The sequence below is a fragment of the Rosettibacter primus genome, assembly GCF_036860675.1.
GTDB lineage: Bacteria > Bacteroidota > Ignavibacteria > Ignavibacteriales > Melioribacteraceae > Rosettibacter > Rosettibacter primus.
The window spans coordinates 461371-519041 of the sequence record NZ_JAYKGK010000001.1; the positions used below are offsets into that span (position 1 = coordinate 461371).

The window sequence follows — 57671 nt, forward strand, 5'->3', positions numbered from 1 at the left end:
AGAAAGCACTTAGAAAAAGTAAAATTATTAGTATTATTATATCATTAATCATATTTCAAATAGATAATTGATAATGTAAAAATAATGTAGAGTAATAAATTAAAAATCATTGGTTTATCTTTAAGCAGTAAATCAATTACATTTTCTCCTTTATTTTCTTTAAAAGCTAAATACATATACCTAAAAATTCCAAAAAGGACAAAGATTGTTGTGTAAATTAATTTTTCTGTTCCAAATTCTAAAACAGCTCTTGCAGAAACTGTATACAACGCATAAGATATCACAACTCCTGATGCAGTAATTGAAACCATCTGGTCAATAAAACTAAGTGAATATTTGTCGAGCACTTCTCTTTGTTCATTTATTTTTTGATAACTCACAAATTCAACTCTTCTTTTCATAATTGCTAAAAAGAGTGATAGAAATAAAGTTGTTAATATCAGCCAATTAGAGATATAAACAGATATTATCAAGCCTCCACCAATAACTCTAAGCATAAAACCTGCGGAAATAGAAAATACATCAATAATCACTAAGTTTTTCCATCGAATAGAATAAAATATATTAATCAATACATAAATTAAAATTACCACAACAAATTTATTCCATATGAAGAAACAAAGCAGCAATGTTATTAGAGAAAAAATAATTAAAATTAACTTTGCTTCAGAAACAGTAATTAAGTCAGCAGCTAATGGCCGGTTTTTCTTAATAGGATGTATTCTATCTCTTGCAATGTCCATCAAATCATTAAAAATATAAACTATACTTGATGCAAATGAAAATGTTATAAAAGCAACTATAACTTTTGATAAATAATCATAATCAAATAAATGTTTAGAGAACACGAGAGGGACAAAAACAAAAATATTTTTAAGCCAGCTTGGTATGCGTATTAGTTGGAGATATAAATTAATTTTCTTTAAAGAAAATTTCATATTTATATTCTGCCAAAACGTTTGTCAAATTCTTCAATTGGAATTTTAATAATAATTGGTCTGCCATGAGGACAAACATAAGGCATAGAGGTAGCAAACAGTTTATCAACAAGAATTCTCATTTCTCTTTCATTTAGTTTATCACCTGCTTTAATAGCAGCTTTACATGAAAATGATTTTGCTAAATTGTCTTTTACATCTAATCTTTTTTCCTGTTGATTTTTTCTATACTCATGAAGAATATCAAGAAGTGTATCAACTTCATGCTCTGCTTTTAAATCAGGTGGTATTCCTACTATTTCAATTACATTTTTTGATTTGAATTTTATAACGAATCCAAGATTTGTCAAATAATGTTCTAAATCTTTTGCAAGTTGATAATCAGCTGGGTCTAATTGAACAGATTGAGGAAAAAGCAATTGTTGTGAAAAAGGAATATTAGCTTCAAATGACTGCAATGCTTGTTCATATAAAATTCTTTCGTGAGCAACATGAGCATCAATAATCATCAATCCACTTTTAATTTGAGAAAGAATATATTTGTTATGAAGCATCACAATAAAAGGAGTATCTGCTTCAGAACTATTTAATGAATCATATTGATGAGCTATTTCAATTTGTTTCGAATCAAAAGGATGTTCAACTTCTACAGGAGATGCAGCAGATTTAATTTCAGTATTTAAATCTCCGAACAAACGTTCAATGTCTTCTTCATTAAGAATTGGAGTTCTTTTTATTCCATCAGTTTTATCAAATTGTCTGCTAAATGGTCTATCGCTAAAATCTTCTTTTTCAATTGATTTAAAATTCTGAAATCGAAGTGATGTATCAACTGAACTGCCCCCGAGTTCAATATTGGGAACAAGGTCATAACTTCGCAGGGTTTTTTTAACAACCGCGTGAACAAAAGAATAAATTTCTTTTTCGTCATCAAATTTAACTTCCAGTTTTGATGGATGAACATTAACATCAACTTTATGAGGGTCGATAGTCATAAATAAAACAAAGAATGGATAATCTCCTTTTTCAAGTATGTTTTCATAAGCTGTGTAAACCGCATGATTAATTATCTTATTAGTGACATATCTTTTATTTAAATAAAAATATTGTTCGCCTTTGCTTTTTTGCAAATAAGCAGGTTTTGTAACAAAGCCAGTTAAGCTGATATAATCTGTAATTTCTTTCACTTCAAGGACAGCATCAATTATATTTTCTGCAAAAACATTTTTCATTCTATCATAAATTGAACCTGAAGAGAAATCAAAAATCAGGTCATCTTCATTATAAAATTTGAAGCTAATTTCGGGATGACTTAATGCTGCTCTTTTGAATGCATCTATAATATGTTTTAATTCAGTTGCATTACTTTTTAGAAAATTTCTTCTTGCCGGAACATTATAAAATAAATTTTTAACTGAGACAGAAGTACCAACCGAGAACGAATCTTTTTCTATAACTAAGTGTCCATCACTTTCAATTTTTATGATTGTTCCTAATTCATCTTCTTTTCTTTTTGTTTTTAATTCGAATTGGCTTACTGCTGCAATAGAAGCCAGCGCTTCTCCACGAAATCCAAAAGTTGTAATTGATTCTAAATCTTCTATGGAAGCAATTTTACTTGTAGCATGTCTTTGCACACAAAGAATAGCATCTTCTTCTGACATCCCGATTCCATCATCAACAACCTGAATTAATGATTTACCAGCATTCTTAACAATAACATCAATATTTTTAGCTTCTGCATCAATTGCATTTTCTAAAAGTTCTTTAACTACAGATTCTGGTCGATTAACAACTTCACCAGCTGCAATTTTATTTGCAACATTTTCTGGTAATATTTTGATTTTATTTGTCACTATTTTGTTACACCTTTATCAATTTATTATTCTAATATAATGATGAATTGTAAAATCAGTAAACTCTTCTACTGAATTTAATTCCCACATATTAAGTTCAATTTCCGGGAAAAATACATCGCCATCAACAATAAATTTCATCTTAGATAAAATAATTTCATCTGCAAATGAAATTGACTGCTTAAATATACTTTCCCCGCCAATAATAAAAACTATGTCATACTTCCCATCACAATAATTAAATGCTTTTGAAAGTGAGTCAAATGCCAAAATATGAGGATATTCTTGAACATTATGTGTAATTACAATATTAATTCTATCTTCTAATGGCTTACCAATAGACTGCCATGTTTTTCTTCCCATTATTACAGGATAGCCTGAAGTTGTTTTACGAAAATGAGCTAATTCTTCTTTGTTATACCAAGGTATATTTCCATTCTTACCAATAACAAAATTTTCAGAAACTGCAGCAATAATTATCTTTTTCATTTCTTTGATACTTTTTATTTGACCTGCTTAATAACAGAATAATAATTTTTATTTGCACTATTAATTTATAAATAAAGATTAACATTTATTCTAAAGATTCATCATTTTCTTCAGATATTGAATAATTTCCGTTTCACAATAATTGTAAATTAACTTTTAGAATTATGCAAAAGAAAATTTTTGACAATGAATGAAGGACAAATAATTATTTTAATGGTAAGTTTTTTTTATGATTAAAAAACTTAAATAGTTTTTAATTCACTTCAAGTAAAAGTTTTGCATATTAAAAATTTTTTACCAGGGTTTCTCCAAACCCAATCGAGTAATTTTCTCTTCGAATTCAATTCTTTCTCTATTCCGCACAAATCGATTTTCGATTTTATTCAACCAACCCAATTCTTCTGCTATTTTGATTGCTTCATCAGTATTATTTCTTATTAATGCGTTTATAATTTTTATCTCAATAGATGAAAAAGTAATAGAATTTATCTGGTAATCAAGGAAAGCTTCCCATGTTAATGGACACCACTTTGCAACTATTTCATTTCCAATTACATTTGCATAAGAGCGAATTTCATACTGTGCATGACTATCCATTCTTAAAGAAAGAAAATGTAATAGATTATGCAAATCAATTTTCCAGTATGCTTCTGTATAAGTTGAAAGAGGTAAATCTTTGCGTGCCTGTTCACGTGCAACACCAAACTCCAATCGCTCTCGATAAATTTCTCTTGCAAAATTTTGAAGTTCCTCTTCTCTTTCAGAAAGTTTTTTACCGATAGATTCATCTAAAAATCCATTGCTGCCCTGTTTATTATCTTTTGCTTGAAGCCGCCACTGGTTTGGTGCAGTTTTTTGAGATGCATCAATTGCAATAGAATATCTTGTAGAGTATTCATTCACATTTGCAGTTCTATGACGAATCCATTGGCGCCATGTATCCATTGGCACACGAATATGAAATTTGATTTCACACATTTCAAATGGTGTTGTATGTCTGTTACGCATCAGGTAACGTATTAATCCCCTGTCTTCACTAACTTTTTTTGTTCCTTTCCCATACGAAACACGAGCCGCTTGAACAATTGATTCGTCAGAACCCATATAATCAATTACGCGTACAAATCCATCATCCAATACTGGAAATTTTTTACCTAAAATTTCATCAAGTGCAGGCACTCTTACTTTTTCTATTTTTTCAAATTCATTTTGCATTGTTTCCCTTTTAAGAGTTTGTCTCAATTAGTTTGATAAGAAATTTACTTATTTGTTTGCTTGCAAGTTCAATTCCTTTATCAATATTTGCTATAGATTCTTCAGTTGAATCAAAGTATTCTGCAAGTTCTATAACATGAATATTTTCATCATCTGGTAAAATACCTTCAGCTTCTCCGCATACAATGTAAACAGGAATATTTTTCTTTGCAAATTTATTTGCAATAATCATTGAACCTTTGTTCATCATGCTTTGGAAATCAAATTTTCCTTCGCCTGTAATTACAAGATTATAATCAGAATTTTCAGAATTAATTCCAAGAAAATTTTCTATAAAATACGAAGCAAATTTTTCTTCAGAATTAAAAAATATTTTAAATGCAGCAGCTAATCCTCCACCTGCACCACTAAGTTTCGAAATAAATCCTTCATCCAATTCAAGTTCCTTTAAAATATTCTCAAAACCTTTTTCAAGATGAATAACATCATTTTCACTTGCGCCTTTTTGACGCGCAAAAGCTTTGCATGCTCCTTTTTCACCAAGTAAAGGATTTTCAACATCAATAACAGTTTCTAATTTGAATGGAAGAGTTACTTCTGGAACTACAATTTTTTCTACCAGTTCAAAATTTTGGGGAAGAACATCAAGTTTATTATCAACTTTGTCATACAATTCCAATCCAAATACTTCCATCATTCCAAGTCCCAGGTCATTAGTTCCAGTTCCACCAATTCCAACTATAACATTTTCAACATTTAGCAATCCATTTTCTATTCCATCAAGAATCTGGATAAGAAGTTCTCCCATACCTTTTGAAGAAAGTTCCATTGGATTACGTTTATTCTCAGGAATATTTTTTAATCCCAAAACTTCTGCTGATTCAATGAATAGAATTTTTTTTGATTCCCAGTAACCTACGGGGCATAAAAATTTTTCATCACTAAAAGGATAAGAAATTTCGAAATGAAGTTTTTCTAAACCGAAATGATATTTACAAACTTCCAGAAATCCATCTCCGCCATCAGAGATTGGTTTATAATCAAATTTGATTTTTGATTTTATATTTTTTTGAAGATGTTTATCAAATGCAGTTTCAAACAATGTTACCAGTTCGACTGAATCAGCACATTCTTTAAAACTATTTGGAGCAACAAGAACTTTTATTTGATTATTCATTTTTCTTATTGATTATTTTATTAAATGCATCTATTAAATTTTTTTTTGTTTGTAGTAAATCCTGCGATATTACTTTAACTTCTCCAAGAACAGGGATAAAATTTGTATCTCCATTCCATCTTGGTACAATATGAAAATGAATATGCTCATCAATGCCGGCCCCAGCTGCTTTACCGAGATTAGCACCAAAGTTATAACCATGCGGTTGCATTGTGTAATCCAATGCTTTGAGAGATAATTTGACAATTTGCATAACTTCGTTCATTTCATCTGAGGTCAATTGATTAAAAGAAGAAATATGGCGATGTGGAATTACCATTAAATGACCGCTATTGTATGGATATAAATTCAACATCACATAACATAATTTCCCTTCATAAACTTTCAGACATTTATCATCATCAATATTTTCATTTACTGCATTACAAAAGATGCATTCATCATTATCTTTTTTCCGGATGAATGATTCTATGTATTGAGAACGCCAGGGTGACCAGAGTCTTTTCATTTTTCTCCTACAAATAAAAAAGGCGGAAATAATTCCGCCTCAAAATTAAATAGAAATAAATTATTCTGCTTCTTCTTCTTTTTGTTTTTGATATTCTTCAATAATTTTTGCTTCAATTTCTTTTGGAACTTCTTCGTAATGAGAAAAGCTCATCGTAAACATTCCTCTACCAGAAGTTAAGCTTCTTAATTGTGTAGAATATTTATGTAACTCTGCAAGAGGAATTTTTGCTTTAATAATCTGAAACGGGCTTTCCGAATCCATACCTTGAATTTTACCGCGTCTGCTTGAAATATCACCCATAACATCGCCCATAAATTCTTCTGGTATTTTAACTGTTACATCATAAATTGGTTCAAGAATAACAGGTTTTGCTTCTAGGAAACCTTTTTTGAATGCCTGTGAAGCTGCAATTTTGAATGAAACTTCATCTGAATCAACAGGATGATAAGTTCCATCAAATAGGGTAACTTTAACATCAACTACTTTACTTCCAGTTAGAATTCCTTTGGCCATAATTTCTCTTAATCCTTTTTCAACTGCAGGTACAAATCTTCCCGGAACAACACCTCCAACAATTGCATCAACAAATTCAAATCCAGCTCCTCTTGGAAGTGGTTCTAATTTTAAATGAACATGGCCATATTGACCGCGTCCACCAGACTGTTTTTTATGCTTATATTCTGCATCCTCACATACACCTTTAATTGTTTCTCGATAAGGAATTCTCGGTTCAACCAAATCTACTTCAACTCCGTAACGGTCTTTTAATAATTTAATTGCAAGATTTAATTGAAGTTCGCCCTGTCCAGAAATTACTGTTTGAGATATTTCAGGGTCATACTTAGCTGTAAGAGTAGGTTCTTCTTCGTGAGCTGTATGAAGTGCTGCAGAAATTTTATCTTCGTCACCCTTTGCTTTTGGTTTAACAGCAAAACGAATAACTGGTTCTGGATAAACAATTTCAGGAAGAACAACAGTAAAGTTTTTAGAACAAAGTGTATCACCGGTGTGACTATCTTTTAATTTCACAACCGCACCAATATCTCCTGCTGAAAGTTTACTCACCTCTGTTCTATTTCTGCCATTAAGAATAAATAGCTGCCCTAATCTTTCAACTTTATCTTTGTGTGTATTAATCAAATCAATTCCAGGTGTAAGAGTGCCAGAATAAACCTTGAATATAGAAAGTTCGCCAACATGTTGTTCAGAAAGTGATTTGAAAATAAATAAAACTGGTTCACCATTGGGGTCACAATTTATTTTTACTTTTGTGCCGCCATCTTTCATTAAAGCTTCTATTGGTTCTCTTTCATTTGGAGCTGGGAAATAATTAACTATAAAATCCAGTATTGTATTTGCTCCAACACCTTTTGTTGCTGCAAATGGAAATACAGGAATAAATCCACGATTAATTATTGCGGCTTTAAGTCCCTTTCTTAAATCATCTTCACTGAGTGTTCCTTCCTCAAAAAATTTATTCATCAGTTCTTCATCGGATTCAGCAACTTTCTCAATTAATTCTTCTCTAAGTTTTTCAGCTTTCTCCTTCAAATCTGCAGGAACATCTGATTCACTAATTTTTTTAGAACCTGCAGCATCATAAGTAATCATTTTCATTTTAGTTAAGTCAATAATGGAATTAAAATTAATTCCTTCTTTTACTGGAAATGCAACTACAGTAACATCAGGACTCAATCTATTCTTTGCCATCTGAACAGTATCAAAAAACTTAGAATGTTCATTATCAACTTTATTAATAATAATAGCTGCAGGAAGATTATATTTTTTGACATAATCCCAAGTTAATTCTGTGCCTACTTCAATTCCTTCAGCACTTTTAATAACGGAAACTGCTACATCAGCTACATACAAACTGGCTATAACCTGTCCAATAAAATCAGGGAATCCTGGAGTATCAATTAAATTGATTTTTGTATTATTCCATTCCATATTAAGTGCGGAAGCTGCTATTGAAATTTGTCTTTCAATTTCATTCTGGTTAAAGTCGGAAGTTGTGTTTCCTTCTTCAATTTTGCCGATTCTATTTATTTGTCCTGTTGTAAACAACAACAGTTCCGAAATAGAAGTTTTACCGCTTCCGCCGTGACCTATTAATGCTAAGTTTCTAATAGCTTCTGGATTGAACTCTTTCAAGACTATTTCTCCTTACTTTAGAACTATAATTTATTTTTTCTTAAATGTTTGCCAAAATACAGATATGCCTTTTACAAAAGCACGTAGATTTTTGATTAAATCCTTTGCAGGATTATCATCACTTTGAAATGTTTTCAGCGAAGTGAAGTTCGTAATTTTTTCTTTAACTCTTTTTATTGAACTATCAACTTCGTCCCAATAATCTTCGATACCATTTACGATTTTCGAAGCACGATTTGAAACATCATTTAAATTATCCAATATAGGTAAAGCTTTTTCAACAAGATTATGAATATCTTTTCTTATAGCTTCTGCTTCCCGTAATAAAGTTTTAAGAGTAAAAATTAAATAAAAACAAAGACCTGAAGCAGCAAGAATTAGAATTGCTAAAAGAATATCAACAAAAGTAGTCATCTATCAGGCTTCTTTTTCAGTTTTATATGCTTCTACACCAGCTTTGATTGCAGATTTAAGTCTATCCCCTTCTTTTTCAACTTTTTCTTTTGTCGATTGCACTGCACTTCCAGCTTTATCTTTTGCCTCACTTAATATTTTTTCTGCTTCGCTTAAAAGAACATCTACTTTTTCTTTAGCTTCTGCAACCAATCGCTCAGATTTTTTTTTACCTTCATTAATTAATTGATTAGCTTTTTCCTTTGCAGTTGATAAATAACTCTCTGCATCTTCCATAAAATCCTGAGATTTTTTCTTAATATCTTCTCTCAGTTCTTTCCCGGATTTTGGTGCAAAAAGTAATGCAATGATAGAACCAACTGCAGCTCCTGTTAAAAATCCAATTAATAATCCTTTTACCATTCCATTATCTTCATTTGCCATTGTAACCTCCGTTTTCTAAGTTTTAAGTGTTGCCAAAATAATAAGCATAGTCTCTAAAATCAAGCTTTGAAAAATGGAACTATTGCATTTCTTTATTTCTAATTATGATTTCAGATCAATATTCATACGATTAATTTTTCTTTTATTAAATTAGCAAAAACATTTTGAACAATTAAATAACAAATAATTATGCGTTACCTGATATCTGGTGGAGCTGGTTTTCTTGGAATTAATTTAATAAGGTTTTTATTGAACAATAATGAAAATGATATTACATCAATTGACATTTCTGAATTCAATTATGATGATGTAAAATCAAAAATAAAAATAATTAAAGGAGATATTAGAAATTCAAGCTTAATAAATGATGTTATGAAAGATGTGGATATTGTAATCCATACAGCGGCTGCATTGCCACTCTATAGTAGGGAAGAAATTTTTTCAATTGATGTTGAAGGAACAAAAAATTTACTGAATTATGCTGAAAAGTATAAAGTCAAAAAATTTATTCATATATCATCAACAGCAGTTTACGGAATACCCGACCATCATCCAATTTATGAAGAAGATAGACTCTGTGGAGTTGGAGATTATGGGAAAGCCAAAATTGAAGCTGAAAATATTTGTTTAGAGTTTCGAAAACAGGGAATGTGTATCCCAATATTAAGGCCAAAAACTTTTATTGGTCCCGAACGGCTTGGAGTCTTTGCTCTTTTATTCGAATGGGCAAGTGAAGGGAAAAATTTCCCTATCATTGGCAAAGGGGAAAATAAATATCAATTACTCGATGTAGAAGATTTATGCTATGCTATTTATAAATGCTCCCTGCTTCCTGAAAAAATTGTAAATGACACTTTTAATATTGGTGCTAAAAATTTCCAATCAATAAAAGAAGATTTTCAGGCAGTTCTCGACTATGCTAATTTTGGCAAAAAGATTATAACACTTCCAGTTACGCCTGCAGTTTTTTTACTCAGAATATTTGAAAAATTAAATATTTCACCACTATACAAATGGATTTATGAAACGATAAATTGCGATTCATATGTATCCATAGAAAAAGCAGAAAAAATTTTAGGATTTAACCCAAAATATTCCAATCAAGATGCTCTTATTAGAAATTATCAATGGTATTTGAACAATATAGAAATCATTAAAAATAAAAAAGGAATAAATCACACAAGTGCATGGGAACAAGGAATATTAAAACTTGCAAAATATTTTTTTTAGAAGATTATTGTGTGCTCGTATTATTGTTGCAGGAATAATTATATTTGCACTCAAAGATTAAATAATAAAGGGAAAAAATATGGCAGCAAAGAAAGATTATCTTCAAAAAATAATTAAGCATATAGACATTAAAGAACATAATGTTGTTAAATTGGTTGATGCAATGGAGCATATGGCTTTCAGTGCAAGAGATTTAAATCGTGCAGCAAGAATATATGACATGATGTTACGGGATAATGACTGCACAGTAATTCTCACACTTGCCGGAAGTCTTTTTAGCGCTGGACTTAAAAAAGTTGTTTACGATTTAGTATCAAATAATATGATTGATGTTATTGTTTCTACTGGTGCAATTATGGTAGACCAGGATTTCTTCGAGGCACTTGGTTTTAAGCATTATATTGGAAGTCCTTTTGTAGATGATAATGAACTCCGAGAGTTACACATCGATAGAATTTATGATACTTTTATAGATGAAGATGAATTAAGAATTTGCGATGAAACTACAGCTAAAATTTTCGACAGTCTTGAACCTAAACCTTATTCATCAAGAGAATTATTGTGGCATTTTGGAAAATATCTTGATGAAAATGGTGGTCCCAAAGTTGAGGATTCTGTAATTTATGCTGCTTACAAAAATAATGTACCAATATTTGTTCCTGCTTTTTCAGATTGTTCTGCTGGATTTGGAATTGTAATGCATCAGCATAATAACCCAGAAAAGCATGTTTCTTTTGATTCAGGTAAAGATTTTTATGAATTAACACAAATAAAATTAAACAGCAAAGAAACAGGAATATTTATGATTGGCGGTGGTGTCCCAAAAAACTTCACTCAGGATATAGTTGTAGCTGCAGACATCTTAAAAGAAAATGCACCAATGCATAAATATGCCATTCAGATTACTGTAGCTGATGTTAGAGATGGCGCACTTTCGAGTTCAACATTAAAAGAAGCAAGTTCTTGGGGTAAAGTTGAAACTACTTATGAACAAATGGTTTACTCAGAAGCTACATTGGCAATGCCACTCATTGCTGGATATGCATATCATAAAGGTGCATGGAAGAACAGAGCAAAAAGAGAACTTCAAAAATTATTTTTACAAAAAGAAGTAATTGTAAAATAACATAGAGGCTGTCTAAAAAGTAACTTTAAATCAAGTTAAATTAGTTTTATTAATTTTCTCAAGAAATTTTACTTTTTAGACAGCCACGTTTTTAATTAAAAACCTAACCTCTCCATATCAGCAACAAGAGATTTAACTGCATTAACAGAATTATTTAGCAATGCAGTTTCTTCTTCATTCAAGGATAATTCAATTACTTTCTCCACACCTTTTTTTCCTAAAACTGCAGGAACTCCAACATAGTAACCTTTAATTCCATATTCTCCATTTAAGTAAGCACAGGTTGGCAATACTCTGTTTTCGTTATTCAAAATTGATTTTGCCATTGCAATTGCGGCAGCTGCTGGTGAATAAAATGCAGAACCTGTTTTAAGTAATTTAACAATTTCACCTCCAGCCATTTTTGTTCTTTGGACAATTGCATCCATAACTTCTTTTGCTTTTTGAACATTATTATACTTTCTTTCGAGCAATTCCATTACTGGGATTCCATTAACATTTGCATGTCTTACAAGAGGAACCATAGTATCACCGTGTCCACCAAGAACAATTGCATTAACATTTTTAACCGATACTCCTAATTCCCATGAAATAAAAGTAGCAAAGCGTGACGAATCAAGTACACCAGATTGACCCATGACACGATAAGTAGGAAATCCACTAATTTTTTGAAAGAGTGTAACCATTGCATCAAGAGGATTTGAAATAACAATAACAATTGAATTTGGGGCATAAGTTTTAACATTCTCTGCAACAGTTTTCATGATGTTTGCATTGGTAACAAGTAAATCGTCTCTGCTCATTCCAGGCTTGCGTGGTAATCCAGCTGTAATAATAGTCAGGTCGGCTCCTTCGATATCTTTATAATCATTAGTACCTTTAACAGAAACATCAAATAAATCGACACCTGCAGCTTCTGCAATATCAAGAGCTTTTCCTTGCGGTAAGTCTTCAACAATATCATAAAGTATTACATCACCCAATTCTTTTTGTGCAATAAGTTGAGTTAAAACGCCACCAATTTGCCCCCCTCCAATTAGAGCAATTTTTTTTCTTGCCATATTTTACCTCATATTTTATAATTAGATTTTCAGATAAAATATATGGAAATAAATTAGAATTTCACAACAAATAATTATTGGCAGAATAGATTTATTTCAATTTCAAAACTAAAACTGTTTCGGTTCCCTCTTCAGAAAATTGATAATACAAATCATCAAGAAAAGATTTCATGATATGAATACCTCGACCACTATCCTTAAGAATATTTTCATCTTTAGTTGGGTCTGGAACTGAATTTAAATCAAATCCTTTTCCTTCATCTTTTATCCTGATAACCATTTTTGAATCATTCACATCAATTCTAATTTTTATTTTTTTATTCGTGTCACACTTATTTCCATGAATGATGCTGTTTGATAGTGCTTCCGAAAATGATAAAGAAAGATTATTAAATTTTTCCGGATTCATACCCGATTTTTTAGCTATATCAATTACAAATTTATCCAGTGTTGGAACTATTTCTGGATTGCTTTCAACTTCTTTATAATATGTTTTAATTGACAAATCGAATATCTCCTAAACTTTGGCAAAAATATAACGAGTTATTAATTATAGCAAACTATTAAAAATTGTATGACAATCTCATATTAAAATTTGCATTCTCTCTTTTATTTTGACTTTCTGTTTTAATAAATTCATACCAACCATACAATCGAAAGTTAATATCCCCTGATGCATCATAATTAATTTCTAAAACCGGTCCTATACTAAGGTAATCTGATAATTTATTTTTCTCCATTCCCTTTTTGAAATTATAAGTCGATAAAGAAAAATATCTTAAACCTGGTCCTACGCTCATACTGAAATAATTAAAAACTATTTTCGATTCAATATATTGTTCACTTAAATAACGCAATGGTTTGCTTGTAAAATTTGACCACTGGAAATCTCCTTGTTCAGATAATTTGATATAACCATTTATTATAAAAAATAAATTTTTCTTTATCATTATCGAAGAAGAATCCCGATATATAAACTGTCTGAATGAATAACTTTTGTAATTTGGATTTAATTTTTCATAATCAAATACAGTATAATTAGCAGAAACTTCAGCACTATTTGAAGTAACAAAATTTCTGAATTTAATTATTCCTCCCGAAGAAAATCTGATTATTCTTTGAACATTATTGTTTGAACTTCGCTCTGAAAATATATAAACAATTTTGTTTAAGCTGCCTTCAAGATTCATAAAAGCTCTGAAATTAGAGCTAATTTTTTTTTCATATAAAATTCTGCCCATACTAAGTAATTCATCTCTATCATCATAATTATCTTGACTTGGTGTATCATATTTTAATTTACGATGAAAAAGGCTAAATGTTAATCTGTCTTTACTTGTAATTTCAAAATTCGAGTTTAGAGTTAAATTAACTGTTTGCGATATATTATTTTTTAATGACTCCGATTTTTCTCTTTCATTAAAAATTATTTCGCTAATGCCTTCAATTTTTCTTGGTTGATGTTTTTCTTCTCTTTCTGAGACCGCAAATTTTAAAGATAAATTCAGATTATCAAATTTATATTCTGCGGATGAAATTAAATCAAGCCTTAATTCTTTTATCTTAGAATCAAAAGAACTGCTTGAAATATTTTTTAAACTAATGTATCGTGTGGTTCTTTCTATATTTCTTAAATATATTCTTCCCTGTATATCAATATACAAATTAGAATTTTGTGGATTAATTTTGATTTTATCCTGCAATAGATAATTGGTTTCTTCACGACTTTGAATATTATTAATAATATTAAATTCTGCTGCAGTAACTTCATCGGCAGTGAAATAAAAATCTTTCCTTTGATTGGAAAGATATAATGAAATAGTATTATTAAAACCTTCTTCAAATTTATTGTCAAAATCAATGCTAAAATATCTCAATAAATTTTTTCTTGGCGAAATGTCTTCATTTTGATATTTCATAAAAGAATTAACATTAAAATCTCCAAGAAGAAAATTATTTAATAATAATTCAGAGCCATAAATAAATCCTTTATCTTCCTCCCCAATTTGATTATTTGAAGAAATGCCAAGAAATGGAACCATTTCAAAATTTTTAATTGGTTTATATTTTAAAAACAGTGAGGAATTGAGTAAAGAAGTTTTATTAATCGAAACCTGGCGATTGTCTGAATAAAGATTATTTTTTATAAAAACACCGGCAGAAAAATTATCAGTAAAATTGTATTGAGTTAATAATCTTAACAGCTGTTCATCTTTTATATTTTTTAAAGCAGTAGAAATAATTGTGGAATTAAAATTTTCATTCATTCCAATAAAATATTTTGAACCTCTCAGAAAGTATTTTAGCTGAGTATTAAATGAATATGTATTAAGCTGTTTATCAACATTATTATTCAATAACTTAACTAAATAATTTGAAGCAGATAATTCGGAGCTGTCTTTTTCTACCTGAGATAAAGCTGTCATATTAAAAAATAAAAAAATTAGGAGCAGTTTAATCGAGAAAATTAAATTATTTTTTTCTGATGATGTAAAATTCATCAAAGTTCATTAAAATTATTTTGGAATAAAAGTAAAAGAAAAAGTCTCGCTGCTGCTGTTTGGTTCATCTTTTTGTGTAAAAGTTAGTATTCTCCAGTAATAAGTATTGTTTGGTTCCAAATAAATATTTGGAAGATAAATTGTAATTAAAGTATCAGTTTTATCTGAGCTGAAATCATATTCATAAATGGTTCCATAAACAGGATTTCGCTGAATGATTAATTTATAATCGGCGGCTAATGAAACTGTTCTGAATTTAAATTCACCTATTAAATTAACCACAGAATTATTCAAAGGAAAAATTAAAACTGGTTTGTTCAGAATAACATCTGAAACAGAATTAGTTGGTTCACTTTTAAGGCCACCTTTATCAACAGCAATTATTGAATATGAATATTTCTTAAGCAATTTCAATTCTTTTTTATCTATATAATAATTATTTGATGAAGTGTCAATCAGGTTGGCGGGAATTATATTTACAGTGTTTCCTGTATCTCTATAAATTTCGTAGTAGTTAATGTCGTTATCAATAGATGGGCTCCAGTTTAACAAGATATATTTTTCATCATCAATATTTCTTGCACGCGCTTTTACATATTGCGGTCTTAGGGGTTTGTAAATATTTTTTGGTTGCGCAGAAACAATCTGGCTGAATTTACTTTCTCGGTGAAATTTATCTACAGCATTAATTTTGTAATAATAGATTGAATCATAATCAAGATTCACATCAATAAAATAATTATTTGTAGTTAATTTAATAAAAACAAAATGCAGAGTATCATTTTTACTTCGAAATATTGAATAGCAATAAATATCAGGTTCATTATTTGGCTGCCAGGATAATCCCACCTGTCCATCAAATGCGGCATAAACTATCAGATTAACTGGAGCAGCAGGTGGCAATCCATCATCTGATAACTCTGTAATTTCATTGCGTGAACAGCTTATCAACACAAAAACTATGAAAAACAAAAAAATATTTTTAAAGCTTAACACTTTCTCCTCTTTCTGGTATCAAAACAGATTTAAATCCAATCGACTGAAGATTCGATTTGAAAATTAATTGTTGTTCTTTTTCGCCATGAACAAGAAAAATATTTTGCATTCTGCTTTTATCAAACTTTGAACAATAATCAATCAATTCTTTTGAATCAGCGTGAGCACTGTATGAATCTATGACTATCACTTCTGCATTAAGTTTATATTCATCACCAAAAATTTTTATCACTTCATTTTTTTCAACAATTTTTCGTCCAAGTGTATTTTCTGCCATAAAACCTACAATCAATATAATATTGTTTGGATTTTCAACATTATTTGCTAGATGATGAAGAATTCTGCCTGATTCACACATTCCCGAACTTGATATGATTATGCAAGGTTCATTAATACTATTTAATTTTTTTGATTCTTCTACTTCGGATATGTATTTAAGTCTATTAAATCCAAAAGGGTCTTCTCTTTTCAAAATAAATTCACTTATTTCAAAATCAAAACATTCAGTATGCATACGATATACATTAGTTGCATTAACAGATAATGGGCTATCAACATAAACAGGTATTTCTGGTGATTTGTTGTTTTCAAATATTTTGTGAATTGAATAAACAAGTTCCTGCGTTCGTCCAACACTGAATGCCGGAATTAGAATTTTACCTTTCCGTTCATAAGCTTTCTGAATTATCAATGCTAATTCATCTTCTGCATCTTTAATATCTTTATGAAATTTTCCGCCATATGTGCTTTCGCAGATAAAAAAATCAACATCAGGAATTTTTTCAGGGTCTTTTAATATTGGCATATTCATTCTTCCCAAATCACCAGAAAATCCAAGATTAATTATTGTTCCATTTTCATTTATTTTAAGAAATACAATTGATGAACCGAGAATATGTCCAGCATCAAAAAATGTTAAGTTAATTCCTGGATAAATTTCAAATTCTCTGTGATAATTTAGTCCAATAAAATGTTTTAATGTATTTAATGCATCTTCATGAGTATAAAGAGGTTCAAATAAATTTTGTCCTTTCTTTTTTCTTTTTTTATTTACGAACTCCACATCTTTAACCTGAATATGTGCGCTATCCTGCAGCATAATTGAAGCTAAATCTCTTGTTGCAAAAGTTGAAAAAATTTTCCCGTCAAAACCCTTTTTAATTAAAGAAGGCAAATTACCTGAATGATCAATATGAGCATGTGAAAGAATTACAAAATCAATTTCTTTTGGGTCGAAAAATTCAAAATTTCGGTTAAGTTCAAAAGCTTCTTTTCTTTTACCTTGAAATAAACCACAATCAAGTAAAAATTTTTTCCCATTAGCTTTAATTAAATGCATTGAACCTGTTACAGTTTGAGCTGCTCCGATAAATTGAAGTTCCATAATATTCTCCGAATAATTATTGAGGAAAAATTTTTGAAAGGAATTTTATGTTCGAATGATTTTATAATTTTTATAGCCATAGTAAATTTCTTTAGCTGCAGTTTTAATAACTGTAGCAGCCGGGACTGCCAGTAACATTCCAAATACTCCAAGTAACTTTCCACCAATTAGAACTAAAATAATTATTATTAATGGGTGCATATCTGTGCTTTTGGAAAATACTTTCGGTTGTATGTAGCCATTGTCAAATATATAAACTAAAGCAAACATGAGAATAATTTTGGGAAGCATCGAAAAATTTCCTAATTGAATTATTGAAATAATTATGGCAGGAATTCCACCAATTACAGGACCAAAGTAAGGAATTAAGTGACCTACTCCAGCAATAAATCCTATTGAAACAGCATTATTGATACCAAGAATAGAAAGCCCAATTCCTGCTAAAATGCCAACAATTGCTGCGTCAAGAATCCAACCTCTAACAAACCTTCCAAGTTGAATTGAAATTTTTTTTATAACCCAATACGAAACTTCAAAATATTTGTTTGGCATGATATTGATGATGCCTTTTATAATTTTTTTATTATCCTTAAGTAAGAAAAATGTTATAAAGGGAACAATCACCAAAAGAGCAAGAATTGAAAATATGCTGTACAAAATGCTGCTTACATTATTTATCCATCCAAATAATAAATTCTGAAATTCAATTGAGACTCGATTAATCAGATTCTGTGTATTTAAGAATGGAAATAATTTCTGAATGAATAACTCTATGCTTTTAAAAATTGAAGATAAACTCTCAGGTGTAATTATCTGTGCAAGTGAATTCATTTGATTAAAAACTTTAGGGAGCAGATATGAAAAAATTAATAACAATAAAGAACCACATAAAAGAAATACTAACAGAACAGATATCAATCTATTAAAGCCCTGCTTTTCAAGAAAATCGACTGCTGGATTTAAAATCATTGCAATTAATAAAGACACAATTAAGATAGCAAGTATATCAGAAAAAATTACAGATAGAAAAATGAAACAAAGAAGAAAAATAAAAATCCATAAATATTTTCTAATATCTATTTGACTAACTTTTTGCTTCATAAGCATTTAACTTGATTATTATAAAATTCATACAAATATAATCATTGATAAAATAAAATATCTGAAAAATCATCATTCAATAAATTTAATTATAAATTAGTTACTATTTAATCTATATTTGAATACTAAAAAATATTAATTAAGGAAAAATTTTATGGCAGAAATTGAATTACTCAAACAAATCAGAGAAAAAGCATCCCAAAAGAAAAAAACTATTGTACTCCCCGAATCGCACGATGAAAGAGTTTTGCGTGCTGCAGAAATTTTAACAAAAGAAAATATTGCATCAATCATAACTCTTGGCAACGAAGAAAAAATTAGGACAGATGCGAAAAAACTAAATGTTGATTTGCAAGGAATTAGAATTATTGACCATGAAAAATCTGATAGGTTAAGCGATTTTGCTAACATCTTTTTTAATTTACGAAAACATAAAGGTGTAACAATTGAACAAGCAAGAGAAACAATAAAAAGAGATATTTTCTTTGCAGGAATGATGGTTCGAGAAGGAATGGCTCACGGAAGTGTATCTGGTTCCTATGCAACAACTGCAGATGTAACACGGGCTGCAATATTTTGTGTCGGATTAAAAGAAGGGATTTCCATTTTATCAAGTTTCTTTTTGATGGTTTATCCCGATAAAATTTACAGTTTTGCCGATTGTGCAGTTAATCCAAACCCTGATGCAAGTCAATTAGCAGATATTGCAATTTCCACAGCTGATAATCATAAAAAATTAACCGGTGAAGAACCATACATTGCAATGTTATCCTTTTCTACTAAAGGGAGTGCAGAACATGAAATGGTTGATAAAGTGCGTCAGGCAACAAATTTAGTAAAAGAGAGAAGACCTGATTTAACTGTAGATGGCGAACTTCAATTTGATGCTGCAATTGTAGAATCAGTTGGAAAGAAAAAAGCTCCAGGAAGTCCTGTAGCAGGAAGAGCAAATGTTTTGATATTTCCGGATTTGAATTCTGGAAATATAGGTTATAAAATTGCTCAAAGACTAGGTAACGCTGAAGCAGTTGGACCGATTAATCAAGGATTAAAAAAACCATTCTTTGATTTATCCCGCGGCTGCAGTGTAGACGATATTGTTAATACAGCTGCCATTGCATGCTTAATGGCTGAATAAAAAATTTTGAGAAGGTCAAGAAATTATTAGATATTTTAATTGAGAAATCTACCTAATCTGTAAAACATGCAAGTAACATTTATTAAACTCTGTGGTACTCTGTGTAACTTTTTGTTACATAGAGTCCCACAGATTTTGTTACCAAGTTCTTCGATAATAAAAGATATAATACTGATGACAGATAATCTGAAATTGGCAATTAACATCTCAATACTAAATTTCTTTAAATTAATTTTTTGTTTTTCCCATCCAATCAAGATTTTTCAAATCACCAAAATGCTCTCGAAAAATCCTGTAATACATTAGCTCTTCTTTTGAATTAATTACCCAACCATTTTTTAAGATTCTCTCCGATTTAAATTCAGAATCAGTAATTTTTTTATCAGCATAATCAGATAAAAATTCACCTACTCCCGCACCTTCCCAAAATTTAGCCTTTGTTCGATTTAAAATTTTCACAGGCAGATGATTTTTCATTGCTAATCTCAGTATCCATTTTTCAGTTCCATTATAAATTTTATATTCAGGAGGAATTTTCATAACATAATTAACAACATCTAAATCGAGAAAAGCTACATGAGCTACGGTTCCAAAAGCAGATGCACAGCGATCAACCCTTTGTAACGCAGTATTATGAAGTCTATTTGTAATATCTACTAATTCATCATTAAGTTTTGAAATTGGCAATTCTTTTAAGAAATGGTAACCGCCAAAAAGTTCATCTCCGCCTTCGCCAGAAAAAACTTGTTCGACATAATTAGAAGCTTCTTTAGCAGTCAAATAATTTGTAATACTCGATCTAACAAGTAAAGCATCAAATGATTCGAGGTAATAAATAACCTCAGGTAATAAATGAATCATATCATTTACAGAAACAATAATTTCATGATGCTGGGATTTTAAATACTCGGCCATTACACGAGCATATTGTAAATCAGGCGCATCTTTTATTCCGGTTGAGAATGTATAAAGTTTATCGACATGCATCCTAGCTAATGAAGCAAGAACACTTGAATCTAACCCACCTGATAACCAGCTGCCTATTTCATTCCCATTAATTCGTTTCTTGACTGAGTTTTCCAAAAGCTTAAATAGCTGGTCTGCAATTTTTTGTGGTCCTTCTTTTAAGAATGAATTATTATTTAGCTGATAATACCTGATTAAATTATTATTAATTAATTTGTGACCTGGGGGAAGTTCAAAAATATTTTTTGTTGCTTCCATCAAACTTTTGACTTCAGATGCAAAACATATCACATTATCGTTAAATCCATAATATAACGGCGAAACTCCAATCTCATCTCTAAATAGCTCAATTGTATTTCCATTTTCTTTTGCATAAGCCAAATGTCCATCACCCAAATCATCTTTAATGATTTTTTCAACCTCACATATCTCGAGATCTCTCGATTGGTATTGAGTATTTACTATACCTAAAGTTGAATTTTGTGTGGAAAATATTTTTTTACCAAACTTACCCCGATGTGAAATTTTGTTTAGCATTTTTTCAACTAAATCAAATTGATTTGGTTTATTTATTCCAGCAATTCCAGACATAATTACTCCTTTTATTTATTATAACATTTATGATATTTAGTATTTATAGACTGCTTCGTCATTTCGCTCCTTGAGGCTGTGTCGTAATATGATTTTTGTTATATATAACTCAACCCCTCGTGCATTAATTTAAAAGTCCCTCTCTTCTCAAGAGAGGGATTTAGGTGAGTATACAATATGATTGAATTACGACACAGTCTCCTCGCAACGACTGTTTCGCTTTATCATTACGAGCAAAACGATGTAATCTATATAGAATAGATATCATGTAGATTCTTAGGCGGATTTAAGAATGACAAATAACATCAAGCAACACAAAATCATTTTTAGCAAAGTAAAGAATCTCTTAGAAATTAATTTGTTTTAGATTCTTCGTCGAATGACAAGAAAGGATAAAATAATCAATCTGAGCCAAGTGAAGAATCTTTTTAATATTACATATAAATTAGATTACTTCGGGACTTTGTCCTTCGCAATAACTACCTTTTAATTTACTATATATTAAAAAATTTCTTTAACCTTTCTTTTTCTGTTAAAATATTTCCAGTGTTTTCATCAATTGCATACCATGCACCGTTTATCAAATTTGTCTTAATTTTACCACAAAGATTAGGATTACCAACAAAATGTGGTGTATCCAGTATTCCGATTTTAATTGCTGAAGCTAATACTTTTGGATCACACAGAGGATCATCACTCATTTCTTGTCCAAATTTTTTTATAACTTCTAACAGAACACGTGCCTCTTCAATCAATTGATTTTTTCTGTCAATTATATTTCTATCATTTGTAACATCAGGAAGTCCATTCAAAGTATTTTGAATTACTCCGTGAACAATATTGCAGCTTTCGATTAGTTCTTCTGGATAAACTGCATGATCGCCTTCACAATAAGCAACGACATGGAGAATATGAGGTTGAAGTGAAAGGCTGATTAAAGCTGATGCAGCAAGCTGCCCTTTAGCAATTTGCGGATTAGGAGAAAAATGTGCAATCCCCGCACGAACTTCTCTGTAAATTCTGAAATTATCATCTCTTAATTCTTCAATAAGTTTATTCTTTGCTAACATTTTTGCAATATCCATTTGTGGTGAAGTTCCTGGTGGAGTATTAAACATATATTGAGCGACATAATCTTTTACACCCATTTTTTTAGCATTATAAGCAGCTAAAAATGCCATAGTAACAGCAAGTGAATCGTGAGCATCACGCAAACTCCATTGGTGCGATTCGTTTACTTCAACAGGAATATTGTGTTCAGCATACCATTTCATAGCAGATTGATTTTCTGCAATGGAAACTTCAAGTGGTCTTTTTGACCTACCATCCATCACACTATACCAGGTCAATGGAATAGCAGCCCAGGCATTATTAATTGTTTCTACACTCATCTCAGCCCATTTGAGCAGATCATTGGTTCCACTATAACAACGCATTAAAGGATAATTTCCACATCTGGATGCTTCATAAATTGCTCTTAAGTCTTCTGGTATTCTTACAGGAACACCACCAGCACCATCAAGCTCTGGTTTCATTAATTCAGGGTGAAAGAAAAATTCCTGTGCATTCTGGTCTGTACCGATTGAAATGACATCTAATACTTGTGCTTCAGCTATTTTTTTTACTCCTTCAATTGTCTCTTCCAATGATGGTCTACCAAAATGATGCCTTATTATTGGATAAGGATACTTGAGTTTTATTCTTTCAATTAAAGTTTGAGGAAATATTTCCTGCTGATTTGCGGTTTGTGAACCTCTCAAATAAGCTTTTATCTCATCTATAATCTCGGTTCCATCAAATACTTTATCAAAGATTTTTTTATTTCTTGCAGCTATAGCAACAGAAGGGGTCCCACCAAAAATAAATTTTATATTGTGAAGAGATTTTTTATCAATTAATTCTTTCAAAGAATCAAAAAGATTTTCTGCAACTTCTGGTGTAAGGCGATAACTCACAGCAACAATATCAGGAGTGTGTTTTTCAATTTCAGCAGATAATCTTTCAATCGGTACAGCTGGACCAAGTGAAATAGTTTTGAATCCTTCAAACTCTGCTAATCTTAAAAAGTGATTCAATCCACCAATGTGGACACAATTTCCTAAGGCACATCCAAGTATTAATTTTTTATTTTTCATTTTAAATCCTCATTATTTGTTACTTTTCTCCAATTGCAAGTAATCTCAGTTCTTTCAAAGTCATATTCTGAATGTTCAATCTTTCTACTGTCCTTCCTTCTTTCCAGTAATCTGTTTGTGTTAAAATTGATGCAAGATGAATAATTGCATCAATAGTTGGAGTTTGCACACCAAATTTTTTACCGACTGATGAAATTGGTACTAAACTCATTGGAACATCTTCAGTTATATATCTCATATTTAATCTATTTGGCGCTTTAATTCCTCTGTAACCCGGGTTTGCTTTCATTGCACCATATAAATTTTCAGCTACAGCATTATAAGCAAGATAAAGCCACTCACGAGCTGTAATGGCTCGTATACCAAGTGCTTCAGCTACCTTAACTCTTTCTTCATCAATTTTTTCTAAAACTTTTGTAACTGAAGGAGTAGCTCCTTCAACATAAAATTGGAATTCAGCGTCATCTTCAATCCAACCGGCGTTTAATACACAAAGTGTAGGATGAAAAACTGCTCCAATGTTATCGAAGCTGGTTTTGAAGATATTATCCCCTGGAACAAACTGAGGATAAGCTAAACGAATTTTTTTTAATACTTCTGGAATTAAATGTGCACGTATTGAAGCAAGAGGGATCGAATTCTTAATTCTGAAAATATGCACCTGACCAGGATTAGTTGCTCTTGAGGCGTAAATGAAAGTTTGTGTTTCAGCAATTATTACATCCGCTTTAACATTCATCAGATTTAGAACTTGTTTGAATTCTAAAGCTCCAAAAGTTCTTCCTGGATTCAGAATAACAATCTGACCATCTTTCAAATGAGGTGCAGAAATCTCTGCTATGTGTCGATGAGCGTTGGCAGGAACAACAACCATAATAATATCTACATCATCGATTGCTTCACCTATATCAGTTGTAGCCAAATTTACAACACCAAATCCTTCAAGTCCAAAATCACTTTCAATACTAATACCGCCAGTAGAATGAATTCCCCAAAGTCTTTCTTTTGAACGATTATATAAATTTACTTGAAAACCCATTAAAGCTAAATGACCAGCCATCGCAAGTCCGCCATGCCCAGCTCCAATAACCGCAAATTTTGGTTTATAATTTGCATTTTCCATAACACCTCCTTCATCTTTCATATTTTTGAGAGTATAAGAATATTTAGAAATGTATGCTAATACTTTAAGTAAGCACTATAATCTTTAACAGATATTACTTTTGCAATGGTGATTTTTCTATTAATAATAAATTTTTTATCTAATGTCAACAAAATTATCATGTAAAAGAGCTTAACAACAAACTCAATTACTTTTCACCATATATAGTGATACTTACAATTCCAGAGTTGCTTTTTAGGAAATTCATTAATTCTTTTTCGTACAAGAAATTTTTTAGGAGTGATTCAGGAAGTGATATTTTCTTTTCTTTTTTAATAATAATGTTTTTAAAATTTGTTTCTAATATAATTTTGATATATTCGTTTTTTTGTAATGCACCTGCAACGCAACCAACATACAACTCAGCAGATTTTTTCAATTCTACTGGCAATTCGCCTTCTACAACAATATCTGATATACAAAAATATCCTGATGGTTTTAATACACGATATATTTCTGAAAAAGCTTTCTTCTTGTCAGGAACAAGATTTAATACACAATTACTTATCACAACATCTATACTTTCATTTTCAACTGGAAGGTTTTCGATTTCACCTAATCTAAATTCAACATTTTTATAACCAAGCTTTTCTTTATTTATGTTTGCTTTCTGAATCATCTCTTCTGTCATATCAATTCCAATTACTTTTCCATTTTCTCCGACATAATTTCGTGCTATAAAAACATCGTTACCAGCACCACAACCCAGATCAAGAACTACATCGCCCTGTTTTATATTTGCAAATTCTGTTGGTAAGCCACATCCTAAACCCATGTCGGCTTCTTGAAAATAACCAACAAGATTTTTGTAATCATCCCCTATCATTGAATATTGACTATCTGTTCCACAGCAAGAAGCTTTTGGTCCACAACATCCTTGATTATTTGATTTTGCTATTTGACCATATTTTTCTTGAACGATTTTTTTAATCTCTTCATTCATAAAATTAACTTACTCTTTTTTTAATAATTTCAAAAAGTAAAATACCAGTTGCAACAGAAACATTGAGTGAATTAATTTTTCCCTTCATTGGAATTTTTACGAGGAAATCACAGTTATCTGCAACAAGCTTGTGAATTCCTTTTTCTTCATTTCCAACAACAAGTGCAATGGGCAGTTTATAATCTATCTCTGTATAATTATTTGACTTTTCTGATAAATATGAACCCACAATCCAGAATCCTTCATCTTTAAGGAGTTGAATAGTACGATTGAGATTTTTGACTTTAGAAATTTTAACATGTAAAAGTGCCCCAGCAGAAGATTTTTCCACAGTCTCATTTATTGGTGCAGTATTATTAGTTGTGATTATTATTCCATCAACTCCAGAACATTCAGCAGTTCGAATCAGTGCACCAAGATTGTGAGTATCCTGAATAGAATCAAGAAGAAGCAACAATGGATATTTCGATTTCTTTGATTGCTCTATTAACTCATAAATATCATAAAATTTGTAATTTCTAATTATAGCTGCTACTCCCTGTGTATTATGACCTTGAAAAAGTTTATCAAACTTTTCCTTTGATAACTGGGTAATTTTTATTCCGCGACTTTTTGCTGCAGCATATATTTGATTGATTATTTCACCATGTTGTCCATAAGCAAGATAAATTACTTCAATATCGATATCAGAATTAATAGCTTCAAGTACAGGCTTGCGTCCAAAAATTTTTTTCAATTATTACTCCATATAATTAAAATGATTCGGGGAAAGTGAATTCTTCTTTTGCTATTTCAAATTTGCAAAAGAAACGATTGTTTTTCTTTTTCGGTATGAATTCTTTAATTAACTTAATTTCTTTATTGAAAATATTAAAATGAAATTCAGCGGAATTGATTGCCCCATCTTGCTTTACAACATTAACTGTGTAATCTCCTGTCAATGTATCAAGCAGAATCTCTTTTCTTGCTGGAGCAATTTGCGGAACTGTATCCATTCTGACAATTAAACCTGTAATCACAAAATATAGAACATTTTTTTCGTGAATAGTTTCTACTGATACTTCATAAGTAAAATTAGTAAACTCGACATTTGTCTCAATTAAAAAGGCTGTGAATTGTTTTTTAAGTTTTGCATCATACTTATAATATGCTTTACAAATAAATTCAAGTTTGTCAGGTTTTTTCAATGGGACAGAGGCAATAATAGCCTCAGGCTTTTTCTTCCTTGTCTTTGGAATTTTAGGAATCTCTTTTACTTTTCTTAGAGGCAATTATTTCTCCATTAAAATAGAAATTAATTTATTTATATCTTCAACAGAAATATTTGTTTGTTCCCCATTTGACATATTTTTCAGAACAAGATAACCATTTCGAAATTCTTCTCCACCTACAATTAAAGTATATCGTGAATTGAATTTGTTTGCCTCTCTCATCTGTGCTTTCAAACTTCGTTCTAGATAATCTAATTCCACTGACAAATTTGATTCTCTTAATTTAACTGCCAAGTTAAAAGCAAATTCAGAAAGATTTTTTTCAATTGTCACAATGTACAAATCTATTTTTTCTTCTTCTGTATTGATAGTGTTTTCATTTTCACAAGCAAGCAAAATTCTTTCTATGCCAGCAGCAAATCCAACGCCTGGTAAATCTGGTCCTTCAAGTTCTTTTGAAAGTCCATTATATCTTCCCCCGCCGCAAAGTGCGCTTTGAGCTCCTACGCTCGAACTTATAATTTCAAATGTAGTATGAGTGTAATAATCAAGTCCACGAACCAACTTTGCATCTATTTCAAATGGGACATGAGCATTAAGAAGCGCTCTCTTAACTTTTTCAAAATGTTCAAGACTTACATCATCAAGATATTCAACCAGCAAAGGTGCATTTGCCATAATTTTTTGATCTTGTTCTTCTTTGCTGTCGAATATTCTTAGTATGTTAGTATCAAATCTTTTTTTGCTGTCGTGCGATAAATCATTATAATAATCGTTAAGATATTCTCTAAGTATTTTTTTATAATTTTCTCTTGATTGTGGAACACCAATTGAATTTATTTTTACACTCAAATTTTTCAATCCAAGTTTTTTCAAAATATTGTATGCAATAATTATCATCTCAGCATCAAGCAGAGGATTATTGCTACCAATTGCTTCGGCTCCAAATTGATGAAATTGACGCAATCTTCCTGCTTGAGGTCTTTCCTGTCGAAACATTGGTGATATATAAAAAAATTTGTTTAAGCTCTGCTTTTTGAAAAGTGAGTGTTCTATCAATGCACGAACAACAGATGCTGTCATTTCTGGTTTAAGAGTAATGCTCGTTCCGCTTCTATCAAGAAATGTATACATTTCCTTACTCACAATATCCGTTGTCTCCCCAATTCCTCTGGCAAAAAGTTTTGTCTCTTCAAAGATTGGCGTTCGTATTTCTTTGTAATTAAATTTTGTCAGAGTTGTAATGACAATCTCTTCTAAGTATCTCCATTTATAAATTTCATCTGGAAGAATATCTTTTGTTCCGGTTATAGCTTTAATCATCAGGCAGGATTCCTAAACAATTAACTTATTTCAAAATATTGCTTCTCTTCGTTTTCGAAGAGTTCATAAATTTCATCGGCAGTTTGAGCTTTGGCAAGATTTTCTCTGAATTCATCTCTATTCATCATTCGTGATATTCGGCTTAAAAGTTTTATATGCGGACCTACTAGATTTTCTCTTCCCACAAGAAGAAAAATTAAATTAACTGGTTGCCCATCAAGTGCCTGAAAATCTACAGGTTCATCAAGCTTTCCAAAAGCTGCTATTATTTCGTTCACACTATTTGACTTTGAGTGTGGAATTGCAAAACCTTTTCCTACTCCAGTTGACATTATTTTTTCTCTTTCAATTACAGATTGCCGCATACCTTCTAAATCTATCACACGTTCATCATCTTTGAATAAATCTACAAGTTCATTAATTAAATCAAACTTTGTTCTTCCTTTCATCGAAGGAATAATTTTATCCTTTTTAAGAATATCACATATCTTCATAATTCTACCATTTTTTGATTTTACAAATGCAAATTTAAGAAAGCACACCCCCTTAAGCAATTAAATTAAAATTCTTATTTTCTTGCAGCGCGCTGATACAAAGAGTAATTTACAATACAAAAAAAAATGCAAATGGAGTTTTTATGGACATTCAAAACAAAATTGTTTTGGTTTTAGGTGGCTGGGGATTAGTTGGCAATGCAGTAATTAGAAAACTTATCCCCGAAAAACCTAAGAAAATAATTGTAACATCTCTTAAAAAAGAAGAAGCAGAAGAAGAGGTTGAAAAATTAAAAAAAGAATTTCCAAACCTGCCAGAAGATTTTCTCATTCCATGGTGGGGCAATATTTTCGTTAGATACGATTATAAAGATAGGGACAGAACGGAATTACTTGAGAATCCGTCAACAAGAAAAATTATTATGCAGGATATAATGGAAGAATTAAATGATGAGATTTTGAAAAGTTCATCAATTTATAATCTTCTTATGGAATTCAAACCTGAAATAATAGTAGATTGTGTTAACTCTGCAACTGGAATTGCTTATCAGGATGTTTATTCTCGTTATTACAGAATTAAAAGATTGCTTGAACAAAAACCTTCTGCTGAAATTTTAGCCGAAGAAACAGAAAAAATATTTTGCACTGAATATGTTCCTCAACTAATAAGACATGTTCAAATTCTTTATAATTCAATGAACTTAGCAGGAACAAAAATTTATATTAAAATCGGAACAAGCGGGACAGGCGGAATGGGATTAAATATTCCCTACACACACAGTGAAGAAAAACCTTCTCGTGTTCTATTGAGCAAATCTGCAGTTGCAGGAGCCCATACTTTACTCCTTTTCTTGATGGGAAGAACTCCCGAAGGACCAATCATAAAAGAAATTAAACCAACTGCAGCAATTGCCTGGAAAAGAATTGATTATGGTGAAATCAAAAAGCGAGGCAAACCAATCGAACTTCTAAATGTATCTATGGAGGATGCTCTTCCTCTCAATGGAAAACTAAAATTAACTATGGATAAAAAATTTAAACCAACAGGCGACTATTTAAAATCTGTCTTCATTGATACTGGTGAAAATGGAACTTTTTCATTAGGAGAATTTGAATCAATTACAACACAGGGACAGATGGAATATGTAACTCCTGAGGAAATAGCCGATGATGTTATTTATGAAATTAAAGGTGGAAATACAGGTCACGATATTATTAATGCACTTGACCATGCAACATTAGAACCAACTTATCGTGCTGGATTCATGCAGCATTCTGCAATTGAAAAATTAAAAGAGCTGGAAAAAATTCATAATGTTAACAGTGTTGCTTTTGAGTTGCTTGGACCACCACGCTTATCAAAACTTTTGCACGAAATTAATTTATTAAGACAAATCTGTGGCACAATGAAAAAAATTCTTGAAGAAACTCCCGAAAGTTTATCACAAAAAGCTTATGAATACTTAAAGCAAAATTCAAAACTAAGAAACGAAATTATATCAATAGGAATTCCGATTTTAATGCCTGATGGCAAATCATTATTAAGGGGAAATGAAATTAAAATACCTCCATATCGAGGAGAAAATGAGCTTGAAATAACACCTGAAAAAATTGATTTGTGGGCTCATGATGGATGGGTTGATTTAAGAAAAGAAAGCATGCAAATGTGGCAGCTCAGAATTAAAAAAATAATTGAAGAAGCAGAATCAATTCCACCAGATGATACTAGTTCAATGTTTGTTCGAACAAAAAAATACTGGAATAATTTTGAACAAATTGATATTGGAAAAGTTGTGGGTTGGATTTTCAGTAAAGAAGAAAAAGGTGAAAGAATGAAAGCTTAATTAACATATAAAGAAATAATCCGGATTTGAGCAAGAAGAAATTGAGTTTCAAACTCGTAAGATTCTTGCTCAAAGTTTTAAGATATTTAGTAAAATGAATTAACTAATTACAGAGCATGTTGTTTTCTTTATTCTTTAATAAATTGCTCAGTAATTTCATCTACTCTAATTAACCTATTAACTTTCATTTTTTTGCTTAATTGTTATAAAACATTTCATGCCATTTACATATTGCATGTTTTGAGTATTAATTAAAATTAAATAAGCATGTTTATTACTATTGAGTAAAATTTATTTATTTTTGTAAAAGTTATTATAAACAACTTAGGATATTAAATGCCTGATTCAGACGAACCTGGCGCCAACAAATGTAATTTATACAACTTAACATATACCTTCCCTTGGAAATGAGCCTCTAATTTTCATTGGTTCATCTCCAAGAGGACTTTACTTAAGGAGGTGCCAATGAAAAATATTTTAACTTCTTTTTTGATACAAAAATTTTCTTTACAAGATTTTAAAAATCTTCGATTGCCAATAAGTTTGCCTTATTAATTTGCAGGAGATATTATGACAAAATCTATCTTCTCAAAAATTTCTTCTTCTACAATTACAAAAGAAGCTAAAGCTCCTCATACCATATCAGAGCACGAAAAATTACTCATTGAAATCTGCCAATCAACAGCACAAGAAGCAATTACAAAACTAAATACCTCATTTCAAGGATTAAGCCAGGAAGAAGCTGAACGAAGATTAGATGAATATGGAAGAAATGAACTTGCTCACACTAAAACAATTGGTTTTTGGGAAGATATTTTCAATCGTATGAAAAGTCCACTCGTAATTCAGCTTTTGATAATTGCAATAGTTTCTGGCATTATAGGCGAAATAAAATCTACATTCATTGTAAGCTGCATGGTGCTTTTGAGTGTTGGATTATCTTATGTTCTTGATAGAAGGTCAAATAAAGCTGTTGAAGCGTTAGGTAAAAGAGTTCAAACTCACGTTGTTACTTTAAGAGATGGAAAAGAAGTAGAAATCCCAATCCCCGAAATTGTTCCGGGTGATGTTGTTCTACTTCAAGCTGGCTCTATTATACCAGCTGATTTAAGATTAATTAGCGCAAAAGATTTCTTTGTAAGCCAATCTGTTTTAACCGGTGAATCAATGCCAATTGAAAAGAAATCAGATCCACAACAAATTCAAAGCAACTATGTATTTGATCTTTCGAACGCATGTTTTCAAGGAAGTAATGTAATAAGTGGTAGTGCTCGTGGTGTTGTTGTTAATACTGGAACAAAAACTTATTTCGGTTCTATTTCAGAACGATTAATTGAAAGGCGCCCGGAGACCAGTTTTGATAAAGGTATTAAATCGTTTACCTTCTTGATGATTCGATTTATGATAATAATGGTTTTTGTAGTTTTTATGGTTGTTGGAATTACAAAAGGCAACTGGATTGAAGCACTGCTATTTGGAATTTCTATTGCAGTTGGCTTAACACCCGAAATGCTGCCAATGATTGTTACTGTAAATTTAGCTAAAGGTGCTTTGACTATGTCCAAAAAGAAAGTTATAGTAAAACATCTAAGTTCTATTCAAAATTTTGGTGCGATTGACATTTTGTGCACAGATAAAACCGGCACATTAACACAAGACAAGGTAGTTTTAGAAAAACATGTTGATATTACTGGCAAAGAAAGTAATGATGTTTTGCTTTATGCATACTTAAACAGTTTTTATCAAACTGGCCTAAGAAATTTAATTGACCGCGCAATAATTTCCCATATCAATTTAAATGTTGAGGCAAAATGTCAGCTTGTTGATGAGCTTCCATTTGATTTCCAGAGAAGAAGAATGTCTGTTGTCGTTGAATATGAGGGAGATCACGTTTTGATTTGCAAAGGAGCTGTCGAAGAAATTTTTTCTGTCTGCAACAGGTATCAGGTTGATGATGAAATCTATCCTCTTATTCCAATGCTGCAGAATGATCTTTATGAAGAGGTAGAAGATTTAAATAATGATGGATATCGTGTTTTAGCAATTGCATATAAAGAGTTTCCAAAAGAGAAAAAGACATTTACAATAGCTGATGAAAGTGACATGATTCTTCTTGGTTATATTGCCTTCTATGATCCACCCAAAGAATCTGCTGCCGAAGCAATTGCAGCTTTGCACAATAATGGTATTGAAGTAAAAATCCTTACCGGTGATAATGCTCTGGTGACTAAAAAGGTTTGTAATGATGTTGGATTAAAAATTACTAAAATCGTAACTGGTGATGAAATTGATAAAATGAGTCCTGAAGAATTTAAAAGAGTAATTGAAGAAGCAAATGTTTTTGCAAAACTATCACCTTCACAAAAAGAAAAAGTAATTTATGAATTAAGAGAATCAAAACATGTAGTTGGTTATATGGGCGATGGAATAAATGATGCACAGTCACTTCGTGCTGCAGATGTTGGCATCTCTGTCGATAGTGCTGCTGATGTTGCTAAGGAATCTGCAGATATTGTACTTCTCGAAAAAAGTTTAATGGTTCTCGAAGAAGGAATTATTGAAGGCAGAAAAGTATTCGCAAATATTATAAAATATATCAGAATGGGGGCAAGTTCTAATTTTGGAAATATGTTTAGCGTTCTCGGTGCAAGTTATTTATTCCCATTTTTGCCAATGAAGCCAGTTCAGATATTAACCAATAATCTTCTTTATGATTTTTCACAAACTGGAATTCCAACGGATAATGTTGACAAAGAATTGATTGAAAAGCCTTTAAAATGGAATATTGATAACATAAAAAAATTTATGATTTTTATTGGGCCAATTAGTTCTATTTTCGATTATGCTACTTTTGGATTGATGTGGTTTTTCTTTAATGCAAAAGATTATCTTAATCCCACAACAACTCTACAACAAAAAAATTATTTAGAAAGTCTTTTTCAAACTGGCTGGTTTGTAGAATCATTACTAACTCAAACTCTTATTGTGCACATAATTCGTACAAAAAAAATCCCGTTTTTCAAAAGCAGAGCCTCTTTATCAATGACATTGACAACAATATTAATTATGGCAATTGGTGCATGGCTTCCTTATTCTCCCTTTGCTGAATCATTTGGATTTGTTGCATTACCAACAATTTATTGGTTTTGGATTATTAGTTTTTTAATTTCTTATGGAATATTAACTCACTTTATAAAAACCTGGTTCTTCAAAAAATTTGGAGATAATTAAAGATGGATACACTGCTTGATGCTCTTCAAGAAGGAAGACTGATTGAACTTCCGGATAATGATAAAAATCATGCATTGCAATTTTTATCCCACATTCTGGAAGCAATTCCATCCGTTCCAAATAATACGGATGTTGCAGGATTAGTATTAAAAAGAGAAGAAAGTTTTAACACAGCTTTGGGAAAAGGATTTGCAGTTCCTCATGCACGTGTTCCTTTTGAAGGTGATTTGTTATGTGCTGTCGGTTGGAGTCCTAATGGTATAAACTACGGAGCTTCGGATAATAACCCAGTTCATATCGTGATTATGTACCTTGTTCCGAGTAATCAAAGAAATCAATATTTAAAAGAGGTTTCCAACATTGCTAAAGCTTTAATGGAATTGCACGACGAGAATAAGTTAAAATCATTCAATGACTTAAATTCAGTCAGAAATTATTTACTCGATATGATTAGCACTGCAAAAGACTTTGTGGGACCTGAGGCACGTGCAAGGATGATTCAACTGGAAGTTAGAGAAAGTTTACAAAAACTTCCACCACAAATTTTATCGGACTTAATTATTGAACCTATTACAATAATAAAAGATACAAATGGAAAAATTATTTTATTGACTCAAAACAAAGAATTATTTGACTCTGTTGAAAAATCTTTGAGTAGTCTCGATAAACTTTCAATTAATGGTAACACAGAAATTTCGGGCTGGAGAATTATTAAAAGATATTCTACAGAATTTATATCAAATAGAGCTCTAATTGATTGTATTGCTATAAAAATATTAAGCAAATAATAAGTATTAAAATAGTGTAATTAAGATTACATCATTACACTTGCCAGATTTCATAAGAAAAACTGCAAGATTATTCAATAGGCATTCTTCCAGAACAGGATTTGAAAGATTATCAACCTTATTGCAATAAGTATAATATAATGAAATTTATTCCCATAAATCTGATTTGAATTTTTTTGCATTCAAGTATGGATCCCCGTTAAATATTGCCGAAATAATTGCAATTGCATCAACTTTATAATCCAGTAATAATTGATAGTTTTCAGAATTAATTCCTCCAATTGCAACTACTGGAATTTTTAATCTCTTCTTGGCTGATTTGAAAAAATCTAATGAACTGATACACATTTCACTTGGTTTTGTAGGTGAATTAAAAACAGCTCCAAAAGCAACATAAGTTGCACCTAACTTTTCAAATGTAATTGCTCTTTCTAAATTGTTATAACATGAAATTCCAATAATCTTTTTCTTGAGAAGACTTTTGATTTTATTAAAACTCTCTATTTCATTTGCCCCCAAATCTTCTTTTCCTAAATGAACTCCATCAGCATCACTTTCAAGTGCAACATATGGGTCATCATTAATTATTAATGGAATGTTATATTTCTTAGTAATCTCTTTTAATCTTTTTGCTCGTTCGATTCTCTTTTCAAAAGGAAAATATTTATCCCTTAGCTGAATAATATTTACACCCCCTAAGATTGCTTTTTCTACCATTGTTTCCAAGCTAATGTCAGGAATTAGATTCTCATCAGTGATTGCATAGATACCTCTTATTTTTGCCATAGCCACCCGTGATTTAATGGACCAAAACCTTTTCCAATTTGAATTTCATTTTGTAATGCATTCTGAATATAAGCTCTTGCATTTTTAATTGATGAGAATACATCGTAACCTTTTGCAATATATGCTGTAATAGCAGCAGAAAAAGTGCAACCTATGCCATGAGTATTTTTTGTTTGAATAAAAGGATTTTCTAAATATTCGATCTTATCTTTTGAGTAAATTAAATCAACAACTATATTATTAAAAGATAGATGCCCACCTTTAATTACAACGTATTTGGGCCCAAGTTTATAAATTTGTTCTGCCGCCAGTATCATATCATCTTTTGTAGAAATTTTAATACCAGAAAGAATTTCTGCTTCAAAAATATTGGGGGTAATTACCAATGCCACTAATAATATTTTTTGCTTAAAAACATTTAGTGAATTTTCCTTTAATAAGTCAGTTTCGTCTTTTGCTTTTAATACTGGGTCAACAATTAATTTATTAATATTAAATTCATGAATCGCAGAAGCTACATTTTCAATTATATCTGAATTAGAAAGCATACCTGTTTTTGCAGCATCAACACCAATATCTGAGATTATAGATTTAATTTGCTTATAAACTAAGAAACCGGGTAAATCATATACAGATTCGATTCCTTGTGTGTTTTGGACAGTAATGGAAGTGATAGCACTAGTGCCATAAACATTTAATGCCATAAAAGTTTTCAAATCTGCTTGAATGCCTGCACCAGCACTGCTATCACTTCCTGCAATTGTTAATACTTTTGAAATTGTTTTCACTTTTACTCTAATTAATTTTCATTTCAAAAGCTTTTGCTATTGCTTGCCAGAACGGGTCTACTCGTGGATGTTCTAATTGTTTAGTTTGATTGTTCTCAACAATCCATCTTCCCTTTTCTAAGGGAAGTATTTCACCAACTACAGCACAATGAATTCCTTTGTCACTTAATTCATTAATAAGTAAATCAACTTTATGCGGTCTTACAGTAATTACTAATGTCCCCTCACTAATTGAAATATAAGGGTCCATATTGAATAGTTCGCATACAGATTTAACTTCTGGTAAAACGGGAATTTTATCTTTATAAATAATAATCCCTTTATTACTTGCTTGAGCTACTTCATAAACACCACCGATTACACCGCATTCTGTTGCATCGTGCATTGAAGTAATTCCTTCTTCTCTAACTCCAATTTTAACTGCTGTCAGCGCATCATCAACTGTGCTCATTTTATAAAATAAATTTTCAGCCTTAAAAAATATTTCATCACCTAATTTTTCTTTAATGTAATTTTTAAATGTATTGGCAAAAATTCCTACAGCTTCGATTGCTGCTCCTTTAGTGATAATAACAGCATCACCAACTTGAGCCATATTTGGAGTTAGATATTTATCTTTAGGTCCAAGTGCAATAAAGGTAGCGCCACCAACCATTGGGTAATCTGTTCCAGTATATCTTGCAGTATGACCTGTAATTACAGCTGTTCCATATTTCTCACATTCGTGATGAATTACATTCCATACCTTTTCAAATTCATCTTCGGTAATGCTCATGGGTAAATTAAAATCAAAAACTGCATAAGCTGGTGGGAATCCACTTGTTGTAACATCACTTGCTAAAATATGCCATGCGAACCAAGCAGCCTTTTCCCAGCCATATTGTGGAACAATATAAATTGGGTCTGTAGTAATTGCCATTACTGTTTCGTTCGATACTTGAACAATACCAATATCAATTCCATGATGAGGAGGAACCAATACATCATTTCTTTTTGCACCAAGTTGAGGATAAATATAATGATTAAAAAATTCAGGACTAATTTTCCCAATAGCAGGAAATTCAGCTTTTTTCATATTTATACCTCTACTAATTTATTTTTACGAATTGTATTTTCAACCAAATTCATTGGGCAGAAAGGACCGCACATTGAGCATGCATCAGTTTTGCTTGCTCTTTTTTCAAAAATTTTCTTTGCTTCGTTGCCATATAAAGCTAATTCAAATTGCTTATCCCAATCTAATTTGTAACGAGCTTCGCTCATTTTTTTATTTCTTTCAAGAGCATCTTTATTTCCTCGAGCTATATCAGCAACATGAGCTGCAATTTTAAAAGCAATAACGCCATCTTTCACATCAGTTACTGTTGGAAGACCGACATGCTCTGCAGGGGTTATGTAGCATAACATATCAGCGCCATACCAGCCGGCAAGCGCCCCGCCAATTGCACCTGCAATGTGGTCAAATCCTGCTGCTACATCAGTAGGCAGCATTCCAAGAATATAAAAAGGAGCATTCTTAGTAAGCTTTTTCTGAATTTGCACATTTGTTTGTATTTCATTAAGAGGAATGTGACCTGGTCCTTCAACCATCGTTTGAACTCCAGCTTTGCGTGCTCTTTCTACCAATTCACCAATTATCATTAATTCTGCAATTTGTGCTCTATCTGTAGAATCATTCAAACTTCCGGGTCTTAATCCATCACCAAGAGACAATGTCATATCATATTCATGTGCAATCTCAAGAAGCCTATCATAATATTTATATAGAGGGTTTTCTTCTTTGTTTTTAAGCATCCATGCAGCTATTAAACCGCCACCTCGAGAAACAATTCCCGTAATTCTATTTTCGTTTTGGTATCTTCGTAATGTTTCAAAAGTAATTCCACAATGAACTGTGATATAATCAACTCCCTGTTTACCGTGATCTTCAATTACTTCGAATAAATCTTCATCGGTCATATCATAAATTGATGATCTTTTAGCAACTCTAAATTCAGCTTCATAAATGGGAACAGTGCCCAATGGGACTTCACAAATATTTAAAATTTGTTGACGGATAAATTGTAAATCGCCGCCAGTAGATAAATCCATTAAAGTATCTGTGCCATATTCAATTGCTATTTTCGCTTTTTCAATTTCTTCATCAATATTTATATAGTCATAAGATGTACCAATGTTGGTATTAATTTTTACAGAAAGTGATTCACCAATACCTGTAAATTTATTGAGATTATGATGATTTATATTGGCGGGAATTACCACTTTCCCTGAACTTACAAGTTCACGGATTTCTTCCGGATTTTTGTTTTCTTTTTCGGCAACATACAGCATAGCATCTGTTATTTTGCCTGCGCGTGCAAAATCTAATTGAGTCATTTGAGCCTCCATCATTTTAGTTATTTATTTAACACCGATGGAAGCAATGGGGCAGGATAATTTTGGCTTAAAGAAGGGAATTTTTATTCTTTACCTTCCCTACGCCGGTATTACCCGGATCAGGTTCAAAAGGCCGAAGTCGCATTCCAGACTTCCTCTCAGCCGGGTTGTCCCCAGCTTCCTCGGTAATACTTTTTTATTTTATGTCAATAAACTAATAGAATTTTTAATATCAACTTAGAATTTTATATGGACAAGATTTTGCAAATATTAAAAACTAATTAAAAAATATTAATAAGAATCATCATGATGTTCTTAATTTATCATTTGTTAGTGTAATAAAATTGTCTTTTTCTTCGACACTTAAAAATTTTTACATCGACAAGTTAGTTTTAAACATTCAATTTATCAAGAATGCTAAAAAATTTTACATCTTATTTACTTTGAATAAAATTTGTTGATTAAAATTCCCCTAAATTATTTCACAAAAAAATTTAAGAGTAAGACAAAATATTTCATATCATTTTTCAATTTCATAATGCTAAAATAATTATTGTATTAATTGAAGTTTCTATTTATGTTGTGTTCAGATTGTTCAATATTTTATGGAGGGTATATGAAGTTCAATAAATTTATTTTAATAATTCTTACATACAACATTATTTTTTTTAATATTCATGCACAGACAGGACTTGGCACTTTCAAGTATGATGATTTTAAAACACCTGAGTATTGTGGTTCAGCATGTCATACAGATTTTTATCAGCAATGGAAACAAGCAATGATGTCGCAGGCATATACTCATGAATGGGATGAAATAGAATATTTTAAGTTAGCTGTACCTCATGCCGAAAAAGATGAAAAGGTTGCAGAAGTAAAAGCAGGTTGTAATGGTTGTCATTCACCGCTTGCATATGTTGCAGGAGATGTTCCTCCGCCATTACCAAGTAAAAATTCAAGAGCAAATGAATCTGTATCCTGTGAAGTTTGTCATAGCATCGCTGGTTATGCTGGCGACACACCATATAATTTTAATTACATAATGAAACCTGGCAGAACCAAATTTGCTTCTCGTAAACCTGAAATTTTATCTCCTGCACATGAAATTGAAGTAAACCCATTACTGAAGTCAGGTGATTTTTGTGGGATTTGTCATAATGAAAAATCTCCTTATGATGTTTGGGTTAAATCAACTCATCTCGAATGGAAAGAAGGACCTTATGCAAAAGAAGGTGTTCAATGCCAGGATTGTCATATGCCAAAAGCAGAATTCAAAACTGCTTCGATGGGGGCTAAGTATCCTGATGCAAGACTACATCTTTTTCACGGAGCTCATGACCCCGGAAAAGTTCAAGGTGTTATTGAATTAAGAATTAATCCTGATATTAGAGAAGTAGAACCTGGAAGCGTTGTTAAATTTACTTTAGCTTTGTTCAATCAGAAAACTGGACATAAGTTTCCAACTGGTTCAGTTGAAGATAGAATCGTATGGCTGCATGTTGAAGCAGTAGATTCAAAAGGGAATGTTTATCATATACCTGTAGATAAAAAAGGTTTTGAAGGTGAAGAATATACAATTGGAAGTGATGTTCTTGCTTATCAAGATATGGGCATTGCACTTAATGACCCTAACTTCAAAGGTGTTCAAAGAGATGGAATTCCTATAGGTGATAGAATTTTTAGAATGCCATATTTTGACCCTCAAGGAAGAATGACAATTCAACAATGGAATACTGCATCACTCGGAGTTGATTATAGAATTGGTCCTCGCGAAACAAAAATTGAAACCTTCACTTTCAAAGTTCCTAATAACATAGCACCAGGGAAATTAAAAGTTACAGCAACACTAAATTATCAATTACTTGTTAAACCAGTTGCCGATTTTCTTGGCGTTCCCGAAAGTGAATCTCAAATTATAAAAGTAAATGAACATTCAACTGAAGTTACAATTCTACAATAATAAAGGTGACTTTATGAAAAAATTATTTTTTTCTCTTATTACTATTTATTTAGTAATAATATTCTGCTCTCAAAATTTATATGCAATTCCTTCATTTGCGCGAAAATATAATATGAGCTGCCAAACATGTCACTCTCCTTTTCCGAAATTAAAAGATTATGGAGATGAATTTGCAGGCAACGGATTTGTTCTTGGTGATAAAGATGCTCCAAGATATTTTATCGATACTGGAGATGACCAATTATCTTTATTAAGAGAAATTCCATTAGCTATAAGATTGGAAGGCTATGTAACTTATAACAATCAAGAATCAGAACGATTTGATTTTTCTGCTCCATATCTTATAAAATTATTATCAGGCGGTGCATTAACAAATAATATTTCTTATTACTTTTACTTCTTTTTGAGCGAAAGAGGAGATGTAGCCGGTCTTGAAGATGCATTCATCATGTTCAATAATTTGTTTGGCCAAGATTTAGATTTATATGTTGGACAATTTCAAATATCAGATCCACTCTTCAAGCGTGAATTAAGATTAACTTTTGAAGATTATCATATTTATAGAGTAAAACCCGGTTTGTCGAATGCAAATCTTACATACGACAGAGGTTTAATGTTGACTTATGGTTTGCCAACAAAAACAGATATAATCTTTGAAGTATTAAACGGGACAGGAATTGGTGCAGCAAATAGTTTTAAAATTTTTGATAATGATAAATACAAAAATTTCTTTGGAAGAATTTCACAAGATATAATTGAAGGAATTCGTATCGGAAGTTTTGGCTATTATGGCAAAGAAAATTTAGTTGATGATAAATCAAGAAAATTTACAAACACTTTTAATATGTGGGGAATCGACGCAACCTTAAAGCTGAAAGACATACTTGAATTGAATTATCAATATGCGGAAAGAAAAGATGACAGTGCAGAATTTTTCATGAAAAATTTTAAAACAAAAGGGGTTATATGCGAGTTAATTTATACTCCAAAAGGTGATGAAAGTAAATGGTACGGAGTTCTTTTATATAACTGGGTTGATTCTGATTTCAACGAACTTGATTATAACAGCACAACAATAAGCTTGGGTTATCTCTTAAGAAGAAATATACGCTTGGTAGGTGAATACACTTATAGCATCGAAAAAAAATATAATCAATTTTCAATCGGTATTGTATCAGCATTTTAATATTAATGGGCTGTCTAAGAAATAAAAATTAAGACAGCCCAAAATTTATAATGATTTATAAGTAAACCATTTTTGGTGATTTAATTTATATTAAATATCAAACTTAAGAGCGGAATTTTATAGGATATTTTTACAGTATATTAACTTCATTGTCAGCTATAGGGATTTATCATTCATAGAAACTTGGTCAATAATTATTTTGGCAGTTTATATATAAGCAATAAAATTTCCAGATTTTTACTTGGATTCCCACAGAAAAGAAAATAAATTAAATAATACATTTTCCATTCAGCAATTTATTATTTCATTTAATTCTTTTACTTTATTTTTATAATAAGGATCATATCATAATTTTATATCAAGATATTTATTCTTACTTTTCTTATACCCATCAATAAATTTATCTCATCATTTCATACATTGATCATCGCAAATGCTTAGGCTCTTTATATTCATTTTGAACTACGCTTATTTAATTTAGTAAATTAATAGTAGCATTTTAATCATACTGCTCTTTTTCAAAAAATCTTGAAATTCATAAATCTCTCTTACTAATTTCACTTTCAGTTTATAATTTAGAATTAAATCTAACATCCTAATTTTCTACTGAGCTGATATTAAGTGGTAAGAATGGCATGTAAAAATTGTATCAAAAAATTCTTAAGAAGAAAAATAAAGTATATATATTTGATAATTAATTATAAACAAATCATCAAATTAAAAACTACATTAAAATTTTTAATACTAAGTCACCAATAAAATAGCCCACTACTGCAACACCAAATCCAACAACAAACATATCAAATCCGCTTCGAAAAATACCTCGACCTGTAAAAAAGCTTCTGGCTGCACCAACAGCAAAATGCATCAACATCGAAACTACAAATGATGTCCATATTGCTAATCTTCCTTCTAAAAAGAAAAAAGGGAATATTGGTATTAATGCTCCTATTGCAGTGGCAAGACCTGTAACCCAACCTTCTGTAAATGGACTAATGTTTCGTTCTGCTAAACCAAGTTCTTCATGCATTTTATCTTCGAGAGCTTGTTCAGGATTTTGCATAATTTCTATAGCTCTTTTCATTGCTTCATCCTTATCAATTCCTTTGGCTTCATAAATTAATGCAAGTTCTTCAGTTTCAAGTTCTGGCATAAGTTTAATTTCTTCGGATTCCATTGCTTTTTCATGTTCGTAAACTTCTTTCTCACTCATAGCAGCTAAGTAACCAGAAGAACCCATCGACAATGCATCTGCAATCATCCCTGCAATACCAGAAATCAAAATGATATGAGACTGAGCAGATGCCCCAATAACTCCTGCAATTAATCCAAAATTTGCAGTTAATCCATCATTAAAACCATAAACTATATTTCTAATAAGTCCACCTGATTCTGCTGTGTGCCACGGTTCTGATTGTTCTCCAATTGACACCATAAGTGATTTTGCATGTGCAGCAGAATCCCGTGCTAATTTTAATGCTATGTCTTTAGTTTGTTCTGCCCGTGAATTTTTATATAAATTAAGATATGATTTTACTTCTGATGATTCCTCTCTTAACATTAGCTTTGAAAGAAATAAAGATCCATACTTTCTACTTAATTTACTGAGCAATCTTGCTTTTAACGTTGGTTTAAGATTATCGACAGAAATTAAATTCTTATTCAAATGCTCAATCCAAATGCTAATGTGCTTTTCTTCGATTGATGCAAGTTTTTTATATAAAGATTTTTTCTTTTCATCAGATACTAATTCACAAAGAGTATGATATAAAAATGCAGCATCAACTTCTTCCTGAATTCTTTTCTTCCAGATTTTTTTTGTTTTATTGTCTATCATAACTAAATATCTTAATGAGATAATATTGATTGAATTTAGTTGCTCTAACTAAATTATTATCACCACAAAAACTTTTAATTGTGGTTCTTAATTTGCAATAAGAAATCATAAAATTTTCTTTCATTTGAAAAATAAAAAAAATTATTACTCAACAATCCAAGATGATTATTTTACTTTGATGGAGTAAACCTTATAACATTGTTCCTTATTGGTTTCAATGTTTTCAAATAATCATATATTGCACCTAAATCTGCATTTGTCATTCCTGCATACATAGTCCAGGGCATTGGTGTATTAAAATCTTTAGGTCCAACAGAAGGAATAACATTACTATCAGGCTCCATCATTTTAAAACGTTTGATAAATTGTTCTCTTGTCCATAATCCAATACCAGTTTCTTTATCTGGTGTAATATTTGCAGATTTAATTTTTCCGGATGGAAAATTAAATTCAAATCCCCCTGCAAAAGCTTTTTCAATTACTGGTTCCCCTTTTACCATTTCAGTATGGCAATGGACACAACCAGCAATTGTTACAAGATATTTTCCATATTCTATTGTATTATTTTTATCTGGTTCTGAAGATGGATTATATGATTTAGGTGGAATAGTTTTTACTAAAAAATTTACAGGAAAATGTAATGACCTTTCAGGCACTTCATTTTTAATTGGTTCCAATGAACGAATATAAACTATAATTGAATACAAATCTTCTTCTGTTAATTTATTGTAACCCATGTAAGGCATCAAAGGAAATAAAGCTTCTGATTCTTTTGTTACACCATTAGTAATCACTCTCATTAATTCACCATCTGAATATCTACTAATGTTATACGGAGTTATATTTTTAGAATAAATCACCCCTGGTACACCAGCAAAATTTTCATCAAAAATTTCTCCACCCATACCTAATGTATTTGGCTTAACCGGTCCGGAATACTTCGTCCAATCTCTAATTGAATGACAATCTATACAGACAGTCACATGATTTGCAAGGTATTTTCCTCTTTCCAATCTGGCTTCCGAAAATTCAATCTTTTTATTGGAAGGTAAATCTACTTTGGGATATGTTGAGTTAAAGTAAATTAGAAAAATGATAAAAATGAAAACCACCCCAATAATAGTATATAAAGTAATTTTAAAAAATTTATTCATTGTTTTTCCTTTCGTTTTAATAATTATTGATAAAAATAATGTTTGAATAATAAAGGCAATATAAAAAGTTGTATCCGCTAAAATTCAGCTTTTATAATTGAAGATATTATTCGGGAAGAAATTTATAATTAAGAAAAAATTAATAAACACTAAGTTTTATAGAATGCAACTTTTTAAAATATTATTCTTAATTCAATATCTTCAAAAATTATTTTTAATGCAATTAAAAAATATTTTTATAGATATTGATGTATTAACTTCTTGAATAATAACCTTAACTTTTGAAAACTTGCTTTTAATTCACCAATGGGTGGATAGGTATGTCAAAGAAAATAATTGTTCTAAATGAATCCCCTCGGGAAAAACAAATTAAAACCAATACAGCTGCTTATTCTTTATTTGCCTAAATATGTGTAATTAATAATTGAAAATCCAAATTCTTCTCCACAACATTGCTTTATCTCCCTTCATGTTCGGAAGTTGTTTGATAATTGTAAAATGAAATTTATTTTTGCTAAAAAATATTGAAAAAATTATTTCTCGTAATCAGCAAGATAAATCTCGCATTACAATTAATATTTTTAAACATTTTAATCTACCAAATACTTTATTAAAAAAATTAGTTGTTCAAACATTGCCTATTAGAAATAATCAATGAGCTAATACTCCTCCGAAAAATCCTGTTACTAAGACCAAAGTAATTGTTATCAATGATATAATCAGAGATATTTTTTTATACTTAACAGACAATAATGATATAAGCCACGCAAAAATTGAAATTGCAGAAAAGGTTCCTAACAGTTCATGTGTTTCTGCAACCCACATCTTATTTGTATTTTCAAAAGCTGTCTTTTGTGCTTCCCCTGTAAAATATGCACCAACAGCCGATAAAAAAGTCAAAAGAATTAATGCAAAAACTGCTTTTCTGTATCTTTCATCTTTCAGATAAAAGAACATTAGTAAAAAAGCTCCTGCGGAAAGTGCTATCGGAAAATGAACAATTTTATTATGTAAATGTTCAAACATTGCTTCGACAGGTTTAAGAACAAATTCTGGTTCTTTCTTTTCAGCCAATTCTTGTTTATTAACTATTTTATTCGTTGGCTTACCATTTACTGCAATTGTATCCCCATTAACTATAGTTACAGTATCGGGTTTTGTTTTTTCTTTATGACCTTCGTGGGCATAAATTGCAACAGTGATTAATAAAAAGATTAAAATGATAATTATTTTCTTCATCGATTTTCCTGAAAAATTTTTTATATAATTAATTATACTTAGTAAATAATTACCATTCACCTAATCGGATTAATCGAATGGACAATTTCCATTTCAATCGGCATATAATCGGCTTTAATAATTTTACCATCTGACAACTCAATTCTTCTATTAGCATATTTGATAAATTCCTTGTTGTGAGTAGCGACTACAATTGTTTTGCCTTCGTTGTTTAATTCTGTAAAAATATTCATAATATAATTGCTGGTTTTAGAATCCAGATTGCCGGTTGGTTCGTCGGCTAAGATTATCAAAGGGTCATTAACGAGAGCACGTGCAATTGCGACTCTTTGCTGTTCACCACCACTCAATTCATTTATAAGCCTTTTTGATTTGTCAGCCAATTTCACTTTTGTTAACAACGAAAAAACAATTTCTCTTTTTTCGGTTTTTGTGTATCCAGATATAGCTAAAGGCAGCATTACATTTTCTTCTACTGTTAGATAGGGAATCAATTGAAAATTTTGAAAAATAAATCCAATATATTCTCTTCTAAAATCAGCTCTTTGTTTTGAATTAAGTTTATAGAGATTAATTTCATCAACAATAATTTCTCCTGATGTAGGTTTATTTAATCCACCCAATATCGTAAGCAGAGTACTTTTACCAGAACCCGATTGACCAAGCAGCATCACAAAATCATTTCCCTCAATATTTAACGATACATCATTTACAGCATATACTTTTTCTGTTCCGGTCTGATATTCTTTAATAAGATTTTTTATTTCAATAAAGCTCATAAATTATTCCTAATTTTTATAATGCTCTAAATGCAGTTGTTGGGTCTAACTGCGTAGCTCTAAAAGCAGGATATATTCCTGCCATGAAACCTATGAGTAAAGAAAATCCTGCTGAAAAGAAAATCAATCCAAATTCATAATTGATTTTTATATTCTCATCCATTGTAAGAAGCGGAACAATAAACTTTGAACCAATAATCCCTAAAATAAACCCTAACAGCCCGGCAAATAAACTTGCAATTAGTACCTCAAGTAATATGATTTTCATTATGTGAGTTCTTCTAAAACCAAGAGCTTGAAAAATTCCAATCTCCTTTGTTCGTTCATTTACAGAAGCATTCACATTAGTAAAAACAATCAGCATACTTATAATTAGAATTACTGCAGATATACCAAAAGAAAAATGTTCAAAGCGATGCACAGCTGTCATTTTCGATTCGATAGTCTGTTTGATTGGTGTGACATTTGCATTTGGCAGCACCTTAGATGTCTGCCTTACAATTTCTTCAATAGGACAATCATAACATAATGCTGCAACTTCAATAAGACTGATTTTATCTTTTTTATTGAATAATTGCTGCACTGTTTTTATTGGCATAAATATCATCGCATCATCTTGAGAACCAGTCTCTTCAATAAATCCTGCAACAATAAAAAAATGGCCTGCAACTTGAATCTTATCATTTAATCTAATTGATAATTTTTCCATAGCTTTAGATCCCACTAAAATCTCATTATCCGATGAAGGAATTTTCCCATAAATTTTCCACCACTTTTTAAGACGCACTTCTTCTTTCATGTCTATGCCGGTAATTATAATTTTCTTGCCATTAATTTCTTCAAGAACAAACAACTTGGGCGCTATTATGCTGATATTTTTCCTGTTCTTTATAGTCCTTATCTTATCTATATCATCATTTTTTAATTCATATAATTCATACGTTGTGCTATTGACAGAAATACCTGCATAATTGAAAGAAAGCTCGCCTGATTTTGGTGTAATAATAATATTAGCTCCAAACTCATCAAGAAGAGATGCAACGTTCGAATTAACATTTTTACTTACTGTAAAGAGCATAACAACCGAAGAAACCGACAGCATTAAGCCGGTTAATAGAAAAAATGTTTTTGCTTTTTTTCTTCTTAAACTTTGTAAAGATATTGTGTATATCTTCATAATTAAACTCTTCTTTTCCAATTAGTTACTAGATATTCATCAATTTGAATCTCATTACCCACAACTTTACTTGGAATTGGATCAGGCGGGTATCTTCCGCATGAACCGCTTACAGCATTTAAATCATTTAGATTCCATGTAGTGCCGCATGAATTACAAATTAAATTATTCCCCTCAATATGAAATTCGGTTGAGTTACATGGTTCGCACATACTAATTGCAGTAACAACTTTTCCATCTTCTGTTAGATATGCAAGTATTGGAACTGCAGATTCATTATTGCCTACTACTTGAAAACGAACAAACTTCTTTTCTTTTATTAAATTTAGAGGAAGAATAATTTTATTGTTTTTTGTAAAAGTTATTGTATATGCGTGGTCATATCGAGTCGGAGGATAACTTACATTATCTGCAACTTTAGGCTGCTTCTCAATTATTTCAAGTTCCTTCGAGGGCTGAGACTTTAGATAATAAAATATAGCCCCGACAAATATTATTAAGATAACTAAAATATATAAATTATTTTTGCCGTGATTATTTCTATAATTTATAACTCGCTCTTTTTTAGAATGACTTTTATTACCACTTACTTTATTGCCGCAATTCGGGCAATAAATCGCAGCTTCAATAAGTTTATGACCACAGCTTGGGCAGTATAATATTTTAGCCATAATTCACCTTATATTTTTTTCCCGCCATATTTACTATTAACTAATTCAATTACTTGGTTTACAGTGTATCTATTTTCAGAAATTTTTTCATCAATAAATCTTTTTACTTCATTAGCACCATTAGGATGGGTACAATTGCAATCTTTTAATTCATCAATAGTGCATTTACCGCAAGGACAATTAAACTGCAAATAAATTGCATCTTTATCGGAAACGGCTGCTATTTTGTCCAGACTAATATTATTGTTTAGTACAACATTATCAGGTTTAATTATTTGTTTGGTTTCAAATATTTTTGATTTGTCAATACCTTTTACCTCCGAAGCATACTGAGATTTTAAGAAACCATATTTGTTTGCAACAGCAAGTAATATATCTTCTCGTTTTTGATTAGTTGCAACATAATCTCTAATAAACTGTCTTTCTTCAACGGCTCTCGGGCAGGTACATTTTTCCAATGATTCTTCGCCGCAGGTGCCACAGGAACAAGCAAACTTAGAAGCGATTTCATAAACCTGTGCTTCTACTGCAGGATTAGAGCTTTTTACCTCGAATACTTTTTGTTCATATAAATTTTTCTTATCTAATTGTGAGTCGATTATAACATAGACAAGATAAGAGATTATAAAAATAACTATCGAAACAAGTAATGGCTTAAAATTCAACTTCTTTTCCGGCAGATGTTTTTGACTTGTCAAACGAGTTCGATTATTGACAATATTATAATGCTTACTTTTCTTTTTCTTATGTGGCTTGTTGTATCTTAATTGTTGATTAGCAGAACTTTCTTCCAAATTTTTGCTACTCGGAGATTTCAAGTTTTCACCACAAGAAGTACAATAATTATTTGTGAGCTCATTAACTGCTCCACAAGACTCACAAATAATTTCTCCCGAGTGTTCATTTTTATCTAAACGATTGCCGCAGTTTATGCAAAAGTTATTTTCGATATTATTATCAAAACCACACTTAATACATTTCATAATCAACCTCACTTATTAACGAATGCTGTCAACATAAAGCTGACAGCATTCATCTATATAAAGTAGAGCAGATTATTTCTGCTCTACGCCATTTTTAACCTTAAAATTATGTTTGAGTAAATTTTCTTTTGCCTGCTGAAGAGTTACCTCTTTTAGATTCATTCCGCATAACGGGCATTCACCGGGTTTATCGGAAATTACATTCCAATCCATTTGGTCTTGAAAAACTTTTCCGTCTTTATTTTCATCAATTGCATTCAAATCGATTTCACCTTCTCTAATTAAAGGGGATTTCTTCCCTTCAGTCATTTTATGTTCTCCATTCATCATTTGATAAGTTGAGTCTTTCATCATTTTCATATCGTGCATATGATGCTGGCTTGATGAATCGTGCATCATTTGATGACTGTGTTTCATAGTTTTGTGTTTATTTTTAGAAGTGTCTTTTTTCACTTGTGCTAATAAAGTGGCACTAGTTAGCAGTACAATTACTATTAATAAATTTCTAAAGATTTTTATTGCTTTCATTTTCTTTTCCTTTATTTAATAATTTTTTAATTATGATTTATTGCTTATCAGAATTGTAAATCTTGCTTTATTTTTTTTGCAATTTAAGTTTTACTCAAGTCTTCTTGCTGTCATATAAATTCCTTTTTTAAGATTCTAATTCTATTCCTTTTTTCTTTGCTTCTTTTTTCATTTCCCATGAACGCCAGAGGTAATAAATTACAGGATAAACAGCTAATTCCATCAAAACTGAAGTAACAACACCGCCAATCATAGGTGCTGCAATTCGTTTCATTACATCTGCACCAGTTCCGTGACTCCACATAATTGGAATTAACCCAGCAATAATTACAGAAGCAGTCATAATCTTAGGACGTACACGTTTAACAGCACCATGATGAATGGCTTCTTTAAGTCCTTTCAATCCAGTAAGCAATCCTTTTTCTTTCCATTCTTTAAAAGCAATATCAAGATAAAGTAACATAACTACACCAGTCTCTGCATCTAAGCCGGCGAGAGCAATTATTCCAACCCAAACTGCAATACTTAAATTGTAATCGAGTAAATAAAGCAGCCAAAAAGTACCAACAAGTGAAAATGGTACTGCAAGAAATACAATAGCTACTTTAGTTAAGGATCGAGTATTGAGATATATAATTACAAAGATTATGAATAAAGTCATCGGAATTACTAACATCAATCGTTCTTGAGCACGCAGCATATATTCATATTCACCGCTCCAGGTAATATTATAACCAGCAGGCAGTTTAATTTTTTCAGCTACTATTTTTTGAGCATTTTTAACATACGTTCCAATATCAATATCTTTTATATCAACGTAGACCCATGCATTAGGACGTGTATCCTCGCTTCTAACAACCATAGGACCTTTGCGTGGTGTAAAAGTTGCAAGTTGACCAAATGGAACTTGTTCTCCAGTTGGAGTTGGAATTAGAACTCTTTTTAAAGCATCAATATTATCTCGCAACTCTCTGCTGTAGCGAAGGTTAACAGTATATCTTTCCAATCCTTCTACTGTATTTGTTATAGCCATACCGCCCATTGCAGTTTCAATAACTTTTTGAACATCATCAATTGTCAAACCGTATCGTGCGGCTTCTTTTCTATTAATTTCAATATCAATATAATTACCACCGACAGCTCTTTCTGCAAATGCACTTAAAGTGCCGGGTACCGTTCGCATTACAGCTTCCACCTTTCTACCAATTTCTTGAAGTGTATCCAAATCGGGTCCAGAAATTTTAATTCCGACAGGTGTTTTAATTCCAGTGGCGAGCATATCAATCCTTGTTTTAATTGGCATTGTCCATGCATTTGTTACACCCGGGAATTGAATAGCTCTATCCATTTCATCTATAAGTTTTTTGGGGGTCATCCCTGGGCGCCATTCACTTTCTGGTTTTAACATTATTGTAGTTTCAATCATATCAAGACCAGCTGGGTCTGTTGCAGTTTCTGCACGACCAATTTTGCCAAATACATGATGAACTTCTGGAAATTGTTTAATGATTTTATCTGTTTGCTGCAATAATTCTCTAGCCTTTGTAATTGAAATCCCCGGCATTGTTGTAGGCATATAAAGTAAATCACCTTCATAGAGCGGCGGCATAAATTCAGAACCAATTTTTTTGAAGGGAATTATTGTTATACCAAGAATAATTAATACAGCAACAATAACAGCTTTGTTGTACTTTATTACAAAATCAACAACAGGATGATATATTTTAATAAGAAATCTATTGATTGGATTTTTTTCTTCTGGCATTATTTTACCACGAATCCAATAACCCATAAGTATTGGGACAATTGTAATAGAAAGAATTGCGGCAGCAGCCATTGAATATGTTTTTGTAAATGCCAGTGGTCTGAACAATCTGCCTTCTTGGGCTTCGAGTGTAAATACTGGAATGAAAGATACAGTTATTACCAGCAGTGAGTAGAATAATGATGGACCAACTTCTTTTGAAGCATCAATAATCAACTGCCAGCGATTTCTTCTTTCCTCGGGTGGTTTTAGTGCTTCGTGTTCAATATGTTTATGTGCATTTTCAATCATAATAATCGCAGCATCCACCATTGCACCAATTGCTATTGCAATTCCGCCTAATGACATTATGTTTGCATTAATTCCCTGCCAGCGCATTATTATAAAAGACATTAATATTGCCGTGGGCAATGTAAAGACTGCTACAAACGCACTTCTTGCATGCATTAAAAATATTATACAAACCAGAGCTACAATTATTATTTCTTCAATAAGTTTTTCTTTTAATGTATCAATAGCTCGCTCAATTAATCCCGAACGGTCATATACAGGTTCAATTTTTACATCATCAGGCAACCCTGCTTTCAATTCTTCTATTTTGTTTTTTACATCTTTAATAACCTTGAGAGCATTTTGTCCATACCTCATTACTATTATTCCGCCAACTACTTCACCTTCACCATTAGCTTCTGCGATTCCTCTTCTCATTAAAGGACCCAACGTTACATCAGCAACGTCTTTTAAGTAGACAGGTGTATTAGTTCTTTTATCTACCATCAATGGAATATTTTCAACATCCTCAATTGATTTGATGTAGCCAAGTCCTCTTACCATAAATTCCATTTCACCCATTTCAATTACTTCGCCGCCAACATCGTTATTAGATTTCATTATTGCCATTTCTATCATATCAATGGGAATGTTATAGGCAAGAAGTTTTGCAGGGTCGACTGTTACTTGATATTGTTTAACATATCCGCCAATACTTGCTACTTCAGCTACACCTTCAACAGAAGAAAGTGCATATTTTAGATACCAATCTTGAATCGACCGAAGTTCTTGAAGCGACCTTTTATCAGATGTGAGTTTATATTCATAAATCCAGCCGACACCTGTTGCATCCGGACCTAAAGTTGGAACTACCTTGGGAGGAAGTCTTTTTTGTGCATAGTTAAGATATTCTAATACTCTGCTTCTTGCCCAATAAATATCAGTTCCATCTTCAAAAATTATATAAACTAATGAAAAGCCAAAAAATGAATAACCACGCACTACTTTAGAACCCGGGACGGAGACCATTGCGGTTGTTAATGGATACGTAACCTGATCTTCTACTATTCTTGGTGATTGTCCGGGATATTCTGTATAAATAATAACCTGCACATCACTCAAATCTGGAATAGCATCAACAGGAGTATTCACTAATGAATAAATTCCAATTCCAATTATAAAAGCCGTTGCAAGTATAACGAGAAATTTATTCTTTACAGAAAACTCTATTATTTTTTCTAACATTTTTACTCCATTTATTTTCTATAGGCATTTTATTCAACAGCAGAAATTAGATTTAATATTAACTTGCAGTCATTCGCTTAATAAACTTTTGTTTGTACATTTGATGTTTTTACTATCATAAACTCACCCTTTGTCCCTCTCTTAAGAAGAGAGGGATTTTTTCATGGGGGTTGAGTTCAATACATATTATTCTCATAAATCTATTGTTTATATTTAAAACCATGTTTCTCAAGATTTGCTTTAACTTCATCAATTGTTAATTCTTTTAGTGTCATTCCACAAATTGGGCATTTACCCGGCTTATCAGAAATTACATTCCAATCCATCAAATCTTGATAAAGTTTGCCATCCTTATTTTCATCAATTGCTTTTAAGTCAATTACTCCTTTGCGAATTATAGAACTCTCGTTGTGTTTTGTATGAATACTTTCAGATTTTTTTGATTTCACTTCATTTTTCTGTTTCTCTTTATAATCCATATTCATTTTGCTGTGGTCCTCCGAGGGACTTTGTTTTTCAGTCGGTTTGCTCATATCCATCCCTTTATGACCGCTCATTTGCTGGATTGCGGCTTTAAGATTGCTTTCTGAATCAATCAGGAATTGAGAAGAGACAACAATTTTTTCACCTTCTTTAATTCCTTCAAGTACCTGAACTAATCCATCCGATTCAACACCCAATTTAATTTCTCTTGGCTCGAAGTAACCGCCGCCTAATGAAATTACAGCTATGTTTCTTTCGCCAGAACGGATAATTGCCTGGTTTGGAACAACAATAGCATCTACTGAAACGGGTGAAACAAATTTAACAGTAGCAAACATTCCAGGTTTAAAATCATAATTAGCAGTATTTCTTACTTCTGTTCTTACTTTTATAGTTTTTGTTTCTTCGTTTAAGAAAGGATAAATGTAAGTAACTCTGCCTTCATAAGTTTTCCCAGGCAAGTAAGATAATTCTAATTCAACTCTTTGACTTAGCTTAATCCACGGTAAATCCATTTGATAAATATCGGCCATAACCCAGACTGTCGAAAGGTCGGCAATTTTATATAATTCCATCCCAGCCATAATTTGTTGACCCTGATAAACCATCTTTTCAACAACAATTCCATTGACTGGCGAATAAATAGTAAGAGTTTTCTTAGGTGCATTGTTTCTTTCAATTTCTTCAATATCTTTCTCGGAAATATCCCAGTAGAGCAATCTTCTCTTGGCACTATTAACTAATTCTAAGGCTCCTTCTTTTACATCAGCAGAACTTTGAGATACTTTTTTTAGATAACGAATTGCCTGAAGATATTCTTCTTGTGTGCTTACAAGTTCAGGACTGTAAATTTCAAACAGCGGTTGACCTTTACTGATATATTTGCCTGTGTAATCAACATATAATTTTTCAATCCAGCCCATAATTTTTGTTGTGATAGTTGTAACTTTTGTTTCATCATAATCAATTTTACCTGTAGTTCTAATTACCTTTTGCATTTTTTGTCTTTTTACTGTTTCTACACGCACACCAATATTTTGAACTACAACTGGATCGATTTTAATTCCTTCTACATCACTTTCGCCTTCATAGACAGGGACTAATTCCATTCCGCAATCTGGCGCAATTCCCGGCTTATCAGAAGTGTACCACGGATGCATAGGGTCTTTATAATAAGCAATTTTCTTTTCTCCACTTTTAGTTCCTTCGTCAGCATAAACAGGAACGTAATCCATTCCATCAGGTGCTTTCTTAGGTGTAGGCGAAGTTTGAGTAGGATCCATTGGATTACGATAATATAAAATCTTTCTTTCTTTTTGTTGAACAGATGGAATGCTTGATTTAAAGACGAACCATCCAATACCTAATCCAATTATAAGGAAGACAATTGCAGTTATAATAATTTTTCTCATTACAAAATCTCCTTTATTTTCTCTCTATATTTTCTACAATTTCATTGATTGATAAACCGACTGCTTGTTCTAATTGTGCTTTTGCTAACATTAAATTCATTTCGCTCATATAAAAATCTAACTTTGCCATAAAAAGCATTCTGTATGCATCAATTAACATTAAGAACTCGGTTTTACCAGTTTTATATGCTGCCAAGGTTGATTGAAGTGTTTGTTTGGCTTGCGGTATCACAGTGTTTTTATTTAGGTTATATAAATTTCTGTTTGTTTCTAATTTGACAATTGCATTTTGAACTTCGTAAGAAATCATATTTTTTATAGAATTAAATTGCTCTTCGGCTGTTTTGATATTCAACTGATTTTCTTCAACCTTTCCGCTGTATTTATCTTTTGACCAAAATGCAATTGGAACATTTACACCTACCATCGCAGACCAAAAATCGTTCTTTGTATCAGTCATATTTTTATACATTACTCTAACCATAATATCTGGATAAAATTCCAACTCAGAAGCTTTCAATTCACTTTTATACATTTCAATGTTGAATTTCATCCCTTTCAATTCAGGTCTATGCAATAAAGCAATTGGAAGCAGCTGCTGATATTTGAATTCTGGAATAGTTTCATATATACTATCTATCTCCTTAAAAGGCTGATAAGGCGGACGATTTAAAATTGTATTGAGCATAGTTTCAACATCTCTCTTCTCTTTGTAAAGATTTACTTCTTCGTTAATCAATGATGAAAGTTCTGTTTGGGCACGAATAATATCAGGTTGCTTTCCCATTCCGACTTCATAATGCTTTTTTGCTGTTTCAATAAACTGTCGAAGTAATTCTTGATTCTCTTTGTTTATTTCAATTTTGCGTTGAACAAAATAAAGTTCATAGTAAGCACTTTTTAAATCTCTGATTATTTTATTCTTTAATGCATTGAACTGCTCTTCATACATATTAGAATTATAAGTTGCAGATAATCCCATTGCTTTTAGTTTACCGGGAAAAGGAATCATCTGTTGGACGAAATAGTCTGTTTCCATATTATTTTTTAATGGATTTGGAAAAGATTGAATTGGCACCTGAAAAAATTCTATTCCAACCTGTGGCGCATCCCAGGCGGTAACTTGTTTTATCTTTTTCTGAGTACTAAGAAATTGATTTTGAGCTGCCTTAAGTTGAGGATTATTTTGCAGTGTTTCTGTTATTAAGGTATCAAGATAAGTTTTTTGATTTTGTGCTTTTAATATGTCAAAGAAAGCCATCATCACATAAAGAATAATTATTGTTTTTCTCATAAATATTCCAAATTTCATTGTTTGATTTTATTGATTCGATTTAAGATTAGAAGAATCACAATAATGAATACGAAATAAATAATTAACCAGATAATATTTATTAAAGAGTTATTCATATCAGATATGATTTTATGCAAAGAATATGCCTGAGGGATTATTATTTGTTTTGGCTTATTTTGAACGTATCAAACGATAGTTTTTTAAAAATCTTAAATTGTTTTAAAATTTTTTAAATGAAAAATTAAACGCAAGACATTAATAATAAATGAGGAATTTTTTGAAGGGCATCTTTAATTGAGTTTAATAGCACAATATTTTTTCTTTATTGCAATAATTACTTCTGATTTTTTTCTCTTAATATTAAGTTTATCATTTTATATTCTTTCTCTTTTCTCAGTTCTGCTTAGATAATTTATAACTTTCAATTTTATTATAAAGAGTAGGAAGTGATATCCCAAGTATTTCAGCGGCTTTAGGTTTGTTCCAATTAGTGTAATCCAGAACTAATTTAATATGCCTCTTTTCAACTTCTTGTAGCGGCAATAAATAATCTTCCCTTTCTGAAATATCACTAAAAGATTTCCTCAACAAAATATTTTCTTTATGAAGAACATCATCAGTGGAAAGCACAACCGCCTGAATTAAAGTATTTTCTAACTCACGAACATTGCCAATCCAATCATAATTTTTCAGCATTAACATAACTTCGTCTGGAATTTTCGTAACATTTTTATGAAGTTCTTTATTTATCTTCGTTAAGAAATAATTTACTAAAAGTGGAATATCTTCTTTTCTTTCTCTCAATGGAGGAATATTAATTGAAACAACATTTAATCTGTAATATAAATCTTCTCTAAACTTACCTTCTTTAACTAGCTGTTCAAGGTTTCGATTAGTTGCAGCAATAATTCTGGCTTTCATTGGGATTACAGTTTCGCCGCCAACTCTTTCAAATTCTCTTTCTTGAAGAACACGCAGCAGTTTCACCTGTAAGTGAGGCGACATTTCGGAAATTTCATCCAGAAAGATTGTTCCTTCCCCTGCTAATTCAAACTTCCCTTTTTTTGTTCTTTCAGCTCCTGTAAATGCACCTTTTTCATGACCGAATAATTCGCTCTCCAAAAGAGATTCTGTAATTGCAGTACAATTTACAGCAACAAATGGCTGATTTTTTGTTATTCCACTGTAATGAATTGATTTTGCTACAAGTTCTTTTCCTGTGCCGCTTTCTCCTAATAAAAGTACAGTTACACGATTATTAGATACCTGCCCAATTAGCTTATAAATTTCTTTCATTGCAGGTGATTTGCCTATAATTCTTTTTTCGGGCTGAAAT

The 57671-nt window shown here is 31.2% G+C and carries 48 protein-coding genes and 1 riboswitch (2 of these 49 only partly in view); of the genes, 8 read left to right on the forward strand and 40 right to left on the reverse strand.

Annotated elements, in window-relative coordinates:
• The 10 genes from VJY32_RS01995 to VJY32_RS02040 form a co-directional block, all read right to left on the reverse strand.
• Positions 1 to 52: the beginning of a hemolysin family protein gene (locus VJY32_RS01995; RefSeq protein WP_353676201.1), read on the reverse strand. 1181 nt of this gene lie to the left of the window's left edge; 52 of the gene's 1233 nt are visible here — the first part of the coding sequence; its start codon is at positions 50 to 52; the stop codon falls past the left edge of the window.
• Positions 45 to 938, reverse strand: coding sequence for a decaprenyl-phosphate phosphoribosyltransferase (locus VJY32_RS02000; protein ID WP_353676202.1), 894 nt, complete (start codon positions 936 to 938; stop codon positions 45 to 47). Before VJY32_RS02000 ends, VJY32_RS01995 begins: the two co-directional genes overlap by 8 nt.
• A gap of 2 nt (positions 939 to 940) precedes the next feature.
• Positions 941 to 2794 (reverse strand): DNA mismatch repair endonuclease MutL, encoded by a 1854-nt coding sequence (gene mutL, locus VJY32_RS02005; RefSeq protein WP_353676203.1) that lies wholly within the window; start codon positions 2792 to 2794, stop codon positions 941 to 943.
• Positions 2795 to 2812: 18 nt separating this feature from the next.
• On the reverse strand, positions 2813 to 3283 hold the full coding sequence (locus VJY32_RS02010) for a dihydrofolate reductase (protein WP_353676204.1): 471 nt from the start codon (positions 3281 to 3283) through the stop codon (positions 2813 to 2815).
• Between the two features lie 294 nt (positions 3284 to 3577).
• Positions 3578 to 4498 (reverse strand): FAD-dependent thymidylate synthase, encoded by a 921-nt coding sequence (thyX, locus tag VJY32_RS02015; RefSeq protein ID WP_353676205.1) that lies wholly within the window; start codon positions 4496 to 4498, stop codon positions 3578 to 3580.
• 10 nt (positions 4499 to 4508) lie between these two features.
• A complete protein-coding gene (locus tag VJY32_RS02020) occupies positions 4509 to 5675 on the reverse strand; it encodes a glycerate kinase (protein WP_353676206.1) in 1167 nt (388 codons plus the stop codon).
• On the reverse strand, positions 5668 to 6183 hold the full coding sequence (locus VJY32_RS02025) for an HIT family protein (protein ID WP_353676207.1): 516 nt from the start codon (positions 6181 to 6183) through the stop codon (positions 5668 to 5670). The genes VJY32_RS02020 and VJY32_RS02025 overlap by 8 nt, the downstream gene beginning before the upstream one ends.
• A 60-nt stretch (positions 6184 to 6243) precedes the next feature.
• Positions 6244 to 8340, reverse strand: a complete 2097-nt coding sequence (gene fusA / locus VJY32_RS02030; RefSeq protein ID WP_353676208.1) for an elongation factor G — start codon at positions 8338 to 8340, stop codon at positions 6244 to 6246.
• 30 nt (positions 8341 to 8370) lie between these two features.
• On the reverse strand, positions 8371 to 8754 hold the full coding sequence (locus VJY32_RS02035) for a DUF948 domain-containing protein (RefSeq protein WP_353676209.1): 384 nt from the start codon (positions 8752 to 8754) through the stop codon (positions 8371 to 8373).
• A gap of 3 nt (positions 8755 to 8757) precedes the next feature.
• Entirely contained in the window at positions 8758 to 9177 is a 420-nt protein-coding gene (locus tag VJY32_RS02040; RefSeq protein ID WP_353676210.1) for a YtxH domain-containing protein, read from the reverse strand.
• Between the two features lie 189 nt (positions 9178 to 9366).
• On the opposite strand from VJY32_RS02040, the gene VJY32_RS02045 reads away from it, so the two are divergent.
• Both VJY32_RS02045 and VJY32_RS02050 read left to right on the forward strand, forming a co-directional pair.
• On the forward strand, positions 9367 to 10407 hold the full coding sequence (locus tag VJY32_RS02045; RefSeq protein WP_353676211.1) for an NAD-dependent epimerase/dehydratase family protein: 1041 nt from the start codon (positions 9367 to 9369) through the stop codon (positions 10405 to 10407).
• A gap of 79 nt (positions 10408 to 10486) precedes the next feature.
• Entirely contained in the window at positions 10487 to 11533 is a 1047-nt protein-coding gene (locus VJY32_RS02050; RefSeq protein WP_434968520.1) for a 1,9-bis(guanidino)-5-aza-nonane synthase, read from the forward strand.
• 95 nt (positions 11534 to 11628) lie between these two features.
• Here the strand turns inward: VJY32_RS02050 and mdh are convergent, their stop codons facing one another.
• The 6 genes from mdh to VJY32_RS02080 form a co-directional block, all read right to left on the reverse strand.
• Positions 11629 to 12594: a malate dehydrogenase gene (mdh, locus tag VJY32_RS02055; RefSeq protein WP_353676212.1), complete on the reverse strand. Its 966-nt coding sequence runs from the start codon at positions 12592 to 12594 to the stop codon at positions 11629 to 11631.
• A gap of 91 nt (positions 12595 to 12685) precedes the next feature.
• Entirely contained in the window at positions 12686 to 13099 is a 414-nt protein-coding gene (locus VJY32_RS02060) for an ATP-binding protein (protein ID WP_353676213.1), read from the reverse strand.
• A gap of 58 nt (positions 13100 to 13157) precedes the next feature.
• The gene (locus tag VJY32_RS02065) at positions 13158 to 15020 is read right to left on the reverse strand and encodes a hypothetical protein (RefSeq protein ID WP_353676214.1); all 1863 of its coding nucleotides are present in this window, start codon (positions 15018 to 15020) and stop codon (positions 13158 to 13160) included.
• A 90-nt stretch (positions 15021 to 15110) separates the two neighbouring features.
• On the reverse strand, positions 15111 to 16091 hold the full coding sequence (locus tag VJY32_RS02070; RefSeq protein WP_353676215.1) for a fibronectin type III domain-containing protein: 981 nt from the start codon (positions 16089 to 16091) through the stop codon (positions 15111 to 15113).
• On the reverse strand, positions 16078 to 17475 hold the full coding sequence (locus tag VJY32_RS02075) for an MBL fold metallo-hydrolase RNA specificity domain-containing protein (protein ID WP_353676216.1): 1398 nt from the start codon (positions 17473 to 17475) through the stop codon (positions 16078 to 16080). The genes VJY32_RS02070 and VJY32_RS02075 overlap by 14 nt, the downstream gene beginning before the upstream one ends.
• Positions 17476 to 17520: 45 nt before the next feature.
• The gene (locus VJY32_RS02080) at positions 17521 to 18576 is read right to left on the reverse strand and encodes an AI-2E family transporter (RefSeq protein ID WP_353676217.1); all 1056 of its coding nucleotides are present in this window, start codon (positions 18574 to 18576) and stop codon (positions 17521 to 17523) included.
• A 163-nt stretch (positions 18577 to 18739) separates the two neighbouring features.
• Here VJY32_RS02080 and pta point away from each other — a divergent pair, with 163 nt between their 5' ends.
• Positions 18740 to 19714, forward strand: a complete 975-nt coding sequence (gene pta, locus VJY32_RS02085; protein WP_353676412.1) for a phosphate acetyltransferase — start codon at positions 18740 to 18742, stop codon at positions 19712 to 19714.
• A 228-nt stretch (positions 19715 to 19942) separates the two neighbouring features.
• Here pta and VJY32_RS02090 read toward each other — a convergent pair whose 3' ends face one another.
• The 8 genes from VJY32_RS02090 to VJY32_RS02125 form a co-directional block, all read right to left on the reverse strand.
• A complete protein-coding gene (locus VJY32_RS02090) occupies positions 19943 to 21271 on the reverse strand; it encodes an asparagine synthase-related protein (protein WP_353676218.1) in 1329 nt (442 codons plus the stop codon).
• A 494-nt stretch (positions 21272 to 21765) separates the two neighbouring features.
• Positions 21766 to 23406, reverse strand: a complete 1641-nt coding sequence (locus tag VJY32_RS02095) for a cobalamin-dependent protein (RefSeq protein WP_353676219.1) — start codon at positions 23404 to 23406, stop codon at positions 21766 to 21768.
• A 19-nt stretch (positions 23407 to 23425) separates the two neighbouring features.
• Entirely contained in the window at positions 23426 to 24529 is a 1104-nt protein-coding gene (locus tag VJY32_RS02100) for an NAD/NADP-dependent octopine/nopaline dehydrogenase family protein (RefSeq protein ID WP_353676220.1), read from the reverse strand.
• Positions 24530 to 24716: 187 nt separating this feature from the next.
• The gene (arsM, locus tag VJY32_RS02105; protein ID WP_353676221.1) at positions 24717 to 25511 is read right to left on the reverse strand and encodes an arsenite methyltransferase; all 795 of its coding nucleotides are present in this window, start codon (positions 25509 to 25511) and stop codon (positions 24717 to 24719) included.
• A gap of 4 nt (positions 25512 to 25515) precedes the next feature.
• Positions 25516 to 26247 carry a 23S rRNA (guanosine(2251)-2'-O)-methyltransferase RlmB gene (gene rlmB, locus VJY32_RS02110; protein ID WP_353676222.1) on the reverse strand — a complete coding sequence of 244 codons (732 nt, stop codon included), beginning with the start codon at positions 26245 to 26247 and terminating at the stop codon, positions 25516 to 25518.
• Positions 26248 to 26263: 16 nt separating this feature from the next.
• A complete protein-coding gene (locus VJY32_RS02115; RefSeq protein WP_353676223.1) occupies positions 26264 to 26782 on the reverse strand; it encodes a hypothetical protein in 519 nt (172 codons plus the stop codon).
• Positions 26783 to 28045 carry a histidine--tRNA ligase gene (hisS, locus tag VJY32_RS02120; protein WP_353676224.1) on the reverse strand — a complete coding sequence of 421 codons (1263 nt, stop codon included), beginning with the start codon at positions 28043 to 28045 and terminating at the stop codon, positions 26783 to 26785. It lies immediately after the preceding gene.
• A 20-nt stretch (positions 28046 to 28065) separates the two neighbouring features.
• On the reverse strand, positions 28066 to 28539 hold the full coding sequence (locus VJY32_RS02125; RefSeq protein WP_353676225.1) for a PTS sugar transporter subunit IIA: 474 nt from the start codon (positions 28537 to 28539) through the stop codon (positions 28066 to 28068).
• 143 nt (positions 28540 to 28682) lie between these two features.
• On the opposite strand from VJY32_RS02125, the gene VJY32_RS02130 reads away from it, so the two are divergent.
• The 3 genes from VJY32_RS02130 (at position 28683) to VJY32_RS02140 (ending at position 34402) form a co-directional block, all read left to right on the forward strand.
• Positions 28683 to 30383 (forward strand): short-chain dehydrogenase, encoded by a 1701-nt coding sequence (locus VJY32_RS02130; RefSeq protein WP_353676226.1) that lies wholly within the window; start codon positions 28683 to 28685, stop codon positions 30381 to 30383.
• A 570-nt stretch (positions 30384 to 30953) separates the two neighbouring features.
• Positions 30954 to 33614, forward strand: a complete 2661-nt coding sequence (gene mgtA, locus VJY32_RS02135; RefSeq protein ID WP_353676227.1) for a magnesium-translocating P-type ATPase — start codon at positions 30954 to 30956, stop codon at positions 33612 to 33614.
• Positions 33615 to 33616: 2 nt separating this feature from the next.
• On the forward strand, positions 33617 to 34402 hold the full coding sequence (locus VJY32_RS02140; RefSeq protein WP_353676228.1) for a PTS sugar transporter subunit IIA: 786 nt from the start codon (positions 33617 to 33619) through the stop codon (positions 34400 to 34402).
• Positions 34403 to 34549: 147 nt separating this feature from the next.
• Here the strand turns inward: VJY32_RS02140 and thiE are convergent, their stop codons facing one another.
• From thiE to thiC, 4 genes are read right to left on the reverse strand one after another with little or no spacing between them, the layout of a single operon-like run.
• Positions 34550 to 35188, reverse strand: coding sequence for a thiamine phosphate synthase (gene thiE, locus VJY32_RS02145; protein WP_353676229.1), 639 nt, complete (start codon positions 35186 to 35188; stop codon positions 34550 to 34552).
• A complete protein-coding gene (gene thiD, locus VJY32_RS02150; protein WP_353676230.1) occupies positions 35176 to 35976 on the reverse strand; it encodes a bifunctional hydroxymethylpyrimidine kinase/phosphomethylpyrimidine kinase in 801 nt (266 codons plus the stop codon). The genes thiE and thiD overlap by 13 nt, the downstream gene beginning before the upstream one ends.
• A gap of 7 nt (positions 35977 to 35983) precedes the next feature.
• Positions 35984 to 37051 carry an AIR synthase family protein gene (locus VJY32_RS02155; protein ID WP_353676231.1) on the reverse strand — a complete coding sequence of 356 codons (1068 nt, stop codon included), beginning with the start codon at positions 37049 to 37051 and terminating at the stop codon, positions 35984 to 35986.
• A 2-nt stretch (positions 37052 to 37053) separates the two neighbouring features.
• A complete protein-coding gene (thiC, locus tag VJY32_RS02160) occupies positions 37054 to 38352 on the reverse strand; it encodes a phosphomethylpyrimidine synthase ThiC (protein WP_353676232.1) in 1299 nt (432 codons plus the stop codon).
• Positions 38353 to 38430: 78 nt separating this feature from the next.
• Positions 38431 to 38546: riboswitch (TPP riboswitch) on the reverse strand.
• A gap of 422 nt (positions 38547 to 38968) precedes the next feature.
• Between thiC and VJY32_RS02165 the strand changes: the two genes are divergently transcribed.
• Both VJY32_RS02165 and VJY32_RS02170 read left to right on the forward strand, forming a co-directional pair.
• Positions 38969 to 40312, forward strand: a complete 1344-nt coding sequence (locus VJY32_RS02165; RefSeq protein ID WP_353676233.1) for a multiheme c-type cytochrome — start codon at positions 38969 to 38971, stop codon at positions 40310 to 40312.
• 13 nt (positions 40313 to 40325) lie between these two features.
• Positions 40326 to 41498: a hypothetical protein gene (locus VJY32_RS02170; protein ID WP_353676234.1), complete on the forward strand. Its 1173-nt coding sequence runs from the start codon at positions 40326 to 40328 to the stop codon at positions 41496 to 41498.
• Between the two features lie 724 nt (positions 41499 to 42222).
• Here VJY32_RS02170 and VJY32_RS02175 read toward each other — a convergent pair.
• The 12 genes from VJY32_RS02175 to VJY32_RS02230 all read right to left on the reverse strand — a co-directional run.
• The gene (locus tag VJY32_RS02175; RefSeq protein WP_353676235.1) at positions 42223 to 43335 is read right to left on the reverse strand and encodes a VIT1/CCC1 transporter family protein; all 1113 of its coding nucleotides are present in this window, start codon (positions 43333 to 43335) and stop codon (positions 42223 to 42225) included.
• A gap of 170 nt (positions 43336 to 43505) precedes the next feature.
• Positions 43506 to 44489, reverse strand: a complete 984-nt coding sequence (locus tag VJY32_RS02180; protein WP_353676236.1) for a c-type cytochrome — start codon at positions 44487 to 44489, stop codon at positions 43506 to 43508.
• 651 nt (positions 44490 to 45140) lie between these two features.
• Positions 45141 to 45728 carry a DUF2231 domain-containing protein gene (locus tag VJY32_RS02185; protein ID WP_353676237.1) on the reverse strand — a complete coding sequence of 196 codons (588 nt, stop codon included), beginning with the start codon at positions 45726 to 45728 and terminating at the stop codon, positions 45141 to 45143.
• A gap of 56 nt (positions 45729 to 45784) precedes the next feature.
• On the reverse strand, positions 45785 to 46507 hold the full coding sequence (locus tag VJY32_RS02190; RefSeq protein WP_353676238.1) for an ABC transporter ATP-binding protein: 723 nt from the start codon (positions 46505 to 46507) through the stop codon (positions 45785 to 45787).
• Positions 46508 to 46523: 16 nt separating this feature from the next.
• Positions 46524 to 47684 (reverse strand): ABC transporter permease, encoded by a 1161-nt coding sequence (locus VJY32_RS02195; RefSeq protein ID WP_353676239.1) that lies wholly within the window; start codon positions 47682 to 47684, stop codon positions 46524 to 46526.
• 2 nt (positions 47685 to 47686) lie between these two features.
• The gene (locus VJY32_RS02200; protein ID WP_353676240.1) at positions 47687 to 48355 is read right to left on the reverse strand and encodes a Fe-S-containing protein; all 669 of its coding nucleotides are present in this window, start codon (positions 48353 to 48355) and stop codon (positions 47687 to 47689) included.
• An 8-nt stretch (positions 48356 to 48363) separates the two neighbouring features.
• The gene (locus tag VJY32_RS02205) at positions 48364 to 49338 is read right to left on the reverse strand and encodes a double zinc ribbon domain-containing protein (RefSeq protein WP_353676241.1); all 975 of its coding nucleotides are present in this window, start codon (positions 49336 to 49338) and stop codon (positions 48364 to 48366) included.
• Between the two features lie 72 nt (positions 49339 to 49410).
• On the reverse strand, positions 49411 to 49866 hold the full coding sequence (locus VJY32_RS02210; protein WP_353676242.1) for a heavy metal-binding domain-containing protein: 456 nt from the start codon (positions 49864 to 49866) through the stop codon (positions 49411 to 49413).
• Positions 49867 to 49993: 127 nt separating this feature from the next.
• Entirely contained in the window at positions 49994 to 53146 is a 3153-nt protein-coding gene (locus tag VJY32_RS02215; protein WP_353676243.1) for an efflux RND transporter permease subunit, read from the reverse strand.
• 200 nt (positions 53147 to 53346) lie between these two features.
• Entirely contained in the window at positions 53347 to 55041 is a 1695-nt protein-coding gene (locus VJY32_RS02220; protein ID WP_353676244.1) for an efflux RND transporter periplasmic adaptor subunit, read from the reverse strand.
• Between the two features lie 13 nt (positions 55042 to 55054).
• The gene (locus tag VJY32_RS02225) at positions 55055 to 56335 is read right to left on the reverse strand and encodes a TolC family protein (RefSeq protein ID WP_353676245.1); all 1281 of its coding nucleotides are present in this window, start codon (positions 56333 to 56335) and stop codon (positions 55055 to 55057) included.
• 393 nt (positions 56336 to 56728) lie between these two features.
• On the reverse strand, positions 56729 to 57671 hold the 3' portion of the coding sequence (locus tag VJY32_RS02230; RefSeq protein WP_353676246.1) for a sigma-54-dependent transcriptional regulator. It continues 410 nt past the right edge of the window; only the last 943 of its 1353 coding nucleotides appear in the window; the start codon falls outside the window, past its right edge — the gene reads right to left on this strand; the stop codon is at positions 56729 to 56731.

What these genes read in the sequence shown, in the direction of transcription:
- VJY32_RS02000 (WP_353676202.1), bottom strand. Translation starts at nt 938, where the DNA reads ATGAAATTTTCTTTAAAGAAAATTAATTTATATCTCCAACTAATACGC.
- VJY32_RS02010 (WP_353676204.1), bottom strand. Translation starts at nt 3,283, where the DNA reads ATGAAAAAGATAATTATTGCTGCAGTTTCTGAAAATTTTGTTATTGGT.
- thyX (WP_353676205.1), bottom strand. Translation starts at nt 4,498, where the DNA reads ATGCAAAATGAATTTGAAAAAATAGAAAAAGTAAGAGTGCCTGCACTT.
- VJY32_RS02020 (WP_353676206.1), bottom strand. Translation starts at nt 5,675, where the DNA reads ATGAATAATCAAATAAAAGTTCTTGTTGCTCCAAATAGTTTTAAAGAA.
- VJY32_RS02025 (WP_353676207.1), bottom strand. Translation starts at nt 6,183, where the DNA reads ATGAAAAGACTCTGGTCACCCTGGCGTTCTCAATACATAGAATCATTC.
- VJY32_RS02035 (WP_353676209.1), bottom strand. Translation starts at nt 8,754, where the DNA reads ATGACTACTTTTGTTGATATTCTTTTAGCAATTCTAATTCTTGCTGCT.
- VJY32_RS02040 (WP_353676210.1), bottom strand. Translation starts at nt 9,177, where the DNA reads ATGGCAAATGAAGATAATGGAATGGTAAAAGGATTATTAATTGGATTT.
- VJY32_RS02045 (WP_353676211.1), top strand. Translation starts at nt 9,367, where the DNA reads ATGCGTTACCTGATATCTGGTGGAGCTGGTTTTCTTGGAATTAATTTA.
- VJY32_RS02050 (WP_434968520.1), top strand. Translation starts at nt 10,487, where the DNA reads ATGGCAGCAAAGAAAGATTATCTTCAAAAAATAATTAAGCATATAGAC.
- mdh (WP_353676212.1), bottom strand. Translation starts at nt 12,594, where the DNA reads ATGGCAAGAAAAAAAATTGCTCTAATTGGAGGGGGGCAAATTGGTGGC.
- VJY32_RS02065 (WP_353676214.1), bottom strand. Translation starts at nt 15,020, where the DNA reads ATGACAGCTTTATCTCAGGTAGAAAAAGACAGCTCCGAATTATCTGCT.
- VJY32_RS02075 (WP_353676216.1), bottom strand. Translation starts at nt 17,475, where the DNA reads ATGGAACTTCAATTTATCGGAGCAGCTCAAACTGTAACAGGTTCAATG.
- VJY32_RS02080 (WP_353676217.1), bottom strand. Translation starts at nt 18,576, where the DNA reads ATGAAGCAAAAAGTTAGTCAAATAGATATTAGAAAATATTTATGGATT.
- VJY32_RS02090 (WP_353676218.1), bottom strand. Translation starts at nt 21,271, where the DNA reads ATGTCTGGAATTGCTGGAATAAATAAACCAAATCAATTTGATTTAGTT.
- VJY32_RS02095 (WP_353676219.1), bottom strand. Translation starts at nt 23,406, where the DNA reads ATGAAAAATAAAAAATTAATACTTGGATGTGCCTTAGGAAATTGTGTC.
- VJY32_RS02100 (WP_353676220.1), bottom strand. Translation starts at nt 24,529, where the DNA reads ATGGAAAATGCAAATTATAAACCAAAATTTGCGGTTATTGGAGCTGGG.
- arsM (WP_353676221.1), bottom strand. Translation starts at nt 25,511, where the DNA reads ATGAATGAAGAGATTAAAAAAATCGTTCAAGAAAAATATGGTCAAATA.
- hisS (WP_353676224.1), bottom strand. Translation starts at nt 28,045, where the DNA reads ATGATTAAAGCTATAACCGGAACAAAAGATATTCTTCCAGATGAAATT.
- VJY32_RS02125 (WP_353676225.1), bottom strand. Translation starts at nt 28,539, where the DNA reads ATGAAGATATGTGATATTCTTAAAAAGGATAAAATTATTCCTTCGATG.
- VJY32_RS02130 (WP_353676226.1), top strand. Translation starts at nt 28,683, where the DNA reads ATGGACATTCAAAACAAAATTGTTTTGGTTTTAGGTGGCTGGGGATTA.
- mgtA (WP_353676227.1), top strand. Translation starts at nt 30,954, where the DNA reads ATGACAAAATCTATCTTCTCAAAAATTTCTTCTTCTACAATTACAAAA.
- VJY32_RS02140 (WP_353676228.1), top strand. Translation starts at nt 33,617, where the DNA reads ATGGATACACTGCTTGATGCTCTTCAAGAAGGAAGACTGATTGAACTT.
- thiE (WP_353676229.1), bottom strand. Translation starts at nt 35,188, where the DNA reads ATGGCAAAAATAAGAGGTATCTATGCAATCACTGATGAGAATCTAATT.
- VJY32_RS02155 (WP_353676231.1), bottom strand. Translation starts at nt 37,051, where the DNA reads ATGAAAAAAGCTGAATTTCCTGCTATTGGGAAAATTAGTCCTGAATTT.
- thiC (WP_353676232.1), bottom strand. Translation starts at nt 38,352, where the DNA reads ATGACTCAATTAGATTTTGCACGCGCAGGCAAAATAACAGATGCTATG.
- VJY32_RS02165 (WP_353676233.1), top strand. Translation starts at nt 38,969, where the DNA reads ATGAAGTTCAATAAATTTATTTTAATAATTCTTACATACAACATTATT.
- VJY32_RS02170 (WP_353676234.1), top strand. Translation starts at nt 40,326, where the DNA reads ATGAAAAAATTATTTTTTTCTCTTATTACTATTTATTTAGTAATAATA.
- VJY32_RS02175 (WP_353676235.1), bottom strand. Translation starts at nt 43,335, where the DNA reads ATGATAGACAATAAAACAAAAAAAATCTGGAAGAAAAGAATTCAGGAA.
- VJY32_RS02180 (WP_353676236.1), bottom strand. Translation starts at nt 44,489, where the DNA reads ATGAATAAATTTTTTAAAATTACTTTATATACTATTATTGGGGTGGTT.
- VJY32_RS02185 (WP_353676237.1), bottom strand. Translation starts at nt 45,728, where the DNA reads ATGAAGAAAATAATTATCATTTTAATCTTTTTATTAATCACTGTTGCA.
- VJY32_RS02190 (WP_353676238.1), bottom strand. Translation starts at nt 46,507, where the DNA reads ATGAGCTTTATTGAAATAAAAAATCTTATTAAAGAATATCAGACCGGA.
- VJY32_RS02195 (WP_353676239.1), bottom strand. Translation starts at nt 47,684, where the DNA reads ATGAAGATATACACAATATCTTTACAAAGTTTAAGAAGAAAAAAAGCA.
- VJY32_RS02200 (WP_353676240.1), bottom strand. Translation starts at nt 48,355, where the DNA reads ATGGCTAAAATATTATACTGCCCAAGCTGTGGTCATAAACTTATTGAA.
- VJY32_RS02205 (WP_353676241.1), bottom strand. Translation starts at nt 49,338, where the DNA reads ATGAAATGTATTAAGTGTGGTTTTGATAATAATATCGAAAATAACTTT.
- VJY32_RS02210 (WP_353676242.1), bottom strand. Translation starts at nt 49,866, where the DNA reads ATGAAAGCAATAAAAATCTTTAGAAATTTATTAATAGTAATTGTACTG.
- VJY32_RS02215 (WP_353676243.1), bottom strand. Translation starts at nt 53,146, where the DNA reads ATGTTAGAAAAAATAATAGAGTTTTCTGTAAAGAATAAATTTCTCGTT.
- VJY32_RS02220 (WP_353676244.1), bottom strand. Translation starts at nt 55,041, where the DNA reads ATGAGAAAAATTATTATAACTGCAATTGTCTTCCTTATAATTGGATTA.
- VJY32_RS02225 (WP_353676245.1), bottom strand. Translation starts at nt 56,335, where the DNA reads ATGAGAAAAACAATAATTATTCTTTATGTGATGATGGCTTTCTTTGAC.